At 64.9% G+C, this 57,527-nt stretch carries 51 protein-coding genes, 2 tRNA genes and 1 riboswitch (1 of these 54 only partly in view); of the genes, 44 read left to right on the plus strand and 9 right to left on the minus strand.

The features are described from left to right. Positions 1–537 precede the first annotated feature (537 nt). The 8 genes from ACIPV6_RS00605 to ACIPV6_RS00640 all read left to right on the plus strand — a co-directional run bounded on the left by ACIPV6_RS00605 (position 538) and on the right by ACIPV6_RS00640 (position 8,389). A complete protein-coding gene (locus tag ACIPV6_RS00605; RefSeq protein ID WP_400269501.1) occupies positions 538–1,299 on the plus strand; it encodes an MBL fold metallo-hydrolase in 762 nt (253 codons plus the stop codon). A gap of 31 nt (positions 1,300–1,330) precedes the next feature. Next, positions 1,331–2,107, plus strand: a complete 777-nt coding sequence (locus ACIPV6_RS00610; protein WP_400269071.1) for a fumarylacetoacetate hydrolase family protein — start codon at positions 1,331–1,333, stop codon at positions 2,105–2,107. Between the two features lie 108 nt (positions 2,108–2,215). Then, positions 2,216–3,736 (plus strand): glutamate--tRNA ligase, encoded by a 1,521-nt coding sequence (gltX, locus tag ACIPV6_RS00615; RefSeq protein WP_400269072.1) that lies wholly within the window; start codon positions 2,216–2,218, stop codon positions 3,734–3,736. 13 nt (positions 3,737–3,749) lie between these two features. Further along, on the plus strand, positions 3,750–4,478 hold the full coding sequence (locus tag ACIPV6_RS00620; protein WP_400269073.1) for an HAD family hydrolase: 729 nt from the start codon (positions 3,750–3,752) through the stop codon (positions 4,476–4,478). Between the two features lie 137 nt (positions 4,479–4,615). Continuing rightward, positions 4,616–4,687, plus strand: a tRNA-Gln gene (locus tag ACIPV6_RS00625). A gap of 130 nt (positions 4,688–4,817) precedes the next feature. Beyond that, positions 4,818–4,890, plus strand: a tRNA-Glu gene (locus tag ACIPV6_RS00630). A 98-nt stretch (positions 4,891–4,988) separates the two neighbouring features. Then, positions 4,989–6,773: a dynamin family protein gene (locus ACIPV6_RS00635; RefSeq protein ID WP_400269074.1), complete on the plus strand. Its 1,785-nt coding sequence runs from the start codon at positions 4,989–4,991 to the stop codon at positions 6,771–6,773. After that, on the plus strand, positions 6,770–8,389 hold the full coding sequence (locus tag ACIPV6_RS00640) for a GTPase (RefSeq protein ID WP_400269075.1): 1,620 nt from the start codon (positions 6,770–6,772) through the stop codon (positions 8,387–8,389). The genes ACIPV6_RS00635 and ACIPV6_RS00640 overlap by 4 nt, the downstream gene beginning before the upstream one ends. Before the next feature lie 23 nt (positions 8,390–8,412). Here the strand turns inward: ACIPV6_RS00640 and ACIPV6_RS00645 are convergent, their stop codons facing one another. Together ACIPV6_RS00645 and ACIPV6_RS00650 are read right to left on the minus strand one after the other, a co-directional pair. Continuing rightward, positions 8,413–8,949, minus strand: coding sequence for a DUF1697 domain-containing protein (locus ACIPV6_RS00645; RefSeq protein WP_400269076.1), 537 nt, complete (start codon positions 8,947–8,949; stop codon positions 8,413–8,415). 19 nt (positions 8,950–8,968) lie between these two features. After that, positions 8,969–9,688 carry an IclR family transcriptional regulator gene (locus ACIPV6_RS00650; RefSeq protein ID WP_243541036.1) on the minus strand — a complete coding sequence of 240 codons (720 nt, stop codon included), beginning with the start codon at positions 9,686–9,688 and terminating at the stop codon, positions 8,969–8,971. Between the two features lie 110 nt (positions 9,689–9,798). Here ACIPV6_RS00650 and leuC point away from each other — a divergent pair, with 110 nt between their 5' ends. The 6 genes from leuC (at position 9,799) to ACIPV6_RS00680 (ending at position 16,388) form a co-directional block, all read left to right on the plus strand. Next, a complete protein-coding gene (gene leuC, locus ACIPV6_RS00655) occupies positions 9,799–11,250 on the plus strand; it encodes a 3-isopropylmalate dehydratase large subunit (RefSeq protein WP_400269077.1) in 1,452 nt (483 codons plus the stop codon). 9 nt (positions 11,251–11,259) lie between these two features. Next, entirely contained in the window at positions 11,260–11,859 is a 600-nt protein-coding gene (gene leuD / locus ACIPV6_RS00660) for a 3-isopropylmalate dehydratase small subunit (protein WP_400269078.1), read from the plus strand. A gap of 217 nt (positions 11,860–12,076) precedes the next feature. Beyond that, positions 12,077–13,402 carry a UDP-N-acetylglucosamine 1-carboxyvinyltransferase gene (murA, locus tag ACIPV6_RS00665; RefSeq protein WP_387436059.1) on the plus strand — a complete coding sequence of 442 codons (1,326 nt, stop codon included), beginning with the start codon at positions 12,077–12,079 and terminating at the stop codon, positions 13,400–13,402. Positions 13,403–13,414: 12 nt separating this feature from the next. Then, on the plus strand, positions 13,415–14,200 hold the full coding sequence (locus ACIPV6_RS00670; RefSeq protein ID WP_400269079.1) for a lysophospholipid acyltransferase family protein: 786 nt from the start codon (positions 13,415–13,417) through the stop codon (positions 14,198–14,200). Further along, positions 14,197–15,249, plus strand: coding sequence for an NAD(P)H-dependent glycerol-3-phosphate dehydrogenase (locus ACIPV6_RS00675; RefSeq protein WP_400269080.1), 1,053 nt, complete (start codon positions 14,197–14,199; stop codon positions 15,247–15,249). The genes ACIPV6_RS00670 and ACIPV6_RS00675 overlap by 4 nt, the downstream gene beginning before the upstream one ends. After that, complete coding sequence (locus tag ACIPV6_RS00680; protein ID WP_400269081.1) at positions 15,249–16,388, plus strand: D-alanine--D-alanine ligase family protein; 1,140 nt, start codon at positions 15,249–15,251, stop codon at positions 16,386–16,388. Before ACIPV6_RS00675 ends, ACIPV6_RS00680 begins: the two co-directional genes overlap by 1 nt. 24 nt (positions 16,389–16,412) lie before the next feature. Here ACIPV6_RS00680 and ACIPV6_RS00685 read toward each other — a convergent pair whose 3' ends face one another. Next, positions 16,413–16,907 carry a DUF3515 family protein gene (locus ACIPV6_RS00685; RefSeq protein WP_400269082.1) on the minus strand — a complete coding sequence of 165 codons (495 nt, stop codon included), beginning with the start codon at positions 16,905–16,907 and terminating at the stop codon, positions 16,413–16,415. 68 nt (positions 16,908–16,975) lie between these two features. Here ACIPV6_RS00685 and thiL point away from each other — a divergent pair, with 68 nt between their 5' ends. From thiL to rsmD, 4 genes are read left to right on the plus strand one after another with little or no spacing between them, the layout of a single operon-like run. Then, entirely contained in the window at positions 16,976–17,989 is a 1,014-nt protein-coding gene (gene thiL, locus ACIPV6_RS00690) for a thiamine-phosphate kinase (protein WP_400269502.1), read from the plus strand. A 22-nt stretch (positions 17,990–18,011) separates the two neighbouring features. Further along, positions 18,012–19,013 carry a DAK2 domain-containing protein gene (locus ACIPV6_RS00695; protein ID WP_400269503.1) on the plus strand — a complete coding sequence of 334 codons (1,002 nt, stop codon included), beginning with the start codon at positions 18,012–18,014 and terminating at the stop codon, positions 19,011–19,013. Then, positions 19,003–21,258: an ATP-dependent DNA helicase RecG gene (locus ACIPV6_RS00700; protein ID WP_400269083.1), complete on the plus strand. Its 2,256-nt coding sequence runs from the start codon at positions 19,003–19,005 to the stop codon at positions 21,256–21,258. Before ACIPV6_RS00695 ends, ACIPV6_RS00700 begins: the two co-directional genes overlap by 11 nt. Positions 21,259–21,294: 36 nt before the next feature. Further along, positions 21,295–21,861 (plus strand): 16S rRNA (guanine(966)-N(2))-methyltransferase RsmD, encoded by a 567-nt coding sequence (gene rsmD, locus ACIPV6_RS00705; protein ID WP_400269084.1) that lies wholly within the window; start codon positions 21,295–21,297, stop codon positions 21,859–21,861. Positions 21,862–21,894: 33 nt separating this feature from the next. Here rsmD and ACIPV6_RS00710 read toward each other — a convergent pair whose 3' ends face one another. Both ACIPV6_RS00710 and ACIPV6_RS00715 read right to left on the minus strand, forming a co-directional pair. Further along, positions 21,895–22,602 carry a spermidine synthase gene (locus ACIPV6_RS00710; RefSeq protein ID WP_400269085.1) on the minus strand — a complete coding sequence of 236 codons (708 nt, stop codon included), beginning with the start codon at positions 22,600–22,602 and terminating at the stop codon, positions 21,895–21,897. A gap of 80 nt (positions 22,603–22,682) precedes the next feature. After that, the gene (locus ACIPV6_RS00715) at positions 22,683–23,921 is read right to left on the minus strand and encodes an aminotransferase class I/II-fold pyridoxal phosphate-dependent enzyme (protein ID WP_400269086.1); all 1,239 of its coding nucleotides are present in this window, start codon (positions 23,919–23,921) and stop codon (positions 22,683–22,685) included. A 35-nt stretch (positions 23,922–23,956) separates the two neighbouring features. Here ACIPV6_RS00715 and coaD point away from each other — a divergent pair, with 35 nt between their 5' ends. The 9 genes from coaD (at position 23,957) to ACIPV6_RS00760 (ending at position 30,577) form a co-directional block, all read left to right on the plus strand. Next, positions 23,957–24,457, plus strand: coding sequence for a pantetheine-phosphate adenylyltransferase (gene coaD / locus ACIPV6_RS00720; RefSeq protein ID WP_400269087.1), 501 nt, complete (start codon positions 23,957–23,959; stop codon positions 24,455–24,457). Positions 24,458–24,624: 167 nt separating this feature from the next. Further along, positions 24,625–25,152, plus strand: coding sequence for a YceD family protein (locus ACIPV6_RS00725; RefSeq protein WP_400269088.1), 528 nt, complete (start codon positions 24,625–24,627; stop codon positions 25,150–25,152). Positions 25,153–25,185: 33 nt separating this feature from the next. Then, entirely contained in the window at positions 25,186–25,389 is a 204-nt protein-coding gene (gene rpmF, locus ACIPV6_RS00730; protein ID WP_207614841.1) for a 50S ribosomal protein L32, read from the plus strand. A 23-nt stretch (positions 25,390–25,412) separates the two neighbouring features. Next, the gene (gene rnc / locus ACIPV6_RS00735) at positions 25,413–26,141 is read left to right on the plus strand and encodes a ribonuclease III (protein ID WP_400269089.1); all 729 of its coding nucleotides are present in this window, start codon (positions 25,413–25,415) and stop codon (positions 26,139–26,141) included. Between the two features lie 3 nt (positions 26,142–26,144). After that, the gene (gene mutM, locus ACIPV6_RS00740; protein ID WP_400269090.1) at positions 26,145–27,092 is read left to right on the plus strand and encodes a bifunctional DNA-formamidopyrimidine glycosylase/DNA-(apurinic or apyrimidinic site) lyase; all 948 of its coding nucleotides are present in this window, start codon (positions 26,145–26,147) and stop codon (positions 27,090–27,092) included. 60 nt (positions 27,093–27,152) lie between these two features. Next, positions 27,153–27,587, plus strand: coding sequence for a phage holin family protein (locus ACIPV6_RS00745; RefSeq protein WP_400269091.1), 435 nt, complete (start codon positions 27,153–27,155; stop codon positions 27,585–27,587). Continuing rightward, positions 27,584–28,258 (plus strand): hypothetical protein, encoded by a 675-nt coding sequence (locus ACIPV6_RS00750; protein ID WP_400269092.1) that lies wholly within the window; start codon positions 27,584–27,586, stop codon positions 28,256–28,258. Before ACIPV6_RS00745 ends, ACIPV6_RS00750 begins: the two co-directional genes overlap by 4 nt. 7 nt (positions 28,259–28,265) lie before the next feature. Further along, positions 28,266–29,552 (plus strand): MFS transporter, encoded by a 1,287-nt coding sequence (locus ACIPV6_RS00755; protein WP_400269093.1) that lies wholly within the window; start codon positions 28,266–28,268, stop codon positions 29,550–29,552. Then, complete coding sequence (locus ACIPV6_RS00760; RefSeq protein ID WP_400269094.1) at positions 29,549–30,577, plus strand: TolB family protein; 1,029 nt, start codon at positions 29,549–29,551, stop codon at positions 30,575–30,577. The genes ACIPV6_RS00755 and ACIPV6_RS00760 overlap by 4 nt, the downstream gene beginning before the upstream one ends. Before the next feature lie 17 nt (positions 30,578–30,594). Here ACIPV6_RS00760 and ACIPV6_RS00765 read toward each other — a convergent pair whose 3' ends face one another. Next, positions 30,595–35,493 (minus strand): DUF4082 domain-containing protein, encoded by a 4,899-nt coding sequence (locus ACIPV6_RS00765; RefSeq protein WP_400269095.1) that lies wholly within the window; start codon positions 35,491–35,493, stop codon positions 30,595–30,597. A gap of 347 nt (positions 35,494–35,840) precedes the next feature. Here ACIPV6_RS00765 and smc point away from each other — a divergent pair, with 347 nt between their 5' ends. Together smc and ftsY are read left to right on the plus strand one after the other, a co-directional pair. Beyond that, complete coding sequence (gene smc / locus ACIPV6_RS00770; RefSeq protein ID WP_400269096.1) at positions 35,841–39,425, plus strand: chromosome segregation protein SMC; 3,585 nt, start codon at positions 35,841–35,843, stop codon at positions 39,423–39,425. Positions 39,426–39,445: 20 nt separating this feature from the next. Further along, entirely contained in the window at positions 39,446–40,651 is a 1,206-nt protein-coding gene (gene ftsY, locus ACIPV6_RS00775) for a signal recognition particle-docking protein FtsY (RefSeq protein WP_400269097.1), read from the plus strand. Here ftsY and ACIPV6_RS00780 read toward each other — a convergent pair. Then, positions 40,648–41,883 (minus strand): MFS transporter, encoded by a 1,236-nt coding sequence (locus ACIPV6_RS00780; RefSeq protein ID WP_400269098.1) that lies wholly within the window; start codon positions 41,881–41,883, stop codon positions 40,648–40,650. The two genes, ftsY and ACIPV6_RS00780, sit on opposite strands and share 4 nt — an antisense overlap. 215 nt (positions 41,884–42,098) lie before the next feature. Here ACIPV6_RS00780 and ACIPV6_RS00785 point away from each other — a divergent pair, with 215 nt between their 5' ends. After that, the gene (locus tag ACIPV6_RS00785; protein WP_400269099.1) at positions 42,099–43,436 is read left to right on the plus strand and encodes an ammonium transporter; all 1,338 of its coding nucleotides are present in this window, start codon (positions 42,099–42,101) and stop codon (positions 43,434–43,436) included. Further along, a complete protein-coding gene (locus ACIPV6_RS00790; RefSeq protein ID WP_017199639.1) occupies positions 43,433–43,771 on the plus strand; it encodes a P-II family nitrogen regulator in 339 nt (112 codons plus the stop codon). The genes ACIPV6_RS00785 and ACIPV6_RS00790 overlap by 4 nt, the downstream gene beginning before the upstream one ends. Positions 43,772–43,870: 99 nt before the next feature. Here ACIPV6_RS00790 and ACIPV6_RS00795 read toward each other — a convergent pair whose 3' ends face one another. Beyond that, the gene (locus ACIPV6_RS00795; RefSeq protein WP_400269100.1) at positions 43,871–45,271 is read right to left on the minus strand and encodes a glucose-6-phosphate dehydrogenase; all 1,401 of its coding nucleotides are present in this window, start codon (positions 45,269–45,271) and stop codon (positions 43,871–43,873) included. A 111-nt stretch (positions 45,272–45,382) separates the two neighbouring features. Between ACIPV6_RS00795 and ffh the strand changes: the two genes are divergently transcribed. Both ffh and ACIPV6_RS00805 read left to right on the plus strand, forming a co-directional pair. Next, entirely contained in the window at positions 45,383–46,960 is a 1,578-nt protein-coding gene (gene ffh / locus ACIPV6_RS00800; RefSeq protein WP_400269101.1) for a signal recognition particle protein, read from the plus strand. A 58-nt stretch (positions 46,961–47,018) separates the two neighbouring features. Beyond that, positions 47,019–47,741 carry an alpha/beta fold hydrolase gene (locus ACIPV6_RS00805; RefSeq protein ID WP_400269102.1) on the plus strand — a complete coding sequence of 241 codons (723 nt, stop codon included), beginning with the start codon at positions 47,019–47,021 and terminating at the stop codon, positions 47,739–47,741. Here the strand turns inward: ACIPV6_RS00805 and thiC are convergent. Next, entirely contained in the window at positions 47,724–49,547 is a 1,824-nt protein-coding gene (thiC, locus tag ACIPV6_RS00810) for a phosphomethylpyrimidine synthase ThiC (protein WP_400269103.1), read from the minus strand. The genes ACIPV6_RS00805 and thiC overlap by 18 nt on opposite strands. Next, positions 49,542–49,649, minus strand: a riboswitch (TPP riboswitch). It overlaps the preceding gene by 6 nt. A gap of 85 nt (positions 49,650–49,734) precedes the next feature. Here thiC and ACIPV6_RS00815 point away from each other — a divergent pair. From ACIPV6_RS00815 to ACIPV6_RS00865, 11 genes are all read left to right on the plus strand, one after another. After that, a complete protein-coding gene (locus ACIPV6_RS00815) occupies positions 49,735–50,829 on the plus strand; it encodes an amidohydrolase family protein (protein WP_400269104.1) in 1,095 nt (364 codons plus the stop codon). Positions 50,830–50,896: 67 nt separating this feature from the next. Then, on the plus strand, positions 50,897–51,769 hold the full coding sequence (locus ACIPV6_RS00820) for a VOC family protein (protein WP_400269105.1): 873 nt from the start codon (positions 50,897–50,899) through the stop codon (positions 51,767–51,769). Between the two features lie 112 nt (positions 51,770–51,881). Then, positions 51,882–52,322, plus strand: coding sequence for a hypothetical protein (locus tag ACIPV6_RS00825; RefSeq protein WP_397325884.1), 441 nt, complete (start codon positions 51,882–51,884; stop codon positions 52,320–52,322). A 227-nt stretch (positions 52,323–52,549) separates the two neighbouring features. After that, the gene (rpsP, locus tag ACIPV6_RS00830; protein WP_017199647.1) at positions 52,550–52,969 is read left to right on the plus strand and encodes a 30S ribosomal protein S16; all 420 of its coding nucleotides are present in this window, start codon (positions 52,550–52,552) and stop codon (positions 52,967–52,969) included. Position 52,970: 1 nt separating this feature from the next. Next, a complete protein-coding gene (locus ACIPV6_RS00835; RefSeq protein ID WP_347107714.1) occupies positions 52,971–53,213 on the plus strand; it encodes an RNA-binding protein in 243 nt (80 codons plus the stop codon). A 130-nt stretch (positions 53,214–53,343) separates the two neighbouring features. Further along, positions 53,344–53,889: a ribosome maturation factor RimM gene (gene rimM, locus ACIPV6_RS00840; RefSeq protein WP_400269106.1), complete on the plus strand. Its 546-nt coding sequence runs from the start codon at positions 53,344–53,346 to the stop codon at positions 53,887–53,889. Next, positions 53,886–54,686 carry a tRNA (guanosine(37)-N1)-methyltransferase TrmD gene (gene trmD / locus ACIPV6_RS00845; RefSeq protein WP_400269107.1) on the plus strand — a complete coding sequence of 267 codons (801 nt, stop codon included), beginning with the start codon at positions 53,886–53,888 and terminating at the stop codon, positions 54,684–54,686. Before rimM ends, trmD begins: the two co-directional genes overlap by 4 nt. A 250-nt stretch (positions 54,687–54,936) precedes the next feature. Continuing rightward, entirely contained in the window at positions 54,937–55,290 is a 354-nt protein-coding gene (rplS, locus tag ACIPV6_RS00850) for a 50S ribosomal protein L19 (protein ID WP_090818948.1), read from the plus strand. A 79-nt stretch (positions 55,291–55,369) separates the two neighbouring features. Next, positions 55,370–56,044, plus strand: a complete 675-nt coding sequence (lepB, locus tag ACIPV6_RS00855; RefSeq protein WP_400269108.1) for a signal peptidase I — start codon at positions 55,370–55,372, stop codon at positions 56,042–56,044. After that, positions 56,045–56,884 carry a signal peptidase I gene (lepB, locus tag ACIPV6_RS00860; RefSeq protein ID WP_400269109.1) on the plus strand — a complete coding sequence of 280 codons (840 nt, stop codon included), beginning with the start codon at positions 56,045–56,047 and terminating at the stop codon, positions 56,882–56,884. Continuing rightward, positions 56,885–57,527, plus strand: partial view of a ribonuclease HII gene (locus ACIPV6_RS00865; protein ID WP_400269110.1) — the 5' portion only. It continues 122 nt past the right edge of the window; 643 of the gene's 765 nt are visible here — the first part of the coding sequence; its start codon is at positions 56,885–56,887; its stop codon lies off the right edge, out of view.

The following is a 57,527-nucleotide window of genomic DNA, read 5'->3' on the forward strand; positions in this document are numbered from 1 at the left end:
CGAGTCGCCTCTTTTGAGGAACGGTCTCTCACTGAGTCGCCTCTTTTGAGGAACGGTCTCTCACTGAGTCGCCTCTTTTGAGGAACGGTCTCTCACTGAGTCGCCTCCTTTTGAGGAACGGTCTCTCACTGAGTCGCCTCTTTTGAGGAACGGTCTCTCACCGAGTCGCCTCTTTTGAGGAACGGTCTCTCACCGAGTCGCCTCCTTTTGAGGAACGGTCTCTCACCGAGTCGCCTCTTTTGAGGAACGCTCTCTCACTAAGGCGACCGCGGTGGGGAGGCGACTGGCAGAGCGGGGTATTCGGTGAGAGAGCGTGGGGCGAAAGGGGGTATTCGGTGAGAGAGCGTGGGGCGAAAGGGGGTATTCGGTGAGAGAGCGTCGCAGGGGTGCGATGATGGGCAGGTGACTTCCGACGATGCAGCGCACTCCCAACTTGAGCAAGGCAACCCATTCGAGCAAGGCAACCCGTTCGAGCAGGGCAACCCGTTCGAGCAGGGCAACGCGTTCGAGCAGGGCAACCAGTACCAGCAAAGCAACCTGTTTCAGCAAAGCAGCGAACTGACCCGCTTCCGGCTGGCTCCCAATCCCGGACCCATGAGCCTGGACGGCACCAACTCATACGTCATCGGCGCGCCCGGTTCAGAACGAGTGGCCATCGTGGATCCGGGGCCGGAAGATGGGCCGCACCTGGCGGCGCTGGCTTCGGCGGGCCATGTGGACGTCGTCCTGATCACGCACCGCCACGCAGACCACACTGAGGCGTCGGCGCGCTTCCATGAGCTGACGGGTGCCCCCGTGCGAGCAGCCATGGCCGAGCACTGCCACGGCGGGGAGCCGCTCACGGATGGCGAGGTGCTCCATGCAGGCGGGGTGGAGATCCGCGTCCTGGCCACGCCCGGCCACACGTCCGATTCGGTGTGCTTCCATCTCCCTGGCGATGGCCCCACAGGATCGGTCCTCACCGGCGACACCATCCTGGGTCGCGGAACCACCGTTCTGGATTATCCGGATGGGCGGCTGGGGGATTACCTGGCAAGCCTGGACCGGCTCGAGGCGCTCGGCCCGGCCACGCTCCTTCCGGCGCATGGACCGGTGTTGCCAGCGCTCGATGAAAAGTGCCGCGAATACCGTAGCCACCGCGAGCAGCGCCTCGAGCAGATCAGGGCCGCACTCGCCCAGGTAGGCCAACAAGCAACCATCGCCCAAGTCACCGACGTGGTTTACGCCGACGTCGATCCTTCCGTCCGCTGGGCGGCCGAAACGTCGGTGGCCGCGCAGTTGGATTACCTGCGCGGCTGAAAGCGCCTCGCCGGACTGTAGGCTTGAACCCATGCGTATCGCCCGGTTTGTAGTTGATTCTGATCCCCTTTACGGCGTTGTGGACGGCGAGTCCGGCAGTGAGGAAATCACTGTCATTAATGGCGACCCGTTCTTCAACGGTGTTGAACGGACCCACACCAAGCACAAGCTGGAGGATGTCAGGCTCCTGGCCCCGATCATCCCGCGCAGCAAGGTCATCGGAGTTGGCAGGAACTTCGCGGAGCACGCCGCGGAACTGGGCAACGAGGTCCCGCAGCACCCGCTGTTGTTCCTGAAGCCCAACACCGCCGTGATCGGCCCGAACGATCCGATCGTCCTCCCGGAGTTCTCCGAGGAGATCAGCTTCGAGGCCGAGCTGTGCGTCGTGATCGGCCGCATCTGCAAGGACGTCCCGGAGGAGCGGGCCGACGACGTCATCTTTGGCTACACCTGCGGCAACGATCTCACGGCCCGCGACGTCCAGAAGACGGACCTCCAGTGGGCACGCGCCAAGGGCTTCGACACGTCGGCTCCCCTTGGCCCCTGGATCGAAACCGAACTCGATCCCGACGACGTGGACATTCAGGCACGCCTCAACGGCGAACTGCGCCAGGATGGCAACACCACGCAGATGATCCGGGGCGTCCGCGAACTCGTCTCGATCGTTTCCCATGCCTTCACGCTGCTTCCCGGCGATGTCATCATGACCGGCACGCCGGCGGGCGTTGGCCTGGTTTCCGAGGGGGACCGCATCGAGGTGGAGATCGAGGGCCTGGGCCGCCTTTCCAACCCCGTTGTCCGCCGCTGACCAAGCCGGCCATCCGGAAAGCCCGACGACGGCACTCGCCTGAGTGCCGTCGTCGGCCGCTTTCGGAGGGAAAACCGGCGGACGCCAAGCGGTAAAGTTGGAAGCACTATGACTACTGCTTCTGCGTCGAACGCTGCCTTCAGCGCCATCCCTGCCGTCAACGCCGAGACTCCGGTCCGCGTCCGTTTCTGCCCGTCGCCTACGGGTACGCCGCACGTCGGCCTGATCCGCACCGCCCTTTTCAACTGGGCCTACGCCCGCCACACCGGCGGCAAGCTGATCTTCCGCATCGAGGACACGGACGCCGCCCGCGACAGCGAGGAGAGCTACCACCAGCTGCTGGACGCCTTGAAGTGGCTCGGCATCAACTGGGACGAAGGCGTTGAGGTAGGCGGACCGCATGAGCCCTACCGCCAGTCGCAGCGCGGTGACATCTACCAGGACGTCATCGCCAAACTGAAGGCGGGTGGGCACGTCTACGAGTCCTACTCCACGCCCGATGAGATCGAAGCAAGGCACAAGGCCGCCGGCCGCGACCCGAAGCTCGGCTACGACGGCTTCGACCGCCACCTGACCGAGGAGCAGCTCGCGCAGTTCAAGGCGGAGGGCCGTGAGGCAGTCCTGCGCCTGCGCATGCCGGATGAGGACATTACCTTCACGGACCTGGTCCGCGGCGACATCACGTTCAAGGCCGGCTCGGTTCCCGACTTTGCCGTGGTGCGTGCCAACGGTGCGCCGCTGTACACCCTGGTGAACCCGGTGGATGACGCCCTCATGGGCATCACGCATGTGCTCCGCGGCGAGGACCTGCTGAGCTCGACGCCCCGCCAGATCGCCCTGTACCGGGCCCTGTACGCCATCGGAGTGGCCGAGTACATGCCCGAGTTCGGCCACCTGCCCTACGTCATGGGCCAGGGCAACAAGAAGCTGTCCAAGCGCGATCCCGAGTCCAGCCTGTTCCTGCACCGCGAACGCGGCTTCATCCCCGAGGGGCTCCTGAACTACCTGTCGCTGCTGGGCTGGTCGCTCAGCGCTGACGAGGACATTTTCACGGTGGAGCAGCTCGTGGCCAACTTCGACATCCATGATGTCCTGGGCAACCCGGCGCGCTTCGACCTCAAGAAGGCAGAAGCCATCAACGGCACCCACGTCCGCATGCTTTCGCCCGAGGTGTTCGAAGAGCGACTGGTTCCCTACCTTCGTGCAGCCGGTTTTGTGGGGGAGATCCTGACGCCGCGCCAGGAAGAGATCCTCAGGGAGGCCGCTCCGCTGGTCCAGGAACGGATCGCCTTGCTCGGCGAAGCGCCGGAGATGCTGGCGTTCCTCTTCAAAGCCGATGACGCGATCGACGTCGCCGATGACGCGCGCAAGGGATTGCCGGCAAACCTTGAGGAAGTCCTGGACGCTGCCCTTGCCGCCTTGGAGCCAATCGGGGAGTGGACCGCCGAGAACATCCAAGCCGCGCTCAAGCAGGCACTGGTGGAAGACCTTGGCATCAAGCCCCGTGCGGCCTTCGGCCCAGTCCGTACCGCGATATCCGGTCGGCGCATTTCGCCTCCGCTCTTCGAATCAATGGTCATCCTGGGCAAGGACTCCTCCTTGGCCCGGGTCCGCGCTTTCCGCGGCTAGGGACGGAACCGGCATGGCGATTGCAAGCTCCTTTGGCACCATTCGCGGCGTGCTGTTCGATATCGACGACACCCTGGTGGACCTTGAGTACGCCATGACCACGGCGTTGCGTGACGTCAGCGAACATCTCCTGCCCGGCCTGGACCAGGCCGGGTGGGTGAAGTTCGGACGGATCTTCACCCATGAAACAACGCACTTCTACGACCGCTACCTGGCGGGGGAACTGACCTTCAACGAGCAGAGGCTGCTCCGGGGACGCGCTGCTTTGGGCCACTTCGGGGTGGAGCTTGCCGAAGGCGAGGAATCCCAGGCGTGGGTTGCCGAATACCACCAGCGGCAGACAGCGTACGTGCGGGCCTTCGAGGATGTTTCCGGTGTACTGGATGCCCTGGATGCCGCTGGTGTTCCCTACGGCGCAGTGAGCAACAACGTGCACGATTACCAGCGGGCCAAGCTGGACGGTGCCGGCCTGGAGAGGATCAAGGTCCTCGTGGGGACGGACACTGTGGGCGTCGCCAAGCCTGATCCCGCCATTTACCTGGAGGGCGTGCGGCTCCTGGGGACAACGCCAGGGGAGACCCTGTACGTGGGCGATAACCGCTTGCTGGACGCGGACGGCTCGACGGCGGCGGGCCTGGTGGGTGTGTGGCTCAACCGCACCGGGGAAGTGGTCGAGGACTTTGCCGGACGCCAGGTTGCTTCCCTGTCCGGCCTGCTGCTCCAGACGTCCGCACGGACGTGAGACCCTGTGACGCAGGTAACGCTCCTCCGATTTGTGCAGGTCAAAAGTCTCGGGTAGAGTAATTACTCGTGCTGAGGGGCACGGAGGGAAAAACCAAGGGAAAACCGCGGTGATGATCTCCGGTCCAAAAGTCACTTTGGGATATGGTGTAATTGGCAACACTACGGTTTCTGGTACCGTCATTCTAGGTTCGAGTCCTGGTATCCCAGCTCTGGAATTGCAGTAAGAATTTACTGGAATTCGCGGAGAATCCGAATTGATTCGTCGATTTGGAAACAAGTTGAAAGTATGAAATACTCATTCAGCTTGATCGCCGGAAACGGTGATAAAAAAGTGCAAGGCCCCATCGTATAGCGGCCTAGTACGCCGCCCTCTCACGGCGGTAACGCGGGTTCGAATCCCGCTGGGGTCACATCTGAATCCCCCGGAGCAACGCTCCGGGGGATTTCTTTTTCCACAAAGCCCCCGGGTTCCAACGTTTCTCCGGTACCGGGCTGGCATGATGAAGCAGTGACCGCAGACCAGGAATTCCCACAGCCGCGGACCGGCGCCCATTCCGGAAATACCCTTGACGGTGCGGTGCATGCCCTCGAAACCGCACGGGACGATCTTTCCGGCACCGCCCTGCCCCTGGCTCTACCCGAGGCCGAGGAGGGACGCAGATGGATTGCCGAGGTCCTGGCCCAGTTGGACGACTACATCATTCCCCGCTACCGCAGCCTGGACGCTCCGTTGCTGGCCGTCGTCGGCGGGTCAACCGGCGCGGGCAAGTCCACTCTGGTCAACGCCTTGGTGGGTTATCCCGTGACGCGGGCAGGGGCGATCCGGCCTACCACGCGCCAACCGATCCTCCTGCACAACCCCCGGGACGCTGAGTGGTTCGAAGGCACCCGGATTCTGCCCACGCTGGCCCGGATCCGTGGGACTGTTGCCGTGGTTCCGCTCCCCGCCAACCAGGCTGGGCCCACGCCGGACGCCGACGCCCTGACGTCGCTGGTTCTCGTGGCGCACCAGGACGTACCGCAGGGGATAGCCATCCTGGACGCCCCGGATGTGGATTCGATTTCAGATGACAACCGCCGGCTGGCTGGCCAATTGCTGGCCGCAGCAGACCTTTGGATTTTTGTCACCACCGCCAACCGCTATGCCGACGCCGTTCCGTGGCGGCTGCTTCTGGATGCAGCTTCGCGGGACATCACCGTAGCTGTGGTTCTGGACCGCGTGCCGCCGGCGGCGGAGGAGGAAGTCAGAACCGATCTGCAGGCAATGCTGGAACGTCAAGGACTCGGCGAAGCAAAGCTGTTTGTTGTGCAGGAGAGTGCCTTGGACAGGCTGGGCATGCTGCCCGACGAATCGGTGGAACCCTTGCAGCGGTGGCTGGTGGCCCTGGCTGCCGACGCGGCCGGCCGTGCCGAAGTCGCCCGCCGGACACTCAACGGTGCCGTCAAAGCGGTGAGCGCCCGGCTGGAAGGGATTGCCGCCGCGGCGACCGCCCAGGAGGCCGCTGCGCAAGACCTCCGTGCCACGGCCAACGACGAGTATGCAGCAGCGCTCAGGAGAATCCTGGATGCCACCAAGGACGGTGCGCTGCTGCGGGGCGAGGTGTTGGCGCGCTGGCAGGATTTTGTGGGAACAGGCGAATTCTTCAGGACGCTGGAGCAGAACATCGGCCGGTTGCGGGACCGAGTGGGCGCCTATTTCCGTGGTGAACCTGCCCCGGCCATCAAGGTGGAGACTGCGATCGAGTCAGGACTGCAAGCGGTGATCCTGGACGAGGCAGCCAATGCCGCGGAGAACGTGGACAGGCGGTGGCGTTCGGAGCCGGCCGGCCGGCAGCTGCTTGGCGGCGACGATCTTTCGGGGACGTCGCCCGGGTTTGATGCCGTGGCCGCCGCGGCAATACGCCAATGGCAGGAAGGCCTCATGGAGCTGATCCGCACCCAGGGCCAAGGCAAACGCACGCAGGCGCGGTGGTTGTCCTTTGGCGTGAATGGACTGGGCGCGGCACTCATGGTGGTGGTCTTCTCCATGACGGCGGGGTTGAGTGGTCTGGAGATAGGCATCGCGGGCGGCACGGCGGTGGTGGGCCAGCGGGTGCTCGAGGCCGTGTTCGGCGAAGATGCCGTACGCCGGTTGGCCCGGCAAGCCCGGGAGGACCTGCAGGCGCAGTGCCAACGGTTGCTCGATGGCGAAGAGAAGCGGTTCCTGGACCGGCTCCCGGCGGCAGGCCAGGGGGATGGCAGCAAGCTCCTCGGCCATGCCGGGGAGCTGCGCCGGCTGGCGGGCGCGGCATGAGCCGTCACAGCCAGGCTCGCTCGGCCTCCAGGCTCCAGGAGCGCTTGGATTCGCTCAATACTGCCCGGGAGCTCGCGGCTGGGGTCCTGGCCGACGCCCAGCTGGAGGCGGTCTACGAAGTCCTGGACCGTGCTGCCTCACGGCGCTCCCTGTCGGCCGGGCACACCGTGGTTGGCTTCTTCGGGGCCACGGGCAGCGGGAAGTCCTCGCTCTTCAACGCTGTCTCGGGCAGCAATCTCGCCACGGCGGCAGCACGCAGGCCCACTACCTCAGCGCCGCTGGCCGCGGTGTGGGGTGAGGAAGGCAGCGGGCCGCTCCTGGACTGGTTGGACGTGCGTGAGCGGCACGCGCTGCCGGAGGTCGCGGACTTCGCTGGAGGGGAGGCCGGCCTGATCCTGCTCGACTTGCCGGACATCGACTCCACCACCGTGGAGAACCGCCAGCTGGTCGAGCGCCTCGCGGGTATGGTGGACGTCTTGGTGTGGGTCCTGGATCCCCAAAAGTATGCCGATGCCGCCGTTCACCACGGCTTCCTGCGTCCCATGGCCACCCATGGCGCAGTGACCCTGGTTGTCCTTAACCAGATGGACAGACTCAACGCTGCGGATGCGGATGCCGTGGTGGCGTCCCTGCGGGGAATCCTGGATCAGGATGGCCTGGGCGGCGTCCCGGTTTTCGGCACCTCTGCTGTGACGGGCGACGGCGTAGCGGCCGTCCGCGGAGCCATCAGGAACGTCGTGGTCCAGCGGGAGGCTGCCACCCAGCGGCTCTCGGCTGACGTGGCCAGGGCGGCCTCCGGCCTCGCGGAGGCTTCCGGAGATGGGGAAGCCCGCGGTGTCTCATCGCAGGCGAAAGCACACTTGATTGCAGAGCTGGCCACAGCGGCGAATGTTCCCCTGGTGGTGGACGCCGTCGAGCGGTCCTTCATGCGGCAATCGGCACGCAGGACCGGTTGGCCGGTGACCCGGTGGCTGCTCCGGTTCCGCCCCGATCCGCTGCGGCGCCTGAACCTTGGCAGGACCGACGCCAATCCTGAACTGAACAGGACCTCGCTTCCGCCGGCGGGGGCGCCCGAACGTGCCAGAACCGACGCTGCTGTCCGGTCCTTCGTGGATGACGCGTCGGCCGGCGCACCGGGACCGTGGCGGGCTGCCATTCGCGGCGTCGCCCGGGACGGGCGGGAGCAACTGCCGGACGCTTTGGACCAGGCCATCGCCGTTACGGACCTCAAGGCGTCCAAGCGCCCCTTCTGGTGGGGGCTCTTCAATGGATTTCAGTGGCTTGCCCTGCTGCTGGCCATTGGCGGCCTCGCTTGGCTGGGTGTTGTGGCGGCCCTTGGCTATTTCCAGTTGCCAGTTCCCGAGGTTCCCCGGACGGAAGGCTGGCCCTGGCCCACGCTCCTGGTTGCCGGGGGAGCGGTGCTCGGAGTGATCCTGGCCCTTGGTGGGCGTCTGTTGGGCGCCGGGGCTGCCCGGGTCCGCGCCAGGGGAGCCGCCCGGCGGCTGAAGGCCGCGGTGGGGCTCGTGGCGACGGAACGCATCGTTGAACCCGTGGAGGTGGAGGTCACCCGGCTCAGCGCCTTCAATGCCGCCCTCAAAGCCGCCAGGGGCGGCTGAGCATGAATGCGGCGCCCGGGGCGTCAGAGTGACTTTGCTGCGTCCCTGACTTTGATCAACGTGCGAAGGTTGCGGGTGGTGGTGCCTGCCTTGTAGCGGGCCTTGGCCGTAAGTTTGCTGAACGGACTGTCCAGCGTTCCACCGGCAGGTGCCAGCCACGCCAGGGCTTCAGGGCCCAGCCTGGTCAGCTCCACACTGTCCAAGGCTTGGCCCGCCTCCATGAGTTCATCCAGCATTGCCGCGTCCGAAGCCAAAGTGACATAGCTGTGGGTCGACTTGTCGTCGGCGGGATACGGGCAGGCGGCCACCAGTTCGCCCACGCGGCCTGCCGTGAGCACCACCACCCACGCGTCGTAGTCGAACGAGTCCCGCAGGCACTTTTCGAAGCCGGACTTCACTTTCGCCGGCGTCAGTTCGCTCTGCAGCACCACGTTTCCGCTGGCCAGGAGTGTCTTCACTTGGGAAAAGGGTTGGTCCTCCAGTGCTGACTTGAGGTCCGCCATCTTGATATTGATGCCACCCACGTTGATGCCACGCAGGAACACGGCGTAATTCTCCATGGGACCACCCTTCCGTGGGTCAGTCGTTGCTCTTGCGCAGGGCTTCGGTGAGTACCCGGGCCGCATTGCACACCACTTCGGCGTGGAGCCGGCCCGGCTGGCGGGTGAGACGCTCGATCGGTCCCGAGATGGAGACGGCGGCGATCACGCGGCCGGACGGCCCGCGGACCGGAGCCGAAACCGAGGCGACCCCGGGCTCGCGTTCGCCGAGGCTCTGGCCCCAGCCCCGGCGTCGTACTCCCGCCAGGACGGTGGGCGTAAACCGTGCGTTCTGCAGTCCTTCAAGGAGGCGGTCGTGGTCTTCCCAGGCGAGCAGCACCTGGGCGGCGGAGCCGGCCTTCATGGACAATTGGGTTCCCACCGGGATGGTGTCGCGAAGGCCGATTGGGCGTTCGGCGGATGCCACGCAAACGCGCCAGTCGCCTTGCCTGCGGAAGATCTGGGCGCTCTCCCCGGTGGCGTCGCGCAGCTGGATAAGGACAGGACCTGCGGAGGCGATGAGCCGGTCTTCTCCGGCGGCGGAGGCGAGCTCCACGAGACGGCTGCCCAGCACGAACCGTCCTTGGATGTCCCGGCTCACCAGGCGATGGTGCACGAGTGCCAGCGCGAGCCGATGGACCGTGGGCCTGGCCAGGCCCGTGGCGGCCACGAGTTGTGCGAGCGTGGTGGGCCCTGCCTCGAGCGCGTCCAGTACCTGGGCCGCTTTATCAATGACACCGACTCCACTAGAATTGTCCATGTAATGATATTGCCGTCTCAATATCTGAGATGCAAGTTGTTTCACTGGTCTATTCGGCAGCCGTGCTGATTCAGTGGATGCAGAACAACCAACAGTGAAGGGAGCAGGCCGTGGGAAAGACACTGGCCGAGAAAGTCTGGGACGCGCATGTTGTGCGCAAGGGTGAAGGCGAAGGAGCCAATGCCCAGCCCGATCTTCTTTTCATCGACCTGCACCTGGTCCACGAGGTAACGTCCCCCCAGGCCTTCGAGGGCCTGCGCCTGGCAGGCCGCCAGCTGCGCCGCGTGGACCTCACCATCGCCACCGAGGACCACAACACCCCCACGCTGGATATCGACAAGCCGATCGCGGACCTCACCAGCCGGACGCAGATCGAGACGCTGCGCGCCAACTGCAAGGAGTTCGGTGTCCGCCTGCACTCCCTGGGCGACAAGGAACAGGGCATTGTGCACGTCGTCGGCCCACAGCTTGGCCTGACGCAGCCCGGCATGACAGTGGTCTGTGGCGACTCGCACACGTCCACGCACGGTGCTTTCGGTGCGCTGGCCATGGGCATCGGCACCTCGGAAGTCGAGCACGTCATGGCCACCCAGACGCTGTCCCTGAAGCCGTTCAAGACCATGGCCATCAACGTCGAAGGCACACTGCGCCCCGGTGTCACGGCCAAGGACATCATCCTGGCCGTCATCGCCAAGATCGGTACCGGCGGTGGCCAGGGCTACGTGCTGGAGTACCGTGGTTCCGCCATCCGTGCGCTGTCCATGGATGCCCGCATGACCATCTGCAACATGTCCATCGAAGCCGGCGCACGTGCCGGCATGGTGGCTCCGGACCAGACCACCTACGACTACATGCAAGGCCGTCCCCACGCGCCGGAGGGCGCCGACTGGGATGCCGCCGTCGATTACTGGAACACGCTCCACACCGATGAGGACGCAACGTTCGACGTCGAGGTGGACCTGGATGCCAACACCTTGGAACCGTTCGTGACCTGGGGAACCAACCCCGGGCAGGGTGTGTCCCTCTCCGCCAAGGTGCCGTCGCCGGAGGACTTCGGCGACGAGAACGCCAAACTCGCCGCAGAGCGGGCGCTGACGTACATGGGCCTGGAAGCGGGAACCCCCATGAAGGACATCCGCGTGGACACGGTATTCCTGGGTTCCTGCACCAACTCGCGCATCGAGGACCTGCGCGCAGCTGCGGACATCATCCGTGGCCGCGAGAAGGATCCCAAGGTCCGCATGCTGGTGGTCCCTGGTTCGGCGCGGGTCCGGCTCGAAGCCGAAGCCGAAGGCCTGGACAAGGTCTTCAAGGAGTTCGGAGCGGAATGGCGCTTTGCCGGTTGCTCCATGTGCCTGGGCATGAACCCGGACCAGTTGGAGCCGGGGGAGCGTTGCGCCTCCACCTCGAACCGCAACTTCGAAGGCCGCCAGGGCAAGGGTGGCCGCACCCACCTGGTTTCACCCGTGGTTGCTGCCGCTACCGCAGTGCGCGGCACGCTGAGCTCCCCGTCGGACCTCGAGTCCGCTTCCGCCGGCACGCTGACCGGAACCGCAGTCTAGGAGGATCCCATGGAAAAATTCACCACCCACACCGGCATCGGCGTCCCGCTGCGCCAGAGCAACGTGGACACGGACCAGATCATCCCTGCTGTCTACCTCAAGCGCATCACCCGTACCGGGTTCGAGGACGCCTTGTTCGCGGCATGGCGCAAGGATGAATCCTTCATCCTGAACCAGGCCCCCTTCTCGTCCGGCTCCGTGCTGGTGGCCGGGCCGGACTTCGGTACGGGATCCTCGCGCGAACACGCTGTGTGGGCGCTCAAGGACTACGGCTTCAAGGCCGTCCTGTCCTCCCGCTTCGCCGATATTTTCCGCGGCAACTCCGGGAAGCAGGGCCTCCTCGCCGCCCAGGTGGCCCAGGATGACATCGAACTCATCTGGAAGGTCCTGGAGAACAACCCGGGCGCCGAAGTGAAGGTGGACCTGGTGTCCAAGACGGTGGAATGCGGCAATGTCGTGGCACCGTTCGAGATCGATGACTACACCCGCTGGCGACTCCTGGAGGGCCTCGACGACATCGGCCTGACCCTGCAGCACGAAGAAGACATCACGGCTTACGAGGCCACCCGGCCATCCTTCAAGCCGACGACGCTTCCGGCGAAAAGCTGAAGCCTGCGCGGCAAGCGCCAGGTGTGGCTTACACCCTGAAAGAAGACCGGACAGCCCTTTCCGAAGGGCCTGCCGGTCTTTTTTCATGGGCCCACGCAAGGCCGGGGATATCCCCGCCGCACGGCCTTTGCATTTCGGTTCGGTAACGCGAGCTTCTATGCTTAGCTGGAGCCTTTGAAAGTATGGGGGGCGAGTAGTCGTGAGGAAACCGGTATAGATGAGTAGTGTTCTGACAATCCGCGGTGGGGTCCCTTTGACTGGACGAGTGACCGTGCGCGGGGCCAAGAACCTTGTACCCAAGGCCATGGTTGCGGCGCTGCTGGGCAGCGAACCGTCGGTGCTGCGGAACGTGCCGGAGATCAAGGACGTGGAGGTTGTCACCAGCCTCCTGCAGCTCCACGGCGTCACCGTGGCCAAGGACGCCGCAACGGGCGACCTGACGCTGGACCCCAAGGACGCCAAGACGGCGTCCAGCACGGCCATCGATGCGCACGCCGGGGATTCCCGGATCCCGATCCTGCTGTGCGGGCCGCTGATCCACGCGATAGGTGAGGCGTTCATTCCGGACCTTGGCGGTTGCAAGATCGGCGACCGTCCCATCGATTACCACCTGAACGTGTTGCGCCAGTTCGGCGCAGTGGTGGAGAAGCGCCCCGGTGGCATCCACATCTCCGCCCCGCATGGCCTCCATGGGGCAAAGATCTCCCTGCCCTATCCCTCGGTTGGTGCCACGGAACAGGTGCTGCTCAGCGCCACGCGCGCCGAGGGCATCACCGAACTCTCCGGTGCGGCCACCGAACCTGAGGTCATCGACCTCATTGCCGTGCTGCAGAAGATGGGCGCCATTATCAGTGTCCAGACGGACCGCACCATCCGCATTGAGGGCGTCAAGGACCTCCGCGGCTACAACCACCGCGCCCTCGCGGACCGCAACGAATCGGCGTCGTGGGCTTCAGCCGCGCTGGTCACCCGTGGCGACATCTTCGTCGAAGGCGCGTCGCAGCGGGACATGATGACTTTCCTGAACACCTACCGCAAGGTGGGCGGTGGAATGGACATCGGCGACGACGGCATCCGCTTCTACCACCCCGGCGGTAAGCTCACGCCCTTGGTGCTGGAAACGGACGTCCACCCCGGCTTCATGACCGACTGGCAGCAGCCGCTCGTGGTGGCGCTGACGCAGGCCGAAGGCGTGTCCATCGTGCACGAGACCGTCTACGAGAACCGCTTTGGCTTCACCGACGCCCTGGCGCGCATGGGTGCGAACATCCAGGTGCACCGCGAGTGCCTGGGCAGCGTTCCGTGCCGTTTCGGCCAGCGCAATTTCCTCCATTCAGCAGTCATCTCCGGGCCCACGCCGCTGCGTGGAACCGAGATCGACATCCCTGACCTCCGCGGCGGCTTCAGCCACCTCATTGCCGCGTTGGCAGCCACGGGAACTTCCCGGGTCACGGGCATAGACATCATCAACCGCGGCTACGAGCGCTTCACCGAAAAGCTCGCCGGCCTGGGCGCCGATTTCGACATCACCACCACCAAGTAGCAGGGGACCCCTTTGAAGGAATCGGCCAAGAGCCGTGCCACGTTCGTGTTGCTGGCAAGCATCGCGCGTCCATTGATGAATATCCTGATGGCCAAGAAGTGGGAGGGCACGGAGAAGCTTCCCGCGGGTGGCTTCATCGCAGCCCCAAACCACTGCACCGAGATCGACCCCATCGTGATCGGCCACATGCTCTACAACCAGAAACGTCCTCCGCACTTCCTGGCGAAGTCCGGGCTGTTCAAGGCGCCCGTGGTGGGTGCCCTGCTGAAGGCCACCCAACAGATCCCAGTGGAACGCTCGACGGCGGGTGCCAACCGCTCGCTGCAAGTCGCCAAAGAGGTGGTGGACGCCGGTGGCGCCATCATCATCTACCCGGAGGGCACCCTGACAAGGGACCCGGATTTGTGGCCCATGAAAGGCCACACCGGGGCGGCCCGCCTGGCCTTGCAAACAGGCGCTCCGGTTGTGCCCATGGCCCACTGGGGTGCCCACGAAGTCTTTCCCCGGTACGCCAAGCGCTTCCACATCTTCCCGCGTAAGACCGTGCGGGTCCTGATCGGCGAACCCGTTGACTTGAGCGCCTTCGCGGACCGGCCCATGGACCGGACCACCCTGACCGAGGCAACCGACGTCATCATGGATGCGGTGACGGAACTCCTGGCGACGCTCCGCGGTGAAGAGCCGCCAGCCCAGCGCTGGGATCCGGCTGTCCACCAACAAAGCAAGCACGGACGGTTCGTTGAACGCGGGGCCGAGTCCGGCAAGGATAAGCCCGCTGAATCCGAGGGCGGAAAATGACCCTTCCTGAACCTGCCATCCCCGCCCCGGACAAGGTAGCTGTCCTGGGCGCAGGCTCGTGGGGCACCACTTTTGCGAAGGTCCTCGCGGACGCGGCGGCCGCCACAGGCGCCACCCGCACGGTCCAGGTGTGGGGCCGCCGTCCGGAAGTCGTCGCGGGCATCAATGTATTGCATCGCAACGGACAGTACCTGAAGGACATTGGGCTGCCCCACGCCGTTACCGCGTCCACCGATGTGGCAGAGGTTCTGCAGGGTGCGGGCCTGGTGGTCCTGGCCGTCCCGGCGCAGTCGCTCCGGCCCCAGTTGGGGGAGTGGAAGCGGCTGCTGGAACCCAACGCCATTGTGGTGTCCCTCATGAAGGGCCTGGAGCTTGGCAGCGATGCCCGCATGAGCGAGGTGATCGCCCAGGAACTGGGGATCCCCGCTTCCCGCGTGGCCGTCGTGTCCGGACCCAACCTGGCCATGGAGATTGCCAGGGAACAGCCAACCGCGTCCGTGGTTGCCTGCAGCGACGCCGAAACGGCCGCAGCCATCGCGCTGTGCTGCACGGCTCCGTACTTCCGCCCCTATACCAGCACCGACGTTGTTGGCGTGGAGATCGGCGGAATCGTCAAGAACGTGATCGCCTTGGCCGTGGGCATTTGTGAGGGCAAGCAGATGGGGGACAACACCAAGGCCTCCGTCATCACGCGTGGCCTGGCGGAGACCTCCCGGCTGGCCTTGGCGCTCGGCGGCGAGGCCCACACCATGGCCGGCCTGGCCGGGCTCGGCGATCTCGTGGCCACGTGCTCGTCAGCCTTGTCCAGGAACCACACCGCAGGGCGGCTCCTGGGCGAAGGATTGTCCCTTGAACAGGTTTCGGAGCACATGACCCAAACAGCCGAGGGCATCAAGTCTGGTCCGGCCGTGCATGAATTGGCCGGCAAATTGAATGTAGAGATGCCCATCACCGCGGCTGTTGTTGCGGTCCTTGAAGGCAAGATGTCCGTTGATGACCTGGGCCCGCGACTGCTGGCCCGGGCACTGAAGTCCGAAGGTGACTACTGATGGCCACTGAAGAAACCACCCCCGCAGCAGGCCGCCGACCCCGCGTTGCCATCCTTTTTGGCGGACGGTCCAGCGAGCACGCGGTCAGCTGTGTCACCGCCGCCGGCGTCATGGGGGCCATCGACACCACCAAGTACGAGATTGTGCCCATCGGCATTGCCAAATCCGGGCAATGGGTCCTCGCTTCAGGGGACACCAGCCAGTGGTCCCTGAGTTCCGCGGCACTGCCGGAGGTGGCAGCCTCGGACAAGACCGTCACCCTGGCCGAAATCGGCGGCGCGCACCAGCTCATTGTGACCGAGCCCAACGCGGTACCCCAGGAGCTTGGTTCCGTGGACGTTGTCTTCCCGCTACTCCATGGACCGTGGGGCGAGGACGGGACCGTCCAAGGGCTCCTGGAACTTTCGGACACCCGTTACGTCGGCGCCGGAGTCCTGGCATCGGCCGTGGGCATGGACAAGCATTTCATGAAGGTGGTTTTCGAGGCAGCCGGACTGACGGTGGGGCCCTACGTTGCCGTGACGGACCGTGAGTGGCTCACCGATGCCGAGGCCGTGCGGAAGCGCGTGGACAAGCTCGGATTCCCGGTTTTCGTCAAGCCCGCCCGCGCGGGATCGTCCATGGGCATTTCCAAGGTCGATTCCCTGGAAGGGCTGGACGCAGCCATCGAAGAGGCCCGCCGCCATGACCTGAAGTTGGTCATCGAAGCGGGCATCGTGGGCCGCGAAATCGAATGTGCCGTGCTGCAGGGCCGCGGCACGGATGCTCCCCGGACTTCCATGCCCGGCGAGATCGCCGTGGCCGCGGGTGAACACCAGTTCTATGACTTCGCCGCGAAGTACGTCGAAGATGGCGCGGCAGCCCTGAGCTGCCCGGCCGATATGCCGGAGGAAGCCATCGCGCGGGTCCGGGAGCTGGCCGCCGTCGCGTTCGACGCCGTAGGAGCCGAAGGACTCAGCCGGGTGGACTTCTTCTACACGCCCTCGGGTGGGTTGATCATCAACGAAATCAACACCATGCCCGGGTTTACGCCCAAGAGCATGTACCCGCAGATGTGGGCCGCCTCAGGCCTCGCCTACGGTGACCTGATCGACGAACTGATCCAGCTGGCGCTGACCCGCAAGACCGGACTCCGCTGATCCAAGGGAACTCTGCCGGCCGCCCTACTTGGTGGACGGCAGGTCCTGCAGGTCTTCCTGGCCCACGCACTGGCGGGTGGCCTTGATTTTGCCTGCGGCGTTGGCAAGATCTGCCAGCACCGTTGCGGAACTGATCTTGTCGGGATCCATGAGGATTTCCGTGGCAGGCTCCCGGCCGTAGGTGGTCAGGGTGTAGTAGGGATCGCCTTCCTTGATGACCCAATCAATGTCGTTGACGCTGACGCAACGGTCGGTAGTGGGTCCCGGGACGTTCACCCCGCACCTCAGGATGACCTGCGAAGGATCCCCCCACGCCGCCGTTGCCTGGCTGTTGGTCTTGCGCAACGCCGCATCGCCGATCTTGTCCGGAAGCGCCACCATCATGGGCGCGCACGCGGGATTCGCGGCGTCCGCTGCCGGAGAGACATCCACGGCGGGGGAGCAGGCAGACAAGGCAAGGACAGCGATTCCGGACACGGCAATGGCCGCCGCTGTACGGCGAAGGGTCTTTCGGTGCATCAGTCCAGCCTATCCCGCATTAATCTGTCGGTGGCCCGCGATAGCGTAGGAGCGTGCCCGCAGAACAGTTGCCAGCTGAACCATTGACAGTCGCCCACGTGAGCGAGTCCCAGCTCCTTTCCCGGATTTTTCCGCGCTTGAACACCAGCGCCAGCATCCTCCTGGGGCCGGGGGACGACGCCGCCATGGTGGCTGCTCCGGATGGCCGCACCCTCATCTCCATCGATACTCAGACCCAGGACCAGGATTTCCGCCTTTCCTGGAACAGCGGCTACCGGACCACTGGTTTCGATGTCGGCTGGAAGGCCGCCGCGCAGAACTTGAGCGACATCAACGCGATGGGCGGCCAAGCCACGTCCTTGGTGGTCAGCCTCACCATGCCGCCTGCCACGCCGGTGGCCTGGGTGGAAGATTTCGCCGATGGTCTCACCGCTGCCATCATTGCCCTCGGAGCACCTGACTGTTCGGTTTCCGGTGGCGACCTCGGCCGCGGCCGGGAGATCGCGGTGACTGTCGCCGTCGTGGGTTCGCTGGGTGGCCTGGCGCCGGTCCTGCGTTCGGGCGCCCGCGCCGGGGACGTCGTGGCGGTGGCCGGCACGTTGGGGCGCGCGGCGGCCGGCCTGGCACTGTTGGAGAGCCACGTTCCCGTGACCGGGTGGACCGCGGAGCAGCGGTCCCTGGCGGACAGCCAGTGCCGGCCCACCCCGCCCCTGGCTGCCGGACCCCTGGCCGCCAGTGCCGGTGCCACGGCCATGATGGACATTTCGGATGGGTTACTGCGCGACGCCGGTCGGCTCGCCGCTGCGAGCAACGCCGTCCTCGACTTCGATCCCGTGGCGTTGAAGGGCTATGCCGCTGCCTTGGAACCCGTCGCTGCGTTGCTGGGCCAGGATCCCATGCCGTGGGTGGTGGGCGGTGGCGAAGACCATGGTTTGCTGGCCACCTTCCCAGCAGATATCCAGTTACCTGACGGCTTCACTGCGATAGGCTCAGTTCAGGCGGTTGCCGGGTCACAAGGCGACGGCGTCCGGATTGCCGGGCAGGCTGCTGACACCGTGGGATGGGATCACTTTGCAGACTAAGATCGCAGCGAATGCGCACGCCATGAAGCGTTGGCTCGGCAAGGCGGAGGTGGTCCTCGGCAACCACAGCGACCGCCTTAATGCGATCAACATCTTCCCTGTTGCCGACGGCGATACCGGAACCAACTTGTATCTCACGGTCCGCGCCGCCGCAGCCGCCCTGGGCGGCAACGGCTCCGAGGCCCAGGACGCCGGAAACGACGTTGGCGCCGTGCTGGCCCGGGCCGGCCAGGCTGCCATGGAACAGGCAAGGGGCAACTCGGGAACACTTTTCGCCGTCTTCCTGTGCGCGGCGGCCGAGCCGCTGGCGGGCAAGCCCAGGCTGAGTGCCCCGCTTCTTGCCACTGCCTTGAACCGGGCGCAGATCCGGGCCTGGTCCGCGTTGAGCGAACCGGTATCCGGCACCATGCTCTCCGTCCTGGAGGCGGCTGCGCATGCGGCGCAGGCCGCGGACGCCACCCAGAACGGCGATGACAGCAACCACGCACTCGGCCTGGCACTGGATGCCACCGTTGAGGCCGCATTCCAGGCTGTGGTGCGTACCGAGGACGAGCTTGCTCCGTTGCATGAAGCCCGTGTTGTGGATGCCGGTGGCGTTGGAATGCTCCTGGTGCTGGACTGCCTGCGCTCAGCCGTGCTCGGTGAAGAGTTGCAGGACGAACTACTGGACGGCTTGCACGGCTACAAACTCCAGGATCCACATATCCACGAGCACATGCCTGCCGACGACGGGGTGGAGGTCATGTGCACCATTGAGCTTTCCCCCTTGAACGCTGCCATCCTGCGCCAGCGCCTGGACGAAATGGGCGACTCCGTGATCATGAGCCAGGTGGGCGGCGGCTCACGCGGTGATGATGACGACGACGACTCCCCGGTTGATGCCAGCTACCGGTGGCGGGTCCACGTCCACGTTCCCGATCCTGAACCCGCAGTGGCCCTGATCCGTTCGTTGGGCGAGCCCACGGACATCGCGGTCAGCCAGTTGGCCCTGCCACGGGACGCGATGGGCGGGCATGACGACTGAAGTGGAGTTGCCGCTTGAACGCAGGATCGGAAAGCGCTCCGCGGCCGTCATTGAAAAGCACCTTGGACTGCGGACTACCGGCGCCCTGCTCAACTACTTTCCGCGAAGGTACCTGAACCGTGGGGAACTGACGCCCATCAGCAACCTTCCCCTCGACGAGGAAGTGACCCTGATTGCCCGGGTAGTTTCCAACAGCACCCGGCAGATGCGCGCCCGCCGTGGTTCCATCACGGACATCGTGGTGACGGACGAGGCCGGTGGAAGCCAGGTTCCCGGCACGTTGAAGGTCAGTTTCTTTAACGGTTTCCGCGCCAAGGCCGAGCTCCTGCAGGGCCGTCGTGCCATGTTCTCTGGAAAGGTCACCCGGTACGCCGGCGCCCTGGGCCTGACCAATCCGGATTTCATCCTGCTGGATGAAGACCCTGACGCTGAGGGCTCGATCGATCCCGGGAAGCTTGCGGCCATGCCCATCCCGGTCTACCCGGCCACTGCCAAGCTCACCAGCTGGTCCATCCATAAGGTCATCACAGCATTGCTGGAAACCCTGGACCTCGATGCTTTGGCCGATCCGCTCCCGGAATCCGTCGTTGCCAGGGACGGCCTGTTGAGCGTGGCCGATGCCTACCGCTTGATCCATTCACCGGAGACAGCCAAGGACTGGCAGCGGGCCCAGGGCCGATTCCGGTACCAGGAAGCGCTGGTCCTGCAAACGGCCCTGGCCCGGCGGCGGGCGCAGTTGGCTGCCGAGGAAGCGACAGCCAGACGTCCGGCTGCCGGGGGACTGTTGGCGGAGTTTGACCGGAACCTGCCCTTCACCCTGACTGCCGGCCAGGCGACGGTGGGCAAGACGCTGTCCGACGAGCTCGCCCGCGACACCCCCATGAACCGGCTCCTGCAAGGCGAGGTGGGTTCCGGAAAGACGATCGTTGCCCTCCGGGCGATGCTCCAGGTGGTGGACGCCGGGGGCCAGGCAGCGCTGCTGGCTCCCACCGAGGTGCTCGCTGCCCAGCATTTCGATTCCATTCGACGGACCCTGGGACCGCTGGCACGGGACCAACTGTTCGGCGGTGCCGGAATGCTCGGAGGGGATTCCGGGCAGCAAGGGGTCCGGGTCACGCTCCTGACGGGTTCCATGCCCACCGCAGCACGCAAACAGGCCATGCTTGACGCCGCCTCCGGCAACGCCGGGATCGTCATCGGTACGCACGCACTCTTGAGCGACAAGACGAGCTTCCAGGACCTCGGCCTGATCGTGGTGGATGAACAGCACCGTTTTGGCGTGGAGCAGCGCGATGCCCTGCGGGCCAAGGCGCTGCGGCCACCCCATTTGTTGGTTATGACCGCCACGCCCATTCCCCGGACGGTCGCCATGACGGTCTTTGGCGATCTTGAGACGTCCATCCTGGATGAGTTGCCCGCGGGCCGCGCTCCCATTTCCACGCATGTGGTGGGCCTGGCGGAAAACCCCGGATGGGTGGACCGGATATGGAAGCGCTCCCGGGAAGAAGTGGAAGCCGGCCACCAGGTCTATGTGGTCTGCCCCAAAATCGGTTCGGACGACGACGGTGACTTCAGCCCCGGAGAAAAGGAACCTACCGACGCCGAACTGTCAGAGGAAGGGCCGGCGCGCGAACTCGCCTCGGTGACGGCCGTCGTCGAGAGCCTCCTGGAGGAGCCGTCGCTGGCCGGTGTGCCCCTGGCGCCGCTGCATGGGCGGCAGGATCCGCAGCTGAAGTCGGAGACCATGGCTTCCTTCGCGGCCAATGAAACCAAGGTCCTGGTCTCCACTACCGTGATCGAGGTGGGTGTCGACGTCCACAACGCCACCCTGATGGTGATCCTCGACGCCGACCGCTTCGGCATCTCGCAGCTGCACCAGTTGCGTGGCCGGGTTGGCCGTGGCGGGCTGCCCGGGACGTGCCTCCTGGTCACCACCTTGGAACCCGGGCACCCCAGCCGTCGCCGGCTGGATGCCGTGGCGTCCACCACCGATGGCTTCGAGTTGTCCCAGGAGGACCTGAAGCTGCGGCGCGAGGGGGACATCCTGGGGGCTTCGCAGTCGGGCGGCCGCTCCACCCTCAAACTGCTGCGCGTCCTGGAACACGAGGACCTGATTGCCCGCGCCCGTGCGGACGCACAGGCCTTGGTTTCCGGGGACCCATCCCTGGCTCGCCAGCCGGCACTGGCCGCTGCCATTGACGAGTATTTGAATCCCGAGAAGGAGGCGTTCCTTGAGCGCGGTTAGCAACAACGGCACCCAGCTGGTGCCCGGAGGCCCGGCATGAGCCGGGTCATCGCCGGCGTCGCCGGAGGGAACCCGCTTGCCAGCGTGCCGGGTACCGCCACCAGGCCTACGACGGACCGGGTCAAGGAAGCGCTCTTTTCGCGGCTGGAGTCGCTGGCCGTGATTGACGACGCCCGGGTGCTGGACCTCTATGCGGGCTCGGGCTCCTTGGGCATCGAAAGTTCCAGCCGCGGAGCGCGGAGCGTTGAACTGGTTGAATTCGATGGCCGTGCCAGTGACGTCTGCCAGCGCAATGCGGATATGGTCAACCAGGTCCTGGGCGGCAAGAAGGTTTCCGTCCACCGTTCCAAGGTGGAGTCCTTCCTGGAACGCGCCGACGGGACGGTTTTGTGGGACCTGGTGTTCCTCGACCCGCCCTATCCCTTGGAGGAACCGGCGCTCAATGCGGTCCTGGCCAAGCTGGCACCGCACCTGGACGAAGGCGCAGTGGTGGTGGTGGAACGCTCATCGAGGAGTCCCGAACCGACGTGGCCTGAAATGCTGGAGTGTTTTGCTGATAAGAAGTACGGCGAAACCATGCTCTGGTTCGCCGAGCCTGCCTGAGGATCCGGCAATGCCCCATCCGGAAGAACCCGCCTAGCCGGAGATCTTGTCCAGGTCCACGCCGGTCAGCACGGTGGCAGGGTGGGGGCCACGGGCCAGGAGCTCGGACGTCCAGGCCGGGGACCACCTTGTTTGCGTCCCCACCAGGATGATGTTGCCCGGATACCGGCCCTCGAACATTCCGGTTTCGGCGAAGGCCGCAACGTCAGCCATCGCTTCCTGCATGGCTTTCACCTGGCTGCGCACCAGGGTGAGGGCTGGTTCGTCGCCCACGTTCACTATCAGCACTCCGTCCGGTTGGAGCCGCTGCGCGGCCTCTTCATAGAATCCGGTGCAGGCAATGTGGGCCGGAGCGTCCGGGCCGGAGAAGATGTCAAGGATGACGACGTCGAAACGCAGTTCGGCAGGAAGCTCCGCCAGGGCGGCCCGGGCGTCAGCGATATGCGTCGTGAGACGTGTCCCGTCCGGCATGGGCAACTGGTGGAGGACGAAGTCCAGCAGTTCCCGTTCAAGTTCGACGGCGTGCTGCCGGGAGCCCGGACGCGTTGCCTGGATGTAGCGGGCCAGCGTCAACGCTCCCGCGCCGAGGTGGAGGGCAGAGATGGCCGCTCCAGGGGTGGCGGCAAGATCCACCACGTGACCGATCCGCCGCAGGTACTCGTAGAAGATCTCCGATGGGTTGGCCAGGTTGACGTGGGATTGTTCGGCTCCGCCCATGCTGAGGATGTAGCTGCCGGGCACCAGGGTGTCGGCCTCGATGCTGGCGTGGACGCCGCTTGCACGGAGGAAGCGGGAGGCCCCGTGGCCGCCGTCGGGGCGGTTCAGAGCCGGTCCTTCAACGTTGCGAGCCGTGACGCCGCTTCCTGGAGAACCTCGGTTTTCTTGCAGAAGGCGAAGCGCAGGAGGCTCCGGGTGCGTTCCGCTCCTTCCTGGTGGCAGAAAACCGGAACCGGAATGGCGGCAACGCCCACCAGCTCCGGGAGTCGTCGTGCCAGATCCACCGCATCGCTGATTCCCAACGGGGCCGTGTCCACGTTGACGAAGTAGGTTCCGCTGGGGGTGTAGACCCCAAAGCCTGCCGCCCGGAGGCCGTCGGCAAGGATGTCGCGTTTGTGCTGCAGTGTGCCTGCGATTTCCGCGTAGAAGCTGTCCGGCAGTGCAAGCCCCACGGCCACTGCGCTTTGGAACGGTGTGCCGGAGCTGTAACTGAGGAACTGCTTGACCGTGCGTGCAGCCGCTACCAGCTCCGCAGGACCACTCAGCCAGCCGATTTTCCACCCCGTGAAGGAGAAGGTCTTTCCGGCGGAAGAGATGGTGATGGTCCGTTCGGCGGCGCCGGGCAGCGTGGCAACCGGAAGGTGGGCCACCCCGAAGGTCAGGTGTTCGTAGACTTCGTCGCTGACAATGATGGCGTCGTACTTCGTGGCGAGTTCCACCACCTTGGCCAACGCCTCGCGGGTCAGCACCGAACCCATGGGATTGTGGGGGTTGTTCAGGAGCACCACCCTGGTGCGGTGGCTGAAGGCCCGCTCCAAGGCATCAAGGTCCGGCTGGAAGTCGGGGGCCAGCAGGGGAGCGGTCACATGCGTGGCACCTGCCAGGCCGATGATCGCGCCGTACGAGTCATAGAACGGCTCGAAAGTCAGGACTTCATCGCCGGGCTGGACGAACGCCAGCAGGGACGCGGCGATGGCCTCGGTGGCGCCGGTGGTAATGACCACCTCGGTGAGCGGATCAGGGGCCAGGCCGTAGAACCGCTCCTGGTGCCGGGCGACGGCTTCGCGCAATTGCGGGATGCCCTTCCCCGGCGCATATTGATTGGCGCCCGCGGCGATCGCGGCCTGCGCGGCAGCCTTCATTTCGGCGGGTCCGTCCTCGTCGGGGAAGCCTTGGCCCAGGTTAATGGCACCTGTGGACATGGCCAAGGTGGTCATCTCCTCGAAGATCGTCACACCGAGCTTCCCATCGGGCGCCAGCAGGTTGGCGCCCGTCGCGGCCCGCTGCCATGGAGTGCTTGTGTGGACTGGTGCGCTGCTTCCTGCCGGTGACATGTCAGCCATGGTATCCCGGTGAAGCTTTGGGGTAGGTTCGACTCATGAGACGCGCGGTATGCCCAGGATCCTTTGACCCGATACACAACGGCCATCTCGAAGTGATCGCCCGCGCCGCCGGGTTGTTCGATGAAGTCATCGTGGCCGTGTCCACCAACTACGCCAAGAAATACCGGTTCAGCCTTGAGGACCGGATGGAGATGGCCCGCGAAACCCTTGCGTCGTTGCGGGGAATCATCGTGGAGCCCATGGGCGAAGGCCTCCTGGCGGAATATTGCCGCCGCCGTGGCGTCTCGGCCATCGTCAAGGGCCTGCGGTCGTCCTCGGACTTCGACTATGAATTGCCCATGGCCACCATGAACCGCCAACTTTCCGGCGTCGAAACCGTGTTCCTTCCGGCCGAAGCCCACTACGTGCACCTGTCTTCCACCTTGATCAAGGAAATCAACGCCCTGGGCGGCGATATTTCCGATTTCGTTCCCAAATCGGTCCTGAGGCGGCTCCTTGCGGGCGAGCCTCCGGCAGAAGTGCCCCGCAACGGGTAGTCTGTAATCCGTGCCTTCGCAGCCCCTGCTGGAGGATTCCCTACCGTAGTCCCGAGCCCTTTGGCGTGCGCGGCGCCGGTTTGAGTCCTCAAGCGTGATCAGGCTAAGATGGTACGTCGGTCATATGTTCTACAGGAGTTCTCATTAAGCGAGATGCAAGTTCGCCCTTGGCATTGTTGGTCAAGGACCTTGGACGCAGTCCCGGGACCATGCGGACGCTCACGGAGCATGTACCTGCACCGAGTGATCTTGGTGTGGCACTCATTGGCGTGGAGGAAGGCTCGGATGTCGAGCTGGATCTCAGGCTTGAGGCCGTACACGAAGGAATCTTGGTATCTGGAACCGCAATCGTCGGCGTAACCGGTGAATGCGGTCGATGCCTGGATCCCCTTGCGTATGACCTTGAGGTCAATGTGCAAGAACTTTTCTTCTACGAAGGTGAAGAGCTTTCTGCCGAAGAAGACGATGAAGAGCAACGTCGAGTCGAGCACGATCTGATCGATCTTGAGCCGGTGTTGCGGGACGCAGTAGTCACCATGCTGCCGTTCCAGCCGGTGTGCCGGGAAGACTGCCAGGGCCTTTGCTCCGAATGTGGAGTGCGCCTGGAAGACGAGCCGGGGCACCACCACGAGGTCCTGGACCCTCGCTGGGCTGCCCTAGCTGATCTGGCTAAGACTGACCGGCAAACTGATTAGTAACTGTTGGACTAAGAGAGAAATGAGATAGCCGTGGCTGTTCCCAAGCGGAAAATGTCTCGCGCAAACACACGCGCACGTCGTGCCCAGTGGAAGGCAACTGCCCCCGCACTGGTCAAGACCATCGAAAACGGTCAGGTCGTTTACAGCCTGCCGCACCAGGCAAAGGTCGTCACCGACTCCGCCGGCACCGCGCTGTTCCTTGAATACAAGGGCCGCAAGGTCGCAGACGCCTGATCTGCCGCACAGGCTGACAAAGGATGTCTTCAACTGAAGAGCTTCTGAAGCGTCTCGGTGTCTTCATTGACACCGAGACGCTTCGTCTTGCTCTGACACACCGCTCTTACGCGTACGAGAATGGGGGCATCCCCACCAATGAGCGCCTTGAGTTCCTCGGCGACTCCATCCTGGGATTCTCCGTTACCGATTCCTTGTACCGCGAGCACCCCGAACTCCCCGAAGGCGAACTCGCCAAGAGACGTTCCGCCGTCGTCAGTACGCGGGCTCTGGCCGGCATCGGCCGGACACTTGGCGTTGGCGAGTTCATTTACCTCGGCCAAGGCGAAAAGCTGACCGACGGCAAGAACAAGGCGTCCATCCTCGCTGACACCATGGAAGCCCTGATCGGCGCCACCTATCTTTCCAATGACATGGAGACCGCCCGCCAGCTGGTCATGCGCCTCGTGGGTCCACTGCTCAAGGACGCGGGCGCCCTTGGCGCCGGTACCGACTGGAAGACCAGCATCCAGGAACTGACGGCCAGCAGGCAGCTCGGCGCCATCCACTACGCCGTGGAAGGTTCCGGCCCGGACCACGCCCGCACCTTCGAAGCCGTCCTGATCATCGGCGGTACGCCTTATGGCCGCGGATCCGGCCACTCCAAGAAGGAAGCCGAGCAGGAGGCCGCGGCGGATGCGTGGCGTGCCCTGAACACGCCCGAACAAACTCCAACAGGCCAAGAAGCTGCGGCCGGGCCGGCATCCGCCTGATCCATGCCTGAACTTCCCGAGGTAGAAGTGGTGCGCCGTGGGCTGGCCCGTTGGGTACGCGGCCGCCGCATCACCGGTGTGGATGTCATCGACCCCCGCTCCATCCGCCGGCATGCGCTGGGTGTGGAGGACTTCATTGGAAATCTGGAACACGCCACGGTGTTGGACGTGGTGCGCCGCGGCAAATTCCTGTGGATGCCGCTGGCCATGGACAGGGCAGACCTGACGCTTCCCAGGGTGGCGCTCATGGCGCACTTGGGCATGAGCGGGCAATTGCTCATGCAGGATCCCCACGTTCCGGACGAAAAACACCTCAAGGTCCGCATAAGGCTGAGCGCCGCCGACGATATGCCGGAACAGTTGCGGTTCGTTGACCAACGGATTTTCGGAGGCCTGTTCGTCACCGCGCTTGTTCCCACCTCCGACGGCGGACCGGGCGGACTGGGGGAGACGCCCTTGCCGGAGATCGCCGAGGAAGCCGCCCACATTGCCCGTGACCCGCTTGATCCGCATTTTTCGTTCGATACCTTCTACCGCAAGGTGAAGTCGAAGAAAACCGGACTCAAGCGGGCGCTCCTGGACCAGTCCCTGATCTCCGGTATTGGCAACATCTACGCCGATGAAGCCCTCTGGCTGGCGCAAATGCACTACGCCCGGCCAACGGACAAGTTGCGGCGCGGCGATGCGGAGCGGCTGGTGGACGCCGTCAGGGATGTCATGAGTGCCGCACTCGATGCCGGTGGGACCAGCTTCGATTCGCTGTACGTCAACGTCAACGGTGACTCCGGCTACTTTGCGCGCTCCCTTAATGCGTACGGCCGGGCAGGCGAAAACTGCCGCCGCTGCGAGTCAGTGAGCCTGCACACCATGATCAAGCGCGAACAGTTCATGAACCGCTCTTCCTACACGTGTCCGGTGTGCCAGCCGCGCCCCCGGAACGGCCGCTGGTAACCGGAGTTTCACAGGGGCAAAACTGTTCCGGATTCCGGGTGGCAATGGTTTACTGTCCCCATGAAAAGCTTGGCGGTCAAAATCGCCATCGCACTGGTTTTCAACGCCATCACCTTGTGGGTGGCGTCAGTTTTACCCGGGGTCCGATTGGGCGCCGGGTTCCTCTGGGCCGTCATCGTGTTCACTGCGGCCACCCTCCTGGTCAAGCCCCTGGTCCTTGCGCTGTTCCGTCGGCGTACGCAAAGCTCCAGCCGCCCCAGGACCTGGCTGGTGACAAAAGGTGCCACCGTCCTTGCCGGACTGGTGGCCACGGTGCTCATCCTCCTCTTGACCGGCATTTTTTCCCATGGATTCCTCATCAACGGCCCTGTTGGCTGGATATCTGCAACGGTGGTGATCTGGTTGGCATCGTTCATCTACGACTTCGTCGACGACGGCCTCGAAGCGAGGGCGCACCAGTTGCTGGGTGGCGCGGCGAGTCCGGGTAAGCCATGAACGCCCGGCGGTGGGTGATAGCCGGACTGGGCCTCGCCCTGGTGATTGCGGTGATCGCTGTGGTCCTTGACCAGATGGCGGTGCGGCCTTCGGCCACCACAGCCCAGGGATCCTCATCCGCCAGCCCGGCTCCGGGGAGCACCGCCGGCTCCGGTGCCGGGGAGCAGCCGTCCGGAAGTCCGACGTCGGGCAGTTCTGCGGGAGCGGAAGGTTCCGGAGCCCAGCCCAGCGCCAAACCGCTGGAGGTCCTTCCGCCCGTGACTTCCACTCCCACAGGGCTCCCTGCGCCGTCGGCGCCGGCTCCTCTCCTCAAGGGAAGCCTGCCTCCTGCGGGCTCGGCGAGCGGCAAGGTAGTGGACGGCTGGCCCAGCGCCATCCTGGCACTCCCCGCAGGCACCACTGTGGGCTCAACCAGCATTTCGACGTCGGGTGACGTCATGCAGCTTTCTGCGGACGGGATCGTCGGCACCACCCAGCAGGCAGTCCTGGACTCCTTCCGTGCCTCCTTGGTTCCGCACGGATTTTGGTCGGAGGACGCTCCTGCCGGCGAAGCCGCCGTCGCAGCGAGGTTCGTGCGGGGCACCGATACTGTGACCGTGTCTGTGTCCACGACGGGCACCGGCAACTCGAGGTTCCAACTTTTGGGCAGCCTGCACTCGACGGCGGACTAGGGGCACCATGTACATTTCTCTCTCCGATCGCAGCGGCGGCAAGAAGGAAAAGCCGGAAGGCACGCAAACGGCACTTCCCCACGAGGTGCCGTTTCGTTTGTCGCCCATCATCATTTGGCTTGGCATTGTCAGCATGGTCACGGACGTCTCCTCGGAATCGGTCACGGCCATCCTGCCGCTGTATGTGACCGGGTTCCTGGGACTGTCCACCATTGCCTTTGGCTTCATTGACGGCATCAACCAAGGCGCCAGCGCAATCGTCCGGATTGCCGCGGGGTGGGCCGCAGACCGGAGCGGCCACCCGAAACGGATCGCGTTGGCCGGCTACGGCTTGTCCATGCTGGCCAGGATCGGGTTCCTGTTCGCAGGCGGGTTCTGGGCCATCGCCGCCATTGTGACGGGCGACCGCATTGGCAAGGGAATCCGCACGGCTCCACGCGATGCGCTCATCTCGGTGTCCGCGCAACCCGAACATTTGGCACGCTCCTTCGGCATCCACCGGATGCTGGACAACATCGGTGCGGCGGCCGGCCCGCTGATCGCCTTCCTGGTGTTGCTGGTCATTCCCAACGGCTTCAGCACCGTCTTTGTGGTGTCGCTGGCGTTTGCCGTCATTGGCGTGACCGTCCTGGGGCTTGTGGTGCCGGACCTGCAAGCGGGCGGGTTGAAACAGGGACTTTCCAAGGAGCAACGCCGGATCTTCGCCTTCTCCTGGAAGCACTTGAAGGAACCGGGCCTCGGGCGGCTCCTGATCGCCGCCGGCCTGCTGGGTTTGGTGACCATCGGTGACGGGTTCATCTACCTGGTCCTCCAGGACCGGGATTCGTTCGCGGTCCAATGGTTCCCGCTCCTGTTCGTGGGCACCAACGTGGCTTTCCTGGCGTTGGCCGTTCCCTTGGGCCGGCTTGCTGACAGGTTTGGCAAAGTCCCGGTGTTCATCGCCGGACACCTCGCCCTGTTGGCGTGCTATCTGTTGGCGGCCGCACCCCTCGGCGGGCTCTGGGCCACCGTCCTCTGCCTGGTCCTCCTCGGCGCCTTCTATGCCGCCACGGACGGTGTGCTGGCTGCGCTGGCTGCCCAGTTGACGCCACAGGGAAAGCTGGCCACCGGCATCGCGTCGGCCCAGACAGTGGTGGCCCTGACCCGGATGACGGCGTCCGCAGGTTTCGGTGTGTTGTGGTTCGCCGTGGGTGCCTCGACTGCAGTCCTGTTGGCCGGGATCCTGCTCGCCTGTGCCGTGGTGGCCGTCGTGTTCATTCTGCCGGGAGCCCGTCCCCGCGTGGGCCGCGCATGAGTGCGCTGCTGACCGGAGGGAGGCTGCGCTGGGGCATCCTCCTGGCGGTGACGGCCCTCGTTCTGGCAGGGGCGGGCATCTACGCGGTGAACGCCTACCAGCGCTTCGAAGAAAGCCGGACGGCAGCTCCATCAGTTGGCGTTACTGCCGGGCAGGCGCTTCCACTCGTTCCCTTCGTGCTGTTCAGGAATACGGCCGCCGGGCAAGGCTACGGCAACGCCGCAACAGTTCCGTTGTCGGCGCCAGGCGGTACCCGGGCCGTGAGCGAACAGGCGTGCGACCGCGTGTACGGCACGTCCTCCGAAGTTGTGTGCCTCAAGGCCAACCGCGGTCTGGTGACGGCCTTTGAAGCCGACGTCCTGAACCGGGACTGGCAGCAACAGCGATCCTGGCCACTGGCGGGCATACCAAGCCGTACCCGGATCAGTCCGGATGGCTCACTGATTGCCACCACGGTCTTCGTCACCGGGCACTCCTATGCGACAACGGGATTCTCCACCGCCACCGAAATCACGCAGAACTCCGCCAGCCTGGGCAACCTTGAGGACTTTGCCCTCATGGTCAACGGGGAGCGGCTGATGGCGACTGACAGGAACCTGTGGGGAGTGACGTTCGCCCCGGGGCAGAGCGATACTTTCTACGCCACGGCGGCCTCGTCCGGGCGGATCTGGCTGGTCAAGGGAAGCCTTTCCGCGAGGACACTCACCGCCGTCCACGACAATGTGGAGTGCCCGTCCATCTCGCCGGACGGTACGCGCATCGCCTACAAGAAGAACGACGGCGGGCCGCTCAACGCGCACTGGCGGGTGGCCATACTGGATCTTGCCTCGGGCAAGGAAACCGTCCTGTCGGAGAAGCGCAGCGTGGACGACCAGATCGAGTGGCTGGACAACCACACAGTCCTCTATGGGTTGGCTGACGAGGCCACCGAGGGGGACAGCAACATCTGGCAGTCGGGTACCGACCCCGCCGCGCAGCCGGGCCTGTTCATCGCCCATGCGTGGTCGCCCAGCGTGGTCAGGTAAACAGGGCTGGCCGGCTGTCAGCAAATCCCCACCAGGCCGCAGAGCAGGCCACCCGACTGGGTGGGAGACGGGCTGGGGGAAGGAGTACCCGTCGCCGTGGGAGTGGGAGTGGGAGTGGGAGTAGGAGTCGGCGTTGGGGTTGGTGTTGCCGTCTGAGTCTGGGCCGGAGCCTGCAACTGCGTCTGGCCGCCGGTGGAGTACACCACGTCAACAAAGTAGTTGGTGGCATTCCACGAGCTGTTCGGCATCACGCCGCCGTTTCCGTAACGGTACAGGCCGTTGTTGGGCCCCGAAGCGGTGAACGGACCGCTGGTCCACGTGGTGTTGAAGAAGCCCTGCGTGTACGAGTAGCGGCCGTTGGGCGCCCGGTAGGACACCACGTACGTCTGGCCCGTGGACAGGGCGACCGGAGTGGACAAGGTAGCTGTCTGCCAACCGGTGGCGGATTCATTCGTGAACGTCACCTGTGCCAGGCGCGTTCCCGCCGAGTTCCACAGCGATCCAACGTGGGTCCCGGTGTTGCCGGTGCCCTTGTAGAAACGGATACCTGTCACGTTGCCGGCCGTGGAGACGGTGAAGGCGGTGCCCAGCTCCACCGACTTGGTGTCGGTGGACGCCGCCACCTGCGGGGCCAGTGTCCCGAAGATGGTGCTTTGCTGGACTGCCGCGCTCGCCGTCGTGAACTGCCAGGTGCTCGGTGGCAGGGTCTGTCCCTGCGGGCTGGCGATGTTGGACACGTTGGCAGTGATGACGGTGCTGGCCGGCAGGGCGGCTGCGGGAGTAAACGTCACTGTCCGTGAATCAGCGGACAACGCCGCTGTGCCGGCCACCGAAGAACCGTTCGCCGTCACGGTGAACGTGACGCCCGGGTTGACCGCCGTGGAGAACGTGATGGAAGGCTTCACGTCCGTCGGGATGGCCGTTGCCCCCGGTGCCGGAACCTGGGACGTGACGCTCAGGTTCTGGGCTGGCTGGTTGAACACTACGTCAACCAAGTAGCTGGCCGTGGAGTTGGTGTTCGGGAAGTCGGCGCTGTACGAATACTCGCCGGAGTCCGTGACCACCCGCAGCGGGCCGCTGGCGAAGCCATCTCCAAAGCCGCCGGCGGAGTAGGAATATTTGCCGGTGGTCGTCTTGTAGGCGGCGATGTACTCGGTGTCGGCCGTGATATTCACGGGTTGGCTGAACGTCGCAGTCTGCCAGCCGGTGCTGGACTCGTTGGTGAAGGTCACGGTGGCCAACTGCTGCCCGGCCAGCGTGTACAGCGAACCGGTGTGCGTTCCGGTGTTGCCGCTGGACTTGTAGAAGCGGATCCCTGTGATTTGGCCGGCGATATCGCTGCTGAACCTGACGCCCAAGGAGAGAGGCACGCCGTCGTTCACTTCGGCGGTGGTGGGCGTTTCGGTGTCCTGGTACAGCGTGCAGGGGCACGCATCGGGTGTCCGTGGAACGGGCACTGTGGTGAACGTCCAGGTGTTACCTGAGATAGGCGTGCCGGACGTCGCAGTCGCCGTGACGGTGGCCGTGTAGCTTGTTCCTGCCGCCAGCGGGTTGGTAGGCGTGAACGTCACCTTGCGGGTTGCCTGGTCATAGGCCGAGGTACCGGCAACGGCGGTGCCACTGGCTGTCTTCAGGCCCAAGGCCACATTCGAGGCCGCCTCCGAGAGGACACCGCTGACCGGTGTGTTCAACGGAACGCTCGAGGCACCTGCAAGGGGCGTTTGGCTGCCCACTGTGAAGGCCGGGGCGGACACCATGACCACCACGTCAACCAGGTAACTCGCAGTGGACCTGGAACTCGGGAAATCCTGGCTGTACGAGTAGGCGCCGGCATCGGAGACCGTCCGCAGCGGACCCACGCTCATTCCTGAGCCGAAGCCGTTGCTCGTAGCCGAGTAGGTTCCCGTCAGCGACTTGTAGGCGGCGATGTACTCGGTGTTGGCCGCCATCTGGACGGGCTGGCTGAACATGGCCGTCTGCCATCCCGCGCTGCTTTCATTGGCGAACGTGACCGTGGCAAGCTGCGTTCCCGTGGCCGAGTACAGGGCGCCGGTGTGCGTGCCGGTGTTGCCGGCCGACTTGTAGAACCGGATGCCCGTCACCTGGCCGGCCGAGACACTGGTGAACCGTACTCCGAGCGTCAACGGCACACCGTCCTGGATCTGCGCAATGCCGGGAGTCACGCTGTCGTTGTAGAGGCTGCACGGGCACGAACCCGGTGGCGGAACGGTCGCCGCAGTAGTGAACTGCCACGTCCCTCCGGAAGTAACCGTGCCGCCGGTAGTGGCCGTCGCGGCCAGGGTCACGTTGTACTGCGTACTGAAGGCCAAAGCGGCCGACGGCGTGAACGTCGCCTTCCGGGCCACGGCGTCATAGGCAGTGGTGCCCGCAACGGACGTGCCTGCGGAAGTGCGTACCGTCAACTGGACCGTGCTGGCCGTGACGGGCTTCGAGAAGACACCGCTCACCGTGGTGGAGACAGAGACGCTCGAAGACGACGGGATGGGCGTTTGGCTCGAAACGGTCAACGGCGAGGTGTCCGTTGTGCTGAATACTGCGTCAACAAAATAGTTGCCGCCGTTGAAGCTGGCCGTTGGATACCCCTGGGAGGTGCTGTACACGCCCGCGGGTTCGGCGCCGAAGCCACCGGCAACCTTCATCGGGGCATCGTTGAACCCGGAGTACGCCCATTGGAAGTCCTTGGTGGCATAGTGGCCCCTCGGAGCCCAATATGAAGCCGTGTACTTCTGGCCCGCGGTGACGGGCACGGGCTGGCTGAACAACACCGTCTGCCAACCCGAGGCGGTCTCGTTGGCGAACGTCGCAGTGGCCACGCGTTCACCGGCGGCATTCCACAGCGAACCGATGTGCGTGCCGGTGTTGGCTGTGCTCTTGTAGAACCGGACACCGGTCACGAAACCGTCCACGGACGGCGTGAACCGCATGCCCATTTCGTAAGCGCCGCCGTCACCGGAATCCACGGTGGCCGGAACAGTCTGGCCGAACACCGTGTACGGGCCGCTCAAGGTCAGGTTGCGAGTGGCGATCGCGCCAATGTTCGCGCTGTCGTCAACTGCACGCACCTGTACCGTCGCCGTTGCGAGGCCCTTTTGGATGTAGGTGTAGCTCCACGAAGCCTTCCCTGTGGCAGGATGCCAGGAGGTGCCCCCGTCGGTAGAGACCTCGACGCCGGCCACTACTCCGCCGCCAGCATCTGTGGCCGTTCCCGTGACAGTTACGCTGGCGCCTTGGGCGATGGTGGCCCCGTTCGCCGGAGCGCTGATGGTTACCGTGGGACCGGTCTTGTCGGCGCTCGCCGTCGCGGCGACGAGCCCGGATGCAAGGGTTGCCGGTTGGGCCCCCATGTCGGCGAACAAGTTGACCTGGGCCTGCCGCATCCGGACATCGGCAGGGGCGCCGTTGCCGTCGTGTTCCTGGTCCAGGCCCCAGGTCCACTGGACGCTGCCGGCCGAGAACACCAGTGCACCGCTCGCTGCCTTGTACAGGGTCACGTTGTGGGTTGTAGTGCCGGCTTTGACCGTGTTGCCGAAGTCCTGCAGGTATTCGGTCACGGGGCCGGTGGTGGTGGACAGCCTGACGAGGCCGGCCGGCCGGAAGCCGTTGTCCAGGTCCTCGTCCGACTCATAGCCCACGGTGTGCGCGGCCAGGGCCGTCTTGGTCCCGGCGGCCATGGAGGTCAGGGAGGTATTCCGCCAAAGCCGCGTCTTGCCTTCCTCGGCCGAGACAGTCACGGGGAGGTCGGAGAAATTGGACATGTACAGGGTGCCGGTCAGGCCGTTTTCAGGAAGGCCGCCGCCGTTGGCCTGGGATGCGAAACGGGGATCGCGCCACGTTCCTGTCCATTGGGTGCTGGGATCGATCTTGTCGTTGGACCAGGTTTCCTTGTAGCTCGTCAAGGTACGCCCGGCGGTGCCGTCAACGCTGGAAGGCTCGAACCGCGTACGCCAGTACATTTCGTTGCCGGAAAGGAACTGGAGGTTCACTCCGGCATCGCGGGCAGCGGTGATGTTGGCCCGCTGGTTGCCGGACACATACTCATCGTGGCCCACCGAAAGGAATACCTTGTGGTTCAGGAGTTCGGCGCCCCGGGTGTCGGTATCGAGTCCACTGATGTAGCTGACGTCGTAGCCGTTTTGCTCCAGGAAGCGCACCATGGGGTATTCGTTGGCGAAGTAGAAGTCGCGGCCGTCGGGACCTTCCCGGGTAGCGATTGGCCGGTTGTAACTGATCTTGTAGGCGCGTCCGTTGACCGCGCCCTGGTAGAAGTCGGCGCCCCCATAGGTGTTGTAGGCCTGCCAGGTGGTGTCCGATGTCTGGAACACCACGGCCGAGCGGTTGCCGTCATTGCGCACAATGAAAATGATGTGGCTTTGCCCGCCGGTATCCGGGCGGGTCAGCAAGGCGATGTAGACGCCGGAGACTGCGGTGGCGGGCACCTGCCAGGTCGCTGAAACGGCCCACGTTCCGCAGTCGTAGAGCTCGGTGGTTAGGTCGCTTCGGCAGGCCGGCTGGTTCTGCCTGAAGGCCGACGGCGTCACGTCTGCTACCTTGCGGGCACCGTTGCCGCCATACCAGCCCGTGCGGTAGATGGCGATGGTGTAGTTGGAGGCGGAGGTGTCCACCTTGAACTGGATGGGCTGGCCCGCGTTGACGCTCATCGCCGTGGCGAAGCCCTGGAGGGTGTCGTCGCCCGCTCCTGTGATGTCCCACTCCGACGGCGGACTGCCGGGTTTCGAATTCTCGCACGCTATGGCATTCACCATGGGGTTGCATGGATCTGCCGCCACCGCGGCAGGAGCGGTGAACGGCAGCAATGACGCGAACATGGCGATCAACAAGGGCACGAAGAAGCCCTTGAAGAACCGCAGTGGCCGGGAAGCTGAAGGACCGGGCATCTGAACTCCTGGGTACGCCTATTGCAATGACGGGACCGCGCGTACAGCGCGTTCCCCGCTTGCCGCTCCCCAGCCAGGGTCAAACCATGATCTTCAGTTGGAAATACCATTGGGGTGGTACCTGTGCCCGTGTTCCGAACCACAGACCGGAACCCGGTTGGACCGATTGGACCCTCAGACCAAACCGGATTACCGGAACGCGAACGCCAAGTAACCCTTGGCAGGAGTGTAGGGTTGCGGAGGTCCGGCCGCAAGGCTTTCCGGCCTCGAATCCGCGGATTTCGAGTAATCCGCAGTAGATTTGGGAGATACCGTCACCGGGGCAATTCCAGGAGAACCGAAACACCTTGCATCTGAAAAGTCTGACTGTCCGCGGATTCAAGTCGTTTGCGTCGGCTACGACGTTCGACTTTGAGCCAGGCGTCACTGCGGTGGTGGGACCCAACGGATCCGGGAAGTCCAATGTGGTGGATGCGCTGGCCTGGGTCATGGGGGAGCAGGGAGCCAAGACACTCCGCGGCGGAAAGATGGAGGACGTCATTTTCGCCGGCACCTCCGGCAGGCCGCCGCTGGGTCGTGCCCACGTGTCGCTGACCATCGACAACGCAGACAACGCACTGCCCATCGAATACAGCGAAGTCACCATCTCCCGAACGCTGTTCCGCGCCGGTGGCTCCGAGTATGCGATCAACGGCGCCCCCTGCCGGCTCCTGGACATCCAGGAACTTCTCTCCGATTCCGGCCTGGGCCGTGAAATGCACGTCATCGTCGGGCAAGGCCAGCTGGACCGCGTCCTGCACGCTACTCCCGAAGACCGCCGCGGCTTCATCGAGGAAGCGGCCGGCATCCTCAAGCACCGCCGGCGTAAGGAAAAAACCGTCCGGAAGCTCGAAGCCATGCAGGCCAACCTGGCCCGGTTGGGCGACCTGACCGCCGAAATCCGGCGCCAATTGACCCCCTTGGGCAAGCAGGCGGAGATTGCCCGGCGCGCACAGACAGTCCAGTTCGACGTCCGCGACGCCCGCGCCCGCCTGCTTGCCGATGACCTCGTGCAGTTGACCTCAACCCTGGAGCAGGACGTCGCCGACGAGGCGGCGCTCAAGGAACGCCGCCTCATTGTCGAAACGGAACTGGAGCACGGCCGCCGGAGCCAGGCCGCGCTGGAACAACAAGCAGCCCAGGCGACCCCACGCCTCAATGCCGCGCGCGACCATTGGTACCAGTTGTCCGCAGCCCGTGAACGCCTGCGCTCGCTGGGTTCCCTTGCCGCAGAACGCCGCCGGCTCCTCGGTTCCTCCGAGGCCGCCCCGGAGACCGGACGCGATCCCGGGCAACTCGACCGCCAGGCCGCCAGAGTCCGCGAAGAGCAAGCCGCGTTGGAACATGACATCCTGGCCAAGCAGGCCGCGTTGATGGAAGCCACGGTGGCCAAGGATGCCGCCGAGGCGCTCGCGGCCGCCGAGGACAAGCGGCTCACCGCCATGCTCAGGGCCGCGGCGGACCGTCGTGAGGGCCTGGCCCGGCTTGCCGGCCAGGTGGCGGCCGCTCGTTCGCGGGCCGAGGCTGCGGAGGCTGAGCGGGGAAGGATCCGGGAGTCGCTCGGGGCCGGCGACGAGCGGCGCCGGCTGGCCCAGAGCGAGTTCACGGCCCTCGAATCCCAGGTTGCGGGCGTGGAAGACGGCGAAGAAAGCCTCGACGCCGAATATGAGGACGCCAGCGAGGCCCTTGAATCAGTCCTTGCTGAAATAGAGGAACTCAAAACGGCGGAGCGCCAGGCACTCCGGGAACGGGACGCCTTGACGGCCCGACGCGATGCCCTGCAACTGGGACTCAACCGCAAGGATGGCTCGGAACGGCTCCTTGCCGGGGATGTCCCCGGAATTGTCGGCCCCCTCGCGGTCATGCTTGCCATCGAAAGCGGCTATGAGGCCGCGGTCTCGGCGGCCCTGGGGCATGCGGCGGACGCTGTAGTGGCCGGCGATGCCGCGAGTGCCCTCGCCGCACTTGAGCTCCTCAAGGAAGACGATGCCGGGAAGGCCGTCCTTCTCCTGGCGGACTCCCCGTCCCCTGACGAAGATGCCCACGCCGGGAGTGAACCTCCTCCCGGCACCCGCTGGGCGGTGGACGTCGTCAAGGTCTCGGACCCCGCGGCGCAGGGGGCGCTGACACTCCTTGCGGGCACGGTGGTCGTCGAGGACCTCACGGCAGCGGCCGCGGTTATTGCGGAACGTCCCCGGCTCAAGGCCGTGACCAGGAGCGGTGATGTCCTCACGGCCGCTGCCGCCCAGGGCGGGTCCGCCGCGGCGCCCTCACTGCTCGAGATCCAGGCGGCAGTGGACGACGCTGACACCCGGCTCCGGGAGGTCGTCTCGGCTTTGGAACGGGGGCGGTTTGCCCTGGCCGGCGCCGAGTCGAGGCGCGCCGAAATCCAGGACCGGGCGGATGCCGCGATGGAACGGCTGCATGAATCGGACGCCCGGCTCGCCGCAGTCGCGGAACGGCTGGGACACCTTAATTCGGTGCTGCGGAGTGCTGTGGGCGAGAGTGACAGGCTGGCTGCTTCCCTGGCAAAGGCCGAAGCGAACATTGCCGAGGCCCAGCTCGATCTGGAGGTGGCGGCCGAGCGCCTCGCAGCAGCACAGGAAGCTCCGGACGATGAGCCGTCCACGGACCAGCGCGATGAACTTGCCTTGCGGGCCAGGAATGCGCGCGCCCTCGAAATGGAGGCGCGGTTGGCCCTGCGCACGGCCGAAGAACAGTTGGGGGCCGTCAGCAACCGGGCGGCTTCGCTGGAGCGCGCGGCGGCAACGGAACGCCGCGCCCGTGAAGAGGCGGCCCGCCGGGCGCAGCGTCGGCGCGCGCAGGCGCAAAGGGCCGCAGCGGTGGTGTTGGCTGTTGAGCATACCCAGCGGTTCATCGATGTGTCCGTAGAGCTCGCGGGGAGGGAACGGGACCTTGCGGAGCAGGTCCGGGAGCAGTTGGAGTCCGAGCTCGTCCAGGTCCGGTCAGGAAACGAGGCCCTCGCCAAGGAACTGGCCGAGCTGACCGATTCCGTGCACAAGGACGAGCTTGCCCGGGCACAGCAGCGCCTGCGGATCGAAGCGTTGGAGGCCCGGTCCATCGAAGAACTCGGCATGTCCGCCGGGCAACTCGTTGCAGACTATGGACCTGACCAGCCAGTTCCGGTTCCGGCAGCGGCCAGCACCGACAAATGGGCTGCTCTCAGGGCACCGGTGGACGAGGACGGCGAACCGATCGTTGAAGGGATTCCGTTTGTCCGGGAGGAGCAGGAGAAACGGCTCAGGAAGTCCGAACGGGAGCTTGCCGCCTTGGGCAAGGTCAACCCCCTGGCGCTTGAGGAATTCGCGGCCCTGGAAGAGCGGCACCAATTCCTGAACACCCAACTGGAGGACCTCAAGTCCAGCCGGAAGGACCTCCTGGACATCATCAAGGAAGTCGACGCACGCGTCCAGCAGGTGTTCACTGAAGCGTTCGCTGACACTTCGGCGCAGTTCGACCACGTTTTCGCCCGCCTCTTTCCCGGCGGCGAGGGCAGGTTGGTGCTGACTGATCCGGACGACATGCTGACGACGGGCATCGAGGTGGAAGCCCGGCCTGCCGGCAAGAAGATCAAACGCCTGTCCCTCCTCTCCGGTGGCGAGCGCTCCCTGACCGCCGTTGCGCTGCTGGTGGCGATCTTCAAGGCCCGGCCTTCGCCGTTCTATGTCATGGACGAGGTGGAGGCTGCCCTGGACGACACCAACCTGGGCAGGCTGATCACCATCTTCGAGGAACTCCGGGAGTCCAGCCAGCTGATCGTCATCACGCACCAGAAACGCACCATGGAAGTCGCCGATGCCCTCTACGGCGTCACAATGCGGGGAGATGGGGTGTCAACCGTCATCAGCCAGCGGCTCGGTGCCGGGGCTTAGCTTTATGAGAAGGTAGGGGAGTGAACGATTTCCTACCCATTATTCTGTCCATTGTCGCTGCCCTCGTGGTGGTCGGCGGACTGGTGCCGGTGCTGCTGAAGGCCCGGAAGTCCGGGGCGAAATATCCCGGAACGCGGGACGCCAACGACCCCCTCCAGTCGCCGGCAGCAGGCGGCGGAACCCTGGTGGAGGACCGCCCCGACGCCGTCAAGGCGCCGGCCCCCGAATTTGACGGCTCCATCGATGAGACCGTGGCCCCGGATGACGCCGCCGGGCTGGAAACCATTGCCGTGGAAACCCCGGCTCCCGTCGAAGGCCGCCTGGCCCGCCTCCGCGCCCGCCTGGTGAAGTCCAACAACGTCCTTGGCAAGGGCCTCCTGGCCCTGCTCTCCGGCGACAAGATCGACGAGAACGTGTGGGACGAGGTGGAGGAGACCCTGCTCCTGGCAGACCTCGGTACCGAACCCACCATGGAACTGGTGGAGGCACTCCGCGAACGCGTGAAGGTACTGGGCACCCGCGACCCCGAGCACGTCAAGGCGATGCTGCGCGAGGAACTCGTCAAGCTCGTCGATCCCGGCATGGACCGTTCGCTGAACGTCTCCCGCCAAGGCGACCGGCCCGCCGTCGTGCTTGTTGTTGGCGTGAACGGCGTCGGCAAGACCACCACGGTAGGCAAGCTGGCCCGTGTCCTGGTGGCCGAAGACAAGGACGTCCTGCTGGGCGCTGCCGATACGTTCAGGGCCGCGGCGGCCGAGCAGCTGGCAACGTGGGGCCAGCGCGTTGGCGTTCCCACGGTGAAGTCGGACATCGACGGCGCCGATCCCGCCTCCGTTGCGTACGAGGCCGTGAAGGCAGGCATCGACCAGGAAGTGGACGTGGTCATGGTGGACACCGCCGGCCGCCTGCAGAACAAGACCGGCCTCATGGACGAGCTCGGCAAGGTCAAGCGCGTCATCGAGAAGCTCGCCGAAGTGGACGAGGTCCTGCTGGTCCTCGACGCCACCACCGGACAGAACGGCCTGAACCAGGCACGTGTCTTTGCCGAAGTGGTGAACATCTCCGGCATCGTCCTCACCAAACTGGACGGTACCGCCAAGGGTGGAATCGTGGTCGCGATCCAGAAGACCCTTGGCGTGCCGGTCAAGCTCATCGGCCTCGGCGAAGGCCCGGACGATCTGGCACCGTTCGAAGCGGAGGGCTTCGTCGACGCCCTGCTGAACTAGTCTTCGGCAACCACGGAGGAGTGCTTCGAGGGTTCACGTGCAGGCAGCCAGGCTGCAGCGGTGACCAGGAGCACTCCTCCTGTTATTCCAAAGGCCCAGCCGTAGCCGAGCTGGTCGGCCAGGAGGCCCGCAACCACGGGGCCAATGATCGCGCCGGTGTCCGCGGCCATCTGGAACACGGCAAGCACCTTGCCGCCGGAGCGTCCCCTGCCAATGACGTCGGCGACGGCGGCTTGCTGGGCGGGGCCCAGCAAGCCCGAACCGAAGCCGGCCACTGCCGAGGCTGCGAAGAACGCCGGGAGATCAGCCGTCAGGCCGATGACCCCGGATGCCACGGCAGTGATGGCCAGCCCGGGTATGAGCAGGGGCTTGCGGCCCCAAGCGTCCGAAAGGCGCCCGGAAAAGGTCAGGGCCAGAGCGTTGCCCACGGCAAAAACAGCCAAGGCCCAGGCCGCGGTTTCCGGCCGTGACTGCAGCACGGCGGTGGCGAAGAGGGGAATGGTGGCCATGCGGACACCGAACGTCACCCAGCCATTGCCGAAACTCGAAAAGACCGCCGCACGGTAGGCCGAGTCGCGGAGGGCTTCCCGCAGGGGCATGGCCGGAGCGTGACCTGTCTCCAGGCCATTCGTCCTCGCGCCACTGAGCATGGTCCTGACCACGACGGCGGCCACCAGCAACGCCCCCGCGTAAGCCAGGAACGGCACCCGCAGCCCGAACCCGGCCAGGAGTCCACCCACCACGGGGCCCAGCACACTGCCGATCAGGAACGCCGAAGCGTAGGCTCCCGAAACCCGGCCCCTGCGTTCGGGAGGCGCCAGCCTGATGAGCAGCCCCATGGCGGCAACGGTGAACATGACCGAACCGGCGCCGCCCAGTCCGCGGAAGACCAGCAGCTGCCAGTAGTTCTGGGCGAAGGCGCAAGCCGCGGTTGACGCGGCTACGATCAGCAAGCCCGTGACGTAGACATTGCGCTCCCCGAAGCGGCCGATCAGCGCGCCTCCTGCCGGCGCGAACACCAGCCGCATGAATGCAAAGATGCTGACGATCACCGCCGCAGCTGTCGCGCCGACGTCGAATGTGGTGGCGAATTGCGGCAGCACCGGGGCCACCAGGCCGAAGCCCAATGCAATGAGGAACGCTGCGGCGAGCATCACCTTGATGTCGCGGGGGAGCGGTTCCCTGTCAGGCCTGATCCTTGGCTTCTCTGCGGATCGGGGCGACTGAGGCATGGGGTGCGGTTCCTTCGTTTTCGGGGTGTTTGACGCATGAAACATATCCGTAACAATGCGGTGATGCACCATTTACGTTGGGGAGGTTGTTGTAACCGGCCCGCAATCTAATTCCTGCGCAGGTGAAACACTGCGGCACAAAACTCTATTGCAGGACGCAAAAGGCGTCAGGACAGCGGTTGAACCGCAGTACTAGCAAGAGAGGAACGTGCACCATGGAACTTACCGCAGGTCACGTATGGGTCATGGTGGCGGCGGCGCTCGTGCTGTTCATGACACCTGGTTTGGCATTCTTCTACGGTGGCATGACGCGTGCCAAAGCAGCCCTGAACATGATGATGATGAGCTTCATCTCCATCGGCATTGTCGGCGTCGTATGGGTGCTGTGGGGGGCATCCATGAGCTCCGGCGAGGGCTTCCTGCAGATCGTCGGCAACCCGTTCGCCACTTTCGGCCTTGAGGGCGCCGGCTCGACGCCGGACGCGCTGATCAAGATCGGCTACGCAGCAACCTTCGCGATCATCACGGTGGCTCTCATCAGCGGCGCCATCGCAGACCGCGCCAAGTTCGGTGCCTGGACCCTCTTTGTCCCCGTGTGGGTCACCTTGGTCTACTGCCCGCTGGCCTACATGGTCTGGGGCGGCGGCCTCTTCGGCCCTGACGGCGCAATCGGCCAGGCCCTGGGCCACGCGATCGACTTCGCCGGTGGCACCGTGGTCCACATCAACGCCGGTGTGGCTGCCCTTATCCTGGTCCTGATCATCGGCAACCGCCGCGGCTTCGGCAAGGATCCCAACCACCGGCCGCACAACATCCCGTTCGTCATGCTGGGCGCTGCCATCCTGTGGTTCGGCTGGTTCGGCTTCAACGGCGGTGCAGCTGCCACGGCGGAACAGGGTGGCCTGATCTGGATCAACACCCTCGCAGCTCCCGCCGCAGCCATGATCGGGTGGCTCATCACGGAGCGTATCCGCGACGGACACCCCACCTCCCTCGGCGCAGCCTCCGGTGTCGTGGCCGGCCTCGTGGCCATCACCCCGGCCTGTGCAGACGTGAGCCCCGTTGGTGCCCTTGGCCTCGGCGTGGTTGCCGGTGTGGCTTCGGCCCTGGCAGTCGGCCTCAAGTTCCGCTGGGGCTTCGATGACTCCCTGGATGTTGTTGGCGTCCACCTGGTTTCCGGCATCATCGGTACCGTGGCCCTCGGCTTCATCGCAGTTCCCAGCGAAGGCGTCACGGCTGGCGGCCTCTTCTACGGCGGCGGTTTCGCCCAGCTGTGGGCACAGCTCGCAGTGGCAGGCATCGCCATTGTCTTCTCGGCCGTCATGACCCTCATCATCGCCCTCGCCATCCACAAGACCATGGGCTTCCGGGTCTCCACGGAGCAGGAGAACGTGGGCGTGGACCTCAGCCTGCACGCTGAAACCGCCTACGAGTTCGGCGTCAGCGGCCACGGTGGAAGCTTCCAGCCCCTGCATGACCTGGTGACCGGCAAGTCCGAGGCAACTGCAGGAAACAAGACCCCCGCCGCAGGCAAGGAGAGTGTCCAGGCATGAAACTCATCACCGCGATCGTCCGTCCAGAAAAGCTCGAAGCAGTCCGGGAAGGCCTGGAAGCCTACGGTGTCCAGGGACTGACGGTCAGCGCAGCAAGCGGCTACGGCCGGCAGCGCGGCTACACCGAGGTGTACCGCGGAGCCGAGTACAACGTGGACCTGCTGCCCAAGATCCGGATCGAGGTCCTGGCCACGGACGAGCAGGCAGACGACATCCTGGATGTCCTGATCGCCAGCTCCAACACCGGCCGTGCCGGTGACGGCAAGGTCTGGACCGTGGATGTCTATGAAGCAGTACGGGTCAGGACCGGTGAGCGCGGCGCAGCCGCCATCTAGGACCTGGCAACGGAAAGGGGCCGGATACTTCAGGTATCCGGCCCCTTTTGCTTGCGGTGCCACCGGAGGAGGACGACGACGGCGGGAAGCGGCGACTGCCTAAGCGTCGCCGTTGGTGGGCCAATCCGCCGGACCCGCGCTGCCGGCGTCGTACTCTTCCAGCGGAACCGTGCCACGGGACCAGGAGCGGAGGACGGGTTCCACGATGCGCCAGCAGTCCTCCGCGGTGTCCCCACGGACGGACAACAGCGGGTCCCCGGTGAGGATCCCTTCCAGGACTTCGCCGTAGGGCAGCAGGTCCGGGGCGTTCAGCTCCGCCACGAGGCTGGCCCGGTCCAGGCTGAAGATATCGCCGGGCCCGTTTACATCCACATCGAGTTCCAGGACGTCGGGTCCAAAGCCGATCCGGAGCTGGTTGGGGGAATCGACACCGGAGAAGCCCGTGGGCAGGTGCGGAACGGGCCGGAAGGTGATCACGGCTTCCTTGCGCTTTCGGCCGATTGCCTTGCCGGAGCGGAGGATGAACGGGACGCCCTGCCACCGCCAGTTGTCCACGCTGACCTCCACCTCGGCCAGCGTTTCCGTATTCCGTGCGGCGTCCACGCCTTCTTCGGCCGTGTAGTCCGGCACGGCCCGCCCGCCCAGGGTTCCCGCACTGTACCGGGCGCGACGCGTGCTTTGCGCATACGGTGCCTTGACGGTGCTGGCCCGCAGCACGGTGGCGATGGCGTCGCGAAGGTCCCGCTCATGGAGGCTGGCGGGCGCATCGAGGGCCAACAGGGCCAGGACCTGGAGCAAGTGGCTCTGGATCATGTCCCGCAGGGCGCCCGCACCGTCGTAGTAGCGTGCCCTGCCCTCCAGGGCAAGGTCTTCGTCGAAGACGATTTCCACTTTTTCTATGTGGTTGCGGTTCCACACCGGCTCCAGGAAACGGTTGGCGAAGCGCAGGCCCAGGATGTTGAGCACGGTTGCCTTGCCCAGGAAGTGGTCCACGCGGTGGATGTGGTCCTCGGGAACCAGGGTGGCCAGGGTCCTGTTGAGTTCCCGGGCGGATTCCTCACCGGAACCGAACGGCTTCTCCATCACCAGACGGGTACCCGCAGGCAGTTGTTCGCGGCGGAGCACCTCGCAGGCTTTCTGGCTGATGTGTGGCGGCAGGGCGAAGTAGATGGCAACGGGCCCCTCCAACTGTCCCAGGAGGTCTGCCAGCGGTCCATCCGCGGTGACGTCCACCTGGTGGTAGCTGGTGGATCCGGCCACGGCGGAGAGGGCTTTTTGGCCCGTGGGGTCGGCCTTGGCGGACGCCGCCGCGAAGGCGCCGTCCACCCGTTTCCGCCATTGGTCCGGAGTCCAGGGGTCCGATCCGGCGCCAACCAGCCGCAGACCGGCCGCGCGGCCCGTGGCGAGGAGCCCGGCGAGGCCCGGCAGGAGCAGGCGCCCGGTCAAGTCGCCGGAGGCTCCGAGGATGAGCAACGTTTTCACAGTTGTTTTGTCGGTCACCGTGCCAGCATGCCATCTTGGAAGCGTGACTTGATACCCTAGATAGTCGAGTCCCCTCCGGTGTGCCGCATTGGCCGCCATCCGTAGACCATCGAAAGAAGTGCGCGGCGCGTGTTCAATTCACTCTCTGACCGGTTGACAGCAACCTTCAAGAACCTCCGTGGCAAGGGGCGTCTCTCTGAAGCGGATGTCGACGCCACCGTCCGTGAGATCCGCCGCGCCCTGTTGGACGCGGATGTTGCCGTGCCCGTGGTCCGTGAGTTCACCTCACGGATCCGTGAGCGGGCGCTCGGTGCCGAAGTTTCGGCAGCGCTGAACCCGAGCCAGCAGATCGTGAAGATCGTCAACGAGGAACTCGTGGAGATCCTCGGTGGCGAAACACGCCGCATCCGCCTGGCCAAGAACGGCCCCACCATCATCATGTTGGCCGGCCTCCAGGGTGCCGGTAAGACCACCCTTGCGGGCAAGCTGTCCAAGTGGCTCAAGGCCCAGGGACACAGCCCCCTGCTGGTGGCCTGCGACCTGCAGCGCCCCAACGCCGTCACCCAGCTCCAGGTTGTGGGCCAGCGCGCAGGCGTGCCGGTTTTCGCTCCGCATCCCGGTGCCACCTCCGAGCTTGAGCACCCCGCGGGGGATCCCGTGGCCGTTGCCCAGGCCGGTGTGGCCGAAGCCCGCCAGAAGCTCCACGACGTCGTGATCGTGGACACCGCCGGACGCCTCGGCGTCGACGCCGAAATGATGGACCAGGCAAAGCGGATCCGCCAGGCGATCATCCCCAACGAGGTCCTCTTCGTCATCGACGCCATGATCGGCCAGGACGCCGTCAACACGGCCATGGCCTTCGATGAGGGCGTCAACTTCACCGGCATCGTGCTGTCCAAGCTCGACGGCGATGCCCGCGGCGGTGCCGCGCTGTCCGTTGCGTCCGTGACGGGCAAGCCGGTCATGTTTGCTTCCACGGGTGAAGGCCTGGACGACTTCGAGCTCTTCCACCCGGACCGCATGGCCTCGCGCATTCTGGACATGGGCGACGTCCTGACCCTGATCGAGCAGGCGGAGAAGGCCTGGGACAAGGACGAAGCTGCCCGGATGGCGAAGAAGTTCGCCGACCAGGAAGACTTTACGCTGGACGACTTCCTGGCCCAGATGCAGCAGATCCGCAACATGGGCTCCATGAAGAAGATGCTCATGATGATGCCCGGCGCCCAGAACATCCGCCAGCAGTTGGAGAACTTCGACGAGCGCGAGATCGACCGCGTCGAGGCGATCGTCCGCTCCATGACTCCGCACGAGCGCGTTGCCCCCAAGATCATCAACGGTTCGCGGCGTGCCCGTATTGCCCGGGGTTCCGGTGTCCACGTTTCCGAGGTCAACGGCCTGTTGGAGCGCTTCGGCCAGGCCCAGAAAATGATGAAGAAGCTTGCCCAGGGTGGAGGCATGCCGGGTATGCCCGGGATGCCGGGACTGGGTGGCCCCGGTGGTGGCCGCAAGGGCGGCAAGAATGCGCCGAAGAAGAAGGCCCGCTCAGGCAACCCGGCCAAGGCGGCACAGGAATTGCGCGATGCCGAGGCAAAGCGGGCCGCCGCGGCTTCGGCACCGAAGGGTGCCGCTTTCGGCCAGGGTGCTGCCGATTTCGATCCTTCCTCGCTGAACCTGCCCAAGGGCTTCGACAAGTTCCTGGGCAAGTAGGCAAGTACGCCCAACCGCCGGTCGGTTGGATGTCGGTGCCGTGGAATAGGCTGATCCAATGCACAAGCAGCGCGTAGTTTTTGTCCACGGATTGGGCAGTTTCGGAGCTGCGGCGTGGCCGAAGCAACACGGCATGGCTTTGGATTACGACGCCCTGTTCGTCCGCCGACACGGGTTCCACCCCGTGGCGGAGCCCGTGGAATCGGATGTGCCGGCCGACGTCGCAATCCTGCTGGATTCGCTGGCCAGTTCCGGTGGTGGGCACGTAGTGGCACACGAGCAGGGCGCCATATCCGCCATGCTTGCTGCGGTGGAGCGCCCGGACCTGGTGCATTCCCTGGTCCTGGTTGAGCCGGCGTGTTTGTCCCTGACCGCGGAGTTGCCCGCCACGGCTTCACACCGGGCCCTCATGGAGCCGCTTTTCGACGTGCGGAACAAACTGAACGACGCTGACTACGAACGCGAATACTTCCGGCGCGCGTTTTCTGCCGAGGCCGGCGGGCAGGAAACGCCCGAGGCCAGGCGTTCCGCCCGGAGGCTGCGGCTGCAGGCACCCCCGTGGGAAGCGCAGCTGCACATCGTTCCGGGCGTGCCTACTTTGGTCCTCACCGGCGGTTGGGAACCACTCTATGAGGAGATCGCAGCCTATCTGCAGGAAACCGGTGCCCTCCACTGCGTGGCGGCTGGAGGGCACCGGCCCCAGGACTCGGTGGATGGCGACCGGATCATCCGGAGGTTCATCGCCGAGGCGGGGCGGGCCGGCTCAGTTCGCGCGTCCTGACCCTGCAGGCACCTGCAGCTCGGGCAAGTAGACCTTGCCTCCTGCCGCGAGGAACTCCTGGCTCTTTTCCCGCATACCGCTGTACATGTCAGCAATCGCAGCCTGGGCTTCGGCGGAACCGTACTCGTCCCGGATGTCCTGGCTGATGCGCATGGAGCAGAACTTGGGTCCGCACATGGAGCAGAAATGCGCCGTTTTGGCCGGTTCGGCCGGAAGCGTCTCGTCGTGGAACGATTCTGCGGTTACCGGGTCCAGGGACAGGGCGAACTGGTCCCGCCAACGGAATTCGAAGCGCGCCTTGGAAAGGGCGTCGTCCCGTTCGTTCGCACCTGGATGTCCCTTGGCGAGGTCTGCGGCATGGGCCGCGATCTTGTACGTGATCACGCCCGTCTTGACGTCGTCCTTGTTGGGCAGGCCCAGGTGTTCCTTGGGGGTCACGTAGCAAAGCATGGCCGTGCCGTAGCGGGCAATCTCCGTTGCGCCAATGGCCGAGGTAATGTGGTCGTAGCCCGGCGCGACGTCCGTCACGAGAGGTCCCAGGGTGTAGAAGGGGGCGCCCTTGCACAATTCCTGCTGCCGTTCCACGTTTTCCCGGACCAAGTGGAACGGGATGTGCCCCGGGCCTTCCACCATGACCTGGACGTCGTACTCCCACGCACGCTGGGTCAGCTCGGCCAAGGTATCCAACTCAGCGAACTGCGCGGCATCGTTGGCGTCAGCGGTGGCACCCGGACGGAGGCCGTCTCCCAAGGAGAAAGCGACATCGTACTTGGCGAAGATTTCGCACAGCTCGTCGAAGTGGGTGTAGAGGAAGTTCTCCCTGTGGTGGGCCAGGCACCAGCCCGCCATGATGGAGCCGCCACGCGAAACGATTCCCGTCACGCGGTTGGCCGTCAGGGGAACGTAGCGAAGGAGGACCCCCGCGTGGATGGTCATGTAGTCCACGCCCTGCTCGCACTGCTCAATCACCGTGTCACGGAAGATCTCCCAGGTGAGTTTGTTGGCTTCGCCGTTGACCTTCTCCAGGGCCTGGTAGATGGGGACCGTGCCGATGGGCACGGGGGAGTTGCGGATGATCCACTCGCGGGTGGTGTGGATGTCGTCTCCCGTGGACAGGTCCATGACAGTGTCGGCGCCCCACTGGGTGGCCCATTGCAGCTTGTCCACCTCTTCGGCAATGGAACTGGTCACGGCCGAGTTGCCGATGTTGGCGTTGATTTTCACCAGGAAGGCCTTGCCGATGATCATCGGCTCGGATTCAGGGTGGTTGATGTTGTTCGGGATGATGGCGCGCCCTGCTGCCACTTCGCTGCGGACCAACTCAACGTCGCAGTTTTCCCGCAGCGCCACAAAGCGCATTTCCGGGGTCACGATGCCCTGCTTGGCGTAGTGCATCTGTGTGACGGTCTTGCCTTCCATGGCGCGGAGGGGCACCGGCTGGGCGCCCTTCCATTCCGCAGACGCCGCGCCCCGGCGCACAGCCGACTTGCCGTCGTCGAGCAGGTTCCGTTCACGGCCGCTGTAGCTTTCGGTATCCCGGCGTTCCTCTATCCACGGCCGCCGGAAAGGACGCAGGCCCACCACCGGATCGCTGCCCGGCCCGGCGGTGCGGTAGACCTGCAGGGGAGCGTTGGCCTGGCCGTTCGGCGATGGTTCCAACGCGATTTCGGTCACGGGTACGCGGATGCCGTGGCGGGGATCTTCCAGCCAGGCCAGCGAATGGGACTTCAGCGACTGCGTGACCGTCTCTTCCGGGGAAACGGACTGGTTTTGGGCAGGGCTGTGCTGTGTTTCTGTGGTGCTCAAGGATTACTCACTTCCTTCGCCGGCATTACCCGGACAGGTTCAACGGTCGCAGACTGCCTCAGTCCGATCTCAGCCCCTGCAAGGGCCCCCGTGTGGTCGTAGACGAAGCTACCACAGCTCCCCAGGTGGTCCCAGTCACAAGCCATCGGCCAGGGTGTGGCTGGTGGGGGAGCACTAGGCTTCTGCCATGGCCAACATCATCGAATTCACCGGTCCCGTGCTGGTCGCGGCTGACGAAGAGCACTACGGCATGTGGTCTGTGGGCGGCCTGCTGACCTTTCAACGGCCGCAGAAGGCGCCGGACGTAGTGCTCGAAGGTTGGGTACTGCCGGGTTTTGTCGACGCCCACTGCCACATCGGCCTCGGTCCGGGCGGAAGCGTGAACGAGGAAACCACCTTGGCTCAGGCAGAAGCAGACCGGAACGCCGGTACGCTGCTGATCCGGGACGCCGGTTCTCCCAGCAATACCCGTTGGGTCCAGCAGCGCGCCGATCTTCCACGCTTGATCCGGGCAGGGCGGCACATCGCGCGGAGCCGCCGCTACCTTCGAGGCCTGGGCCACGAGGTGGAGCCCGACGAGCTGGTGGAAACGGTGCGCAAGGAAGCCCGCGACGGTGACGGCTGGGTGAAACTGGTGGGCGACTGGATAGACCGTGGCGTGGGAGACCTCGCCCCGTCGTTTCCGGCCGCCGTGGTCAAGGATGCCATTGCCGCTGCCCACGACGAAGGTGCCCGCGTGACCGCGCACTGCTTTGCCGAAGACACCGTGGACCAGATGCTCGACGCCGGAATCGACTGCATCGAGCACGCCACGGGTCTCTTGCCGCGGCATATATCCCGTTTGGTGGAGCAGCAGGTGCCGATCGTACCCACGCTGGTGAACATCGCTACTTTTCCGGACATCGCCGCACAAGCAATGCCCAAGTTCCCGGACTATGCGCAGCACATGACTGCCCTGTGGGAGCGGCGCCGCGAACGCGTCCTGGAGGCCTTCGAAGCAGGAGTCGCCATCTACGCGGGTACGGACGCCGGAAGCGTCATCAAACACGGCCGGATCGCGGACGAAATGCAGGAACTGCACGACGCCGGCCTGCCGCCTGCCGCTGTCCTCAACGCTGCCACTTGGGGCGCCCGTGCGTGGCTGGGAGCCGACGCCATCAGCGAAGGCGCGAGTGCCGACGTCGTGGTTTGCGGAGAAGACCCCCGGCGCAACGTGGCGACGGTCAGCGAACTCAACCACGTTGTTCTGCGGGGTGCGGTCATGCGCCAGGGAATAAATTGAAACTTCAAGTAATTTAACTAAGTAGAACGAGCCGAAAAGCGGCCACCTTCATTACCAGGAGCTTCACATGACCACCTCATCCACCCAGGACCTGCTGCCTGCCGAACTCACCATGGGCACGGTGATGCTCAAGGTCGGCGACATGAAAGTCATGGGCGACTACTACCAGCGCGCCCTGGGCCTCCAAGTGGTGGCCGAGCAGGACGGCGGCCTGTATTTGGGCCGCCAGGGCAAGCCGGTAGTGCATTTGGCTCCGGCCGCCGGGCTCCAGGTCCCCGGTCGCGGCGAGGCGGGCCTCTTTCACACAGCAATCCTCTTCGAAGACCAGCCGTCTTTGGCCGCCACGATCGCGACCGCCGCGCAGTATGAGCCGCGGGCGTTCGTTGGCAGCGCGGACCATTTGGTGAGCGAAGCCTTCTACTTCACCGACCCCGAGGGCAACGGCATTGAGCTCTACTACGACAAGCCGCGCGAGGTCTGGCAGTGGGACGGCAAGAACGTGGTGATGGACAACGTGGCGCTTCCGCCGCAGGCCTACCTCCAGCAGTACCTCAGTGAAGAGGCCGTGACCGGACAGGCCCGGGCCGGCGCGGGAATCGGGCATGTCCACCTGCAGGTGGGCGACGTGGCCACGGCGCAGAAGTTCTACGTGGATACCCTGGGCTTCGAGCGGACTGCCGGGTGGCATGGCCAGGCGCTGTTCGTTTCGGCGGGTGGGTACCACCACCACATGGCCATGAATGTGTGGAACAGCCGCGGCGCCGGACCGCGCCGCGACACCCTGGGCCTCGGTGAAGTGCTGATCGAAGTCCCTGGAGACGACGACGTGCGTGCCCTGGCCGACCGCCTCAAGGTCGCCGGGCTGCAGAGCCACCACACCGGGAAGGAACTGCGCTTCGAAGACCCCTGGCGGAACCAATTGCGCGTTGCCGTCCGCTAGGGGCGTGTCGCACCGGCCGGGTGCCGGCTGCACTAGGCTGGGCAGTGGCGGGGAAGGGGCCTGCGGGTCCGTTTCCGCGACTTGTCAGCACGACGGAATGAGAGTAGTTCCCATGGGCTTTGCCGAAATTTTTGTAGCCACCCACGACGAAGCACTTAAGCGGGCTGCGGCCCTTGAACGCGGCGCCGATGTTGCAGGATCCGCCGTCCGGATCGATGGCATCACTGATTTCGAAGTTGAACAACTGGGCGATCTTGCCGGGCAGGCCGTGCATGCCGCGGGGGCGGATTACGAGCTCGCGCTGGTGGACGTGACCAGCGACGCGCTCCTGGGTGTCCCCGAGGCCATGGTGCGTGCGCTGGCTGAACTCCTCAGCTACGAAAGCGAGGGCGACGGCAATGTCCTGGACGATGTCGCAGCCGCCTGGGCGGAACAGGATGACATGCCGTTCGGCGCAACCGCATCCCGTGGCTACGTCCAGCAGCTCGCCTCGCTGGCCACGGATGTGGAGAACGCAGACCGGGCCGGACTCTACGTCTGGTCGGTTGCCTGATCCTTTAGCCACCCTGGTGGCAGGCCGGTGTGTGGGCAACGGCACACCGGTCCGAGCCGGCCAAGTCGTAATTGCGCTGCCCATCTGGCACAATGGACAGGTACTCGATCGGTGCGGCCCCTCTCTCCGTGCACGTATCTTGTCCTTCGAACCCCTTAGTATGGCCCGCCCCACGGGTGCAGAACACCGGGTTCACCCTCGTTTCAGAAACAGGAGTGACCACAAAAGTGGCCGTAAAGATTCGCCTTAAGCGCTTCGGTAAGATGCGCGCACCGTACTACCGCATCGTCGTCATGGATGCCCGCGCCAAGCGCGATGGCCGTGCCATCGAAGAAATCGGCAAGTACCACCCCACCGAAGAGCCGTCGTACATCGAGGTCGCCTCCGAGCGTGCCCAGTACTGGCTTTCCGTTGGCGCCCAGCCCACCGAGCAGGTTGCTGCGATCCTCAAGATCACCGGTGACTGGCAGAAGTTCAAGGGCCTGCCTGGCCAGGAAGGCACCCTGAAGACGAAGGCTCCGAAGGAAGCTTTCGTGGCTCCGGAGAAGGGTTCCGTCATCATTCCGGAAGCCATCACCAAGAAGGCCAAGAAGGACGAAGCCGAGGCTCCGGCCGAGGCTGAAGCAGAGACCACCGAGGCTGAGTAACTTGCTGGCAGAAGCGCTCGAGCACTTGGTCCGTGGGATCGTTGACAGTCCTGAGGACGTCAAGGTCAGCGCCAAGAACAACCGCCGCGGGGAATCCCTCGAGGTGCGCGTTCACCAGGACGACCTCGGCCGGGTAATCGGCCGCCAGGGACGCACCGCCCGTGCCTTGCGCACCGTGGTTGCAGCTTTGGCTGGTGGCGATCAGGTCAGGGTCGACGTCGTCGACACCGACCGTCGCCGGTAACGCGCTCAGCATCATTTGCCTTAGGTCCGGCCCCTTCACCGAATATGGTGGAGGGGCCGGATTGCTTTATCGAACAATGTAGCTGCCGCAGCCATCCGGCCTGCGGTCAAACCAGAATTCAGAGGAACCCATGCAGCTCCAGGTGGCACGGATCGGCAAACCCCACGGCATCCGCGGCGAAGTCACAGTCCAGGTGCTGACCGATGCTCCGTCCGAACGCTTTGTGGCCGGCACGGAATTCCTGGTGGAGCCTGCCTCCTCAGGACCGCTCACCGTCCGCAGCTCGCGTTGGAACAAAGAGATCCTGCTCCTCGGCTTCGAAGAGATTGCTGACCGCAACGCAGCCGAACTTATCCGCGGCGCCAAGCTCTTCATCGAGACCGAAGACCTCAAGGAGGACGGCGAAGAGGGCTGGTACGAGCACGAACTCGTTGGCCTCCAGGCGCGGGTGGGAAACCACGCCGTAGGCAAGGTGGCGGCGCTGAACACCATGCCCGCGCAGGACCTCCTGGTGGTGGAGGGCCAGGACGGCAAGGAAATCCTGATCCCCTTCGTGGACGAGATCGTTCCCGAGGTGAACATCGAGGAAGGCTACATCCTCATCACCCCTCCGGCCGGCCTGTTCGAGATCAACGACGAATCAACAGGAGAAGCCAGCGCGGAGTCCGCTGAATGAGGATCGACGTCGTCAGCATTTTCCCGGAGTACCTTGCTCCGCTTGAACTCTCCCTCATCGGCAAGGCCCGCCAGGACGGCATCCTGGAACTGAACGTGCACGATCTCCGCTCGTTCACCACCGACCGTCACCGCACCGTGGACGACACCCCGTACGGTGGCGGCGCGGGCATGGTCATGAAGCCCGAACCATGGGCGCAAGCCTTGGAATCCGTAGCGCAGGGCGGCGCCGCCAAGCCCGTCCTCATTGTGCCGTCGCCCGCAGGGGAACGGTTTACGCAGGCGTTGGCCCATGAGCTCGCCGAAGAAGAGCAACTGGTCTTCGCGTGCGGGCGGTACGAAGGCATCGACGAGCGGGTCATCGATTGGTCCCGCGACCATTTCACCGTCAGGCCAGTCAGCCTGGGCGACTACGTCCTCAACGGCGGCGAGGTGGCGGTGCTGGCCATGGTTGAAGCGATCGGACGGCTGTTGCCGGGAGTAGTGGGCAACCCCGAGTCGCTCGTGGAGGAGTCACACTCCGACGGCCTTCTCGAATACCCGGTGTACACCAAGCCGTCCTCGTGGCGGGACCACGACGTTCCGGAAATTCTCCTGAGCGGCAACCACGGAAAGATTGCCCAGTGGCGGCGGCACGAGCAATACCGCCGTACCGCCGAACGCCGGCCGGATCTCCTGGCGGAGTTCGACGCGTCAGGCCTGCCCCGCGCCGATCGTGCTGCTTTCGCGGAACTGGGTTACGACGTCGTCGATGGCCGCCTCCGTGCCCGCGGTACTGACAACGACGAAAGCCGCTGACCGCCGTCGTGCATTGCACGCGGTGATTGGCCGGATTCTGCCGCATGTGGCAGAATTAACCCTTGTGTCTACTGGGCTGGCACCTGCCACAGGGGGAGCTTAGCCAACAGCCGGACAACCGGCGACGCCAATCAGTGGCGAAGCCGGCCACGATGAATCTTCGGCGGAAATTTCCGTGGGCCACCGTGCTCCGGGCTTGTCCGCCGTGACCCAAAGTGAATGACCTGTGGCGTTCACCAGGAGTGGATTAATGCATATCCTCGATAGCGTAGATGCAGCCTCGCTGCGCAGCGATGTTCCGGAGTTCCGCGCGGGCGACACCCTCAAGGTTCACGTCAACATCATTGAAGGCAAGAACTCCCGTGTCCAGGTATTCCAGGGCTTCGTCCTGGGCCGCCAGGGTGACGGCGTTCGCGAAACCTTCACCGTACGCAAGGTTTCCTTCGGTGTCGGTGTAGAGCGTACCTTCCCGGTACACTCCCCGATCATCGACAAGATCGAGGTCGTCACCAAGGGTGACGTCCGCCGCGCCAAGCTCTACTACATGCGTGCACTGCGTGGTAAGGCTGCGAAGATCAAGGAAAAGCGCGACTTCGCCAAGTAAGTCCACCAACTTACGCAACGGGTCCAGGATTCGTGCCCGGGGTTCCGGAGCAATCCGCAACGCACCAGGGATACGAATCATGGACACAACAGAACGCCAGCCCCGGAAACAGGGCTGGCGTTTTGTCGTTCTGGCCCTGGTTCTTGCCGTAGCCATCAGCGGACTGGTCCGGTCGCTCTGGATCGATGCCTACTACATCCCCTCCGAGTCCATGGAGCCTTTGCTGGAAACCGGGGACAGGATCCTGGTCTCGCGCACGGCGTTCAACTCCGAGCCGATCGCCCGCGGAGACGTGGTGGTTTTCGACGGGCGCGGCTCGTTTGCTCCCCTCAGCAGCGGCAAAGGGCCTTTGGTTGACGCCGTGGACGCCGCCGGCCAATGGTTTGGACTCACGGGCAGCGATACCACCTATGTCAAGCGCGTCATCGGAGTGCCCGGGGACCATGTCCAGTGCTGCGACGCTTCGGGGGCGCTCACAGTGAACGGTCAGGTACTTGCGGAACCCTATGTTTACCCGGGGGACGAACCCAGCAAGCAAAAATTCGATGTGGTTGTTCCGGCGGGGCGCCTCTGGCTCATGGGCGACCACCGGTCACGCTCTGCGGATTCCCGCGGATTGCTCGGGGCTCCCGGCGGGGGAATGGTTCCCATGGACCGGGTGATTGGGCGTCCGGTCCAGATCATCTGGCCTCTTGATAGATTTGCAGAGATGCCTCGCCCCGCGCAGGCCGACCCATCGAAGAACGGACAGTAAATGCCGGACAGAGTTCCAGAGAATCCCGAGAGGCACGACGACGACGCGCGGCTCTTGGACGGAACGGCCAGTGCCGGTACGGATGGGCATGCGGTGCCAGGTGACGGGGCAGTGCCCGAGGAGGACGCTGCCACCACTGCTGAAGAGGAGGCCGGGCCGCGTCCCAACGTCTTCGTTGTCTGGCTCAAGGAAATCGTCACCGTCGTGGCCATCGCCGTGGTGCTGTCCTTCCTGTTGAAGACCTTCCTTTTCCGGGCGTTCTATATCCCCTCGGAATCGATGGAGAGCACATTGGATGTCTACGACCGCATCTTCATCAATCTCCTGGTGCCCGGACCCTTTGACCTCCAGCACGGCGACGTCGTCGTTTTCAAGGACTCGCAGGGCTGGCTGACTCCGGTGGAAAAGAAGCCCGCAGGTCCCATGGACTGGGTGGGCGACAGCCTCGAGTTCGTCGGTTTGATGGCCGACGACAACGAGCAGCATCTGGTAAAACGCGTCATTGGCCTCCCTGGAGACCATGTGACGTGTTGTGACGCCGGTGGCCGCCTGAGCATCAACGGCGTGCCGTTGGACGAAACGTACATCAACCCGGCCGAAGTCCCCAGGCCGGAGCAGTTCGACGTCGTTGTTCCCGAAGGCAAGGTCTGGGTCATGGGAGACAACCGCAACCATTCGGCCGATTCGCGCAGCCACCAGGAAATCAACGGTGGGTTCGTTAATATTGAAGATGTAGAAGGCAAGGCAACGGTCATAGCGTGGCCCATCAACCGATGGACCGTCCTGGACAATTACCCGGACGTCTTCAAGAACGTACCTGCCGCCACCCCGGGAAATTAAATGTCAACCGCTCCAACCCGAAGCAAGACCAAAGCTGCGCCCAAGGCCAAGGCGAAGACTGCTTCCAAGGCAAAGCCCAAAACCGCGGTGGAGTTCCCCACCCTGGACGTCGAGCGGTCTTTCCTCGCTTCCGGTGCCCGGCTGCTTGCGGGTGTGGACGAGGTCGGACGCGGTGCCCTGGCCGGTCCCGTCAGTGTTGGAATTGCCGTGGTGGACCTCCAGGACCACGGCCTGCTTGCCGACGTCCGGGACAGCAAGCTCCTCAAGCCTGAGGACAGGGACCGCCTTGAACCACTCGTTCGGGAATGGGCCGTTGCCAGTGCGGTGGGCCATGCTTCATCGAAGGAAATCGATGAGATCGGCATCATCGCGGCGCTCCGGCTCGCCGGTACACGGGCGTGGTTCGAGATCCTGGCCGGTGGTATCACCCCGGATATCGTGCTGCTGGACGGCAGCCACAACTGGCTTTCGCCTGAGGTCCAGGCGTCCCTCTTCGATGTTGCTCCGGACGTGCCGGCGTGCGAGGCCCCCGTCCATACGCGCGTCAAAGCCGATATGAGCTGCTTGAGTGTCGCTGCGGCCAGCGTGTTGGCGAAAGTGGCCCGTGACCGGATCATGGTGGATCTGCACGCCGAAGTCCCGG

Source organism: Paenarthrobacter sp. NPDC089988 (assembly GCF_044748465.1).
Lineage (GTDB): Bacteria > Actinomycetota > Actinomycetes > Actinomycetales > Micrococcaceae > Arthrobacter.

Excerpts from the sequence above, each read along its gene's own strand:
- ACIPV6_RS00820 (WP_400269105.1), top strand. The coding sequence starts at position 50,897 with ATGACCACCTCATCCACCCAGGACCTGCTGCCTGCCGAACTCACCATG.
- rsmD (WP_400269084.1), top strand. The coding sequence starts at position 21,295 with ATGAGCCGGGTCATCGCCGGCGTCGCCGGAGGGAACCCGCTTGCCAGC.
- trmD (WP_400269107.1), top strand. The coding sequence starts at position 53,886 with ATGAGGATCGACGTCGTCAGCATTTTCCCGGAGTACCTTGCTCCGCTT.
- ACIPV6_RS00695 (WP_400269503.1), top strand. The coding sequence starts at position 18,012 with ATGAAGCGTTGGCTCGGCAAGGCGGAGGTGGTCCTCGGCAACCACAGC.
- ACIPV6_RS00805 (WP_400269102.1), top strand. The coding sequence starts at position 47,019 with ATGCACAAGCAGCGCGTAGTTTTTGTCCACGGATTGGGCAGTTTCGGA.
- ACIPV6_RS00780 (WP_400269098.1), bottom strand. The coding sequence starts at position 41,883 with ATGCCTCAGTCGCCCCGATCCGCAGAGAAGCCAAGGATCAGGCCTGAC.
- coaD (WP_400269087.1), top strand. The coding sequence starts at position 23,957 with ATGAGACGCGCGGTATGCCCAGGATCCTTTGACCCGATACACAACGGC.
- ACIPV6_RS00610 (WP_400269071.1), top strand. The coding sequence starts at position 1,331 with ATGCGTATCGCCCGGTTTGTAGTTGATTCTGATCCCCTTTACGGCGTT.
- lepB (WP_400269108.1), top strand. The coding sequence starts at position 55,370 with ATGGACACAACAGAACGCCAGCCCCGGAAACAGGGCTGGCGTTTTGTC.
- ACIPV6_RS00700 (WP_400269083.1), top strand. The coding sequence starts at position 19,003 with ATGACGACTGAAGTGGAGTTGCCGCTTGAACGCAGGATCGGAAAGCGC.
- ACIPV6_RS00765 (WP_400269095.1), bottom strand. The coding sequence starts at position 35,493 with ATGCCCGGTCCTTCAGCTTCCCGGCCACTGCGGTTCTTCAAGGGCTTC.
- rplS (WP_090818948.1), top strand. The coding sequence starts at position 54,937 with ATGCATATCCTCGATAGCGTAGATGCAGCCTCGCTGCGCAGCGATGTT.
- ACIPV6_RS00685 (WP_400269082.1), bottom strand. The coding sequence starts at position 16,907 with ATGCACCGAAAGACCCTTCGCCGTACAGCGGCGGCCATTGCCGTGTCC.
- lepB (WP_400269109.1), top strand. The coding sequence starts at position 56,045 with ATGCCGGACAGAGTTCCAGAGAATCCCGAGAGGCACGACGACGACGCG.
- ACIPV6_RS00715 (WP_400269086.1), bottom strand. The coding sequence starts at position 23,921 with ATGGCTGACATGTCACCGGCAGGAAGCAGCGCACCAGTCCACACAAGC.
- gltX (WP_400269072.1), top strand. The coding sequence starts at position 2,216 with ATGACTACTGCTTCTGCGTCGAACGCTGCCTTCAGCGCCATCCCTGCC.
- ACIPV6_RS00640 (WP_400269075.1), top strand. The coding sequence starts at position 6,770 with ATGAGCCGTCACAGCCAGGCTCGCTCGGCCTCCAGGCTCCAGGAGCGC.
- rimM (WP_400269106.1), top strand. The coding sequence starts at position 53,344 with ATGCAGCTCCAGGTGGCACGGATCGGCAAACCCCACGGCATCCGCGGC.
- ACIPV6_RS00750 (WP_400269092.1), top strand. The coding sequence starts at position 27,584 with ATGAACGCCCGGCGGTGGGTGATAGCCGGACTGGGCCTCGCCCTGGTG.
- ACIPV6_RS00650 (WP_243541036.1), bottom strand. The coding sequence starts at position 9,688 with ATGGACAATTCTAGTGGAGTCGGTGTCATTGATAAAGCGGCCCAGGTA.
- rnc (WP_400269089.1), top strand. The coding sequence starts at position 25,413 with ATGTCTTCAACTGAAGAGCTTCTGAAGCGTCTCGGTGTCTTCATTGAC.
- ACIPV6_RS00815 (WP_400269104.1), top strand. The coding sequence starts at position 49,735 with ATGGCCAACATCATCGAATTCACCGGTCCCGTGCTGGTCGCGGCTGAC.
- ACIPV6_RS00755 (WP_400269093.1), top strand. The coding sequence starts at position 28,266 with ATGTACATTTCTCTCTCCGATCGCAGCGGCGGCAAGAAGGAAAAGCCG.
- ACIPV6_RS00645 (WP_400269076.1), bottom strand. The coding sequence starts at position 8,949 with ATGGAGAATTACGCCGTGTTCCTGCGTGGCATCAACGTGGGTGGCATC.
- murA (WP_387436059.1), top strand. The coding sequence starts at position 12,077 with ATGAGTAGTGTTCTGACAATCCGCGGTGGGGTCCCTTTGACTGGACGA.
- ACIPV6_RS00790 (WP_017199639.1), top strand. The coding sequence starts at position 43,433 with ATGAAACTCATCACCGCGATCGTCCGTCCAGAAAAGCTCGAAGCAGTC.
- ACIPV6_RS00680 (WP_400269081.1), top strand. The coding sequence starts at position 15,249 with ATGGCCACTGAAGAAACCACCCCCGCAGCAGGCCGCCGACCCCGCGTT.
- ACIPV6_RS00825 (WP_397325884.1), top strand. The coding sequence starts at position 51,882 with ATGGGCTTTGCCGAAATTTTTGTAGCCACCCACGACGAAGCACTTAAG.
- mutM (WP_400269090.1), top strand. The coding sequence starts at position 26,145 with ATGCCTGAACTTCCCGAGGTAGAAGTGGTGCGCCGTGGGCTGGCCCGT.
- ACIPV6_RS00675 (WP_400269080.1), top strand. The coding sequence starts at position 14,197 with ATGACCCTTCCTGAACCTGCCATCCCCGCCCCGGACAAGGTAGCTGTC.
- ACIPV6_RS00785 (WP_400269099.1), top strand. The coding sequence starts at position 42,099 with ATGGAACTTACCGCAGGTCACGTATGGGTCATGGTGGCGGCGGCGCTC.
- ACIPV6_RS00620 (WP_400269073.1), top strand. The coding sequence starts at position 3,750 with ATGGCGATTGCAAGCTCCTTTGGCACCATTCGCGGCGTGCTGTTCGAT.
- ACIPV6_RS00760 (WP_400269094.1), top strand. The coding sequence starts at position 29,549 with ATGAGTGCGCTGCTGACCGGAGGGAGGCTGCGCTGGGGCATCCTCCTG.
- leuD (WP_400269078.1), top strand. The coding sequence starts at position 11,260 with ATGGAAAAATTCACCACCCACACCGGCATCGGCGTCCCGCTGCGCCAG.
- ACIPV6_RS00745 (WP_400269091.1), top strand. The coding sequence starts at position 27,153 with ATGAAAAGCTTGGCGGTCAAAATCGCCATCGCACTGGTTTTCAACGCC.